General features: G+C 69.8%; 55 protein-coding genes (2 of these 55 only partly in view). 39 read left to right on the top strand and 16 right to left on the bottom strand.

The features are described 5' to 3' along the window. Positions 1–355: the beginning of a class I SAM-dependent methyltransferase gene (locus G515_RS19225; RefSeq protein ID WP_036553809.1), read on the bottom strand. It extends 428 nt beyond the left edge of the window; 355 of the gene's 783 nt are visible here — the first part of the coding sequence; the start codon lies at positions 353–355; its stop codon lies beyond the left edge, outside the window. 70 nt (positions 356–425) lie between these two features. Between G515_RS19225 and dxr the strand changes: the two genes are divergently transcribed. From dxr to G515_RS0102775, 4 genes are all read left to right on the top strand, one after another. After that, the gene (gene dxr, locus G515_RS0102790) at positions 426–1,550 is read left to right on the top strand and encodes a 1-deoxy-D-xylulose-5-phosphate reductoisomerase (RefSeq protein ID WP_028658908.1); all 1,125 of its coding nucleotides are present in this window, start codon (positions 426–428) and stop codon (positions 1,548–1,550) included. Continuing rightward, the gene (locus tag G515_RS0102785; protein WP_028658907.1) at positions 1,547–2,905 is read left to right on the top strand and encodes a M50 family metallopeptidase; all 1,359 of its coding nucleotides are present in this window, start codon (positions 1,547–1,549) and stop codon (positions 2,903–2,905) included. Before dxr ends, G515_RS0102785 begins: the two co-directional genes overlap by 4 nt. A 105-nt stretch (positions 2,906–3,010) precedes the next feature. Continuing rightward, positions 3,011–4,177 carry a flavodoxin-dependent (E)-4-hydroxy-3-methylbut-2-enyl-diphosphate synthase gene (ispG, locus tag G515_RS0102780; RefSeq protein ID WP_036553806.1) on the top strand — a complete coding sequence of 389 codons (1,167 nt, stop codon included), beginning with the start codon at positions 3,011–3,013 and terminating at the stop codon, positions 4,175–4,177. A 51-nt stretch (positions 4,178–4,228) separates the two neighbouring features. After that, positions 4,229–5,074 carry a GNAT family N-acetyltransferase gene (locus tag G515_RS0102775; protein ID WP_028658905.1) on the top strand — a complete coding sequence of 282 codons (846 nt, stop codon included), beginning with the start codon at positions 4,229–4,231 and terminating at the stop codon, positions 5,072–5,074. A 78-nt stretch (positions 5,075–5,152) separates the two neighbouring features. On the opposite strand, the gene G515_RS0102770 is transcribed toward G515_RS0102775, so the two are convergent. Further along, positions 5,153–6,166 (bottom strand): hypothetical protein, encoded by a 1,014-nt coding sequence (locus G515_RS0102770; RefSeq protein ID WP_157570970.1) that lies wholly within the window; start codon positions 6,164–6,166, stop codon positions 5,153–5,155. Positions 6,167–6,266: 100 nt separating this feature from the next. Here G515_RS0102770 and G515_RS0102765 point away from each other — a divergent pair, with 100 nt between their 5' ends. The 3 genes from G515_RS0102765 to G515_RS0102755 all read left to right on the top strand — a co-directional run bounded on the left by G515_RS0102765 (position 6,267) and on the right by G515_RS0102755 (position 10,213). Beyond that, on the top strand, positions 6,267–8,033 hold the full coding sequence (locus G515_RS0102765; RefSeq protein ID WP_245565169.1) for a proline--tRNA ligase: 1,767 nt from the start codon (positions 6,267–6,269) through the stop codon (positions 8,031–8,033). A 4-nt stretch (positions 8,034–8,037) separates the two neighbouring features. Further along, positions 8,038–9,555 carry a succinyl-CoA:acetate CoA-transferase ScpC gene (gene scpC, locus G515_RS0102760; RefSeq protein WP_028658902.1) on the top strand — a complete coding sequence of 506 codons (1,518 nt, stop codon included), beginning with the start codon at positions 8,038–8,040 and terminating at the stop codon, positions 9,553–9,555. Between the two features lie 166 nt (positions 9,556–9,721). After that, on the top strand, positions 9,722–10,213 hold the full coding sequence (locus G515_RS0102755) for a DUF1269 domain-containing protein (protein ID WP_028658901.1): 492 nt from the start codon (positions 9,722–9,724) through the stop codon (positions 10,211–10,213). 406 nt (positions 10,214–10,619) lie between these two features. On the opposite strand, the gene G515_RS19220 is transcribed toward G515_RS0102755, so the two are convergent. Both G515_RS19220 and G515_RS0102745 read right to left on the bottom strand, forming a co-directional pair. Continuing rightward, positions 10,620–11,117 carry a ferritin-like domain-containing protein gene (locus G515_RS19220; protein WP_051217773.1) on the bottom strand — a complete coding sequence of 166 codons (498 nt, stop codon included), beginning with the start codon at positions 11,115–11,117 and terminating at the stop codon, positions 10,620–10,622. Then, positions 11,114–11,638 carry a hypothetical protein gene (locus tag G515_RS0102745; protein WP_028658900.1) on the bottom strand — a complete coding sequence of 175 codons (525 nt, stop codon included), beginning with the start codon at positions 11,636–11,638 and terminating at the stop codon, positions 11,114–11,116. The genes G515_RS19220 and G515_RS0102745 overlap by 4 nt, the downstream gene beginning before the upstream one ends. A 103-nt stretch (positions 11,639–11,741) precedes the next feature. Here G515_RS0102745 and rimP point away from each other — a divergent pair, with 103 nt between their 5' ends. The 11 genes from rimP (at position 11,742) to G515_RS0102695 (ending at position 24,402) form a co-directional block, all read left to right on the top strand. Then, positions 11,742–12,248: a ribosome maturation factor RimP gene (gene rimP / locus G515_RS0102740; protein WP_028658899.1), complete on the top strand. Its 507-nt coding sequence runs from the start codon at positions 11,742–11,744 to the stop codon at positions 12,246–12,248. Beyond that, positions 12,248–13,234 carry a transcription termination factor NusA gene (gene nusA, locus G515_RS0102735; protein WP_028658898.1) on the top strand — a complete coding sequence of 329 codons (987 nt, stop codon included), beginning with the start codon at positions 12,248–12,250 and terminating at the stop codon, positions 13,232–13,234. Before rimP ends, nusA begins: the two co-directional genes overlap by 1 nt. 71 nt (positions 13,235–13,305) lie before the next feature. Beyond that, positions 13,306–13,665, top strand: a complete 360-nt coding sequence (locus tag G515_RS22960) for a YlxR family protein (protein WP_084652984.1) — start codon at positions 13,306–13,308, stop codon at positions 13,663–13,665. Positions 13,666–13,762: 97 nt separating this feature from the next. Beyond that, on the top strand, positions 13,763–16,648 hold the full coding sequence (gene infB / locus G515_RS0102730) for a translation initiation factor IF-2 (protein ID WP_028658897.1): 2,886 nt from the start codon (positions 13,763–13,765) through the stop codon (positions 16,646–16,648). Between the two features lie 149 nt (positions 16,649–16,797). Then, positions 16,798–17,274, top strand: coding sequence for a 30S ribosome-binding factor RbfA (gene rbfA, locus G515_RS0102725; protein WP_028658896.1), 477 nt, complete (start codon positions 16,798–16,800; stop codon positions 17,272–17,274). Next, a complete protein-coding gene (truB, locus tag G515_RS0102720) occupies positions 17,271–18,173 on the top strand; it encodes a tRNA pseudouridine(55) synthase TruB (protein ID WP_028658895.1) in 903 nt (300 codons plus the stop codon). Before rbfA ends, truB begins: the two co-directional genes overlap by 4 nt. A 76-nt stretch (positions 18,174–18,249) precedes the next feature. After that, complete coding sequence (locus tag G515_RS0102715) at positions 18,250–19,182, top strand: bifunctional riboflavin kinase/FAD synthetase (RefSeq protein WP_028658894.1); 933 nt, start codon at positions 18,250–18,252, stop codon at positions 19,180–19,182. Between the two features lie 97 nt (positions 19,183–19,279). Continuing rightward, entirely contained in the window at positions 19,280–20,020 is a 741-nt protein-coding gene (locus G515_RS0102710) for a hypothetical protein (RefSeq protein WP_028658893.1), read from the top strand. A 161-nt stretch (positions 20,021–20,181) separates the two neighbouring features. Next, positions 20,182–20,457 (top strand): 30S ribosomal protein S15, encoded by a 276-nt coding sequence (gene rpsO, locus G515_RS0102705; protein ID WP_028658892.1) that lies wholly within the window; start codon positions 20,182–20,184, stop codon positions 20,455–20,457. Positions 20,458–20,732: 275 nt separating this feature from the next. Beyond that, positions 20,733–22,955, top strand: coding sequence for a polyribonucleotide nucleotidyltransferase (locus tag G515_RS0102700; protein ID WP_028658891.1), 2,223 nt, complete (start codon positions 20,733–20,735; stop codon positions 22,953–22,955). 10 nt (positions 22,956–22,965) lie between these two features. Continuing rightward, entirely contained in the window at positions 22,966–24,402 is a 1,437-nt protein-coding gene (locus G515_RS0102695; RefSeq protein ID WP_245565165.1) for a M16 family metallopeptidase, read from the top strand. A gap of 124 nt (positions 24,403–24,526) precedes the next feature. Here G515_RS0102695 and G515_RS0102690 read toward each other — a convergent pair whose 3' ends face one another. Further along, positions 24,527–24,994 carry a class I SAM-dependent methyltransferase gene (locus G515_RS0102690; RefSeq protein WP_245565163.1) on the bottom strand — a complete coding sequence of 156 codons (468 nt, stop codon included), beginning with the start codon at positions 24,992–24,994 and terminating at the stop codon, positions 24,527–24,529. Positions 24,995–25,193: 199 nt separating this feature from the next. Here G515_RS0102690 and dapB point away from each other — a divergent pair, with 199 nt between their 5' ends. Further along, positions 25,194–25,937 carry a 4-hydroxy-tetrahydrodipicolinate reductase gene (dapB, locus tag G515_RS0102685; RefSeq protein WP_028658888.1) on the top strand — a complete coding sequence of 248 codons (744 nt, stop codon included), beginning with the start codon at positions 25,194–25,196 and terminating at the stop codon, positions 25,935–25,937. Positions 25,938–25,974: 37 nt separating this feature from the next. Here dapB and G515_RS0102680 read toward each other — a convergent pair whose 3' ends face one another. Both G515_RS0102680 and G515_RS0102675 read right to left on the bottom strand, forming a co-directional pair. After that, positions 25,975–26,205 (bottom strand): hypothetical protein, encoded by a 231-nt coding sequence (locus tag G515_RS0102680; RefSeq protein ID WP_028658887.1) that lies wholly within the window; start codon positions 26,203–26,205, stop codon positions 25,975–25,977. A 93-nt stretch (positions 26,206–26,298) separates the two neighbouring features. Next, complete coding sequence (locus G515_RS0102675) at positions 26,299–26,883, bottom strand: DUF3043 domain-containing protein (protein ID WP_028658886.1); 585 nt, start codon at positions 26,881–26,883, stop codon at positions 26,299–26,301. A gap of 222 nt (positions 26,884–27,105) precedes the next feature. Between G515_RS0102675 and G515_RS0102670 the strand changes: the two genes are divergently transcribed. From G515_RS0102670 to G515_RS0102615, 11 genes are all read left to right on the top strand, one after another. Further along, positions 27,106–27,891 (top strand): PspA/IM30 family protein, encoded by a 786-nt coding sequence (locus G515_RS0102670; protein WP_036553801.1) that lies wholly within the window; start codon positions 27,106–27,108, stop codon positions 27,889–27,891. Beyond that, entirely contained in the window at positions 27,888–28,166 is a 279-nt protein-coding gene (gene pspAA, locus G515_RS0102665; RefSeq protein WP_028658884.1) for a PspA-associated protein PspAA, read from the top strand. The genes G515_RS0102670 and pspAA overlap by 4 nt, the downstream gene beginning before the upstream one ends. Positions 28,167–28,230: 64 nt before the next feature. Beyond that, a complete protein-coding gene (gene htpX / locus G515_RS0102660; RefSeq protein ID WP_028658883.1) occupies positions 28,231–29,139 on the top strand; it encodes a zinc metalloprotease HtpX in 909 nt (302 codons plus the stop codon). Then, on the top strand, positions 29,139–29,735 hold the full coding sequence (gene pspAB, locus G515_RS0102655; protein ID WP_028658882.1) for a PspA-associated protein PspAB: 597 nt from the start codon (positions 29,139–29,141) through the stop codon (positions 29,733–29,735). The genes htpX and pspAB overlap by 1 nt, the downstream gene beginning before the upstream one ends. A 91-nt stretch (positions 29,736–29,826) precedes the next feature. Further along, the gene (locus G515_RS0102650; protein ID WP_028658881.1) at positions 29,827–31,077 is read left to right on the top strand and encodes an efflux RND transporter periplasmic adaptor subunit; all 1,251 of its coding nucleotides are present in this window, start codon (positions 29,827–29,829) and stop codon (positions 31,075–31,077) included. Further along, positions 31,074–31,793 carry an ABC transporter ATP-binding protein gene (locus G515_RS0102645; protein WP_028658880.1) on the top strand — a complete coding sequence of 240 codons (720 nt, stop codon included), beginning with the start codon at positions 31,074–31,076 and terminating at the stop codon, positions 31,791–31,793. Before G515_RS0102650 ends, G515_RS0102645 begins: the two co-directional genes overlap by 4 nt. Continuing rightward, entirely contained in the window at positions 31,790–33,016 is a 1,227-nt protein-coding gene (locus tag G515_RS0102640) for an ABC transporter permease (RefSeq protein WP_028658879.1), read from the top strand. The genes G515_RS0102645 and G515_RS0102640 overlap by 4 nt, the downstream gene beginning before the upstream one ends. Before the next feature lie 30 nt (positions 33,017–33,046). After that, entirely contained in the window at positions 33,047–33,976 is a 930-nt protein-coding gene (locus G515_RS22440; RefSeq protein WP_028658878.1) for a DUF5666 domain-containing protein, read from the top strand. Beyond that, on the top strand, positions 33,973–36,144 hold the full coding sequence (locus G515_RS19210; protein WP_036553796.1) for an efflux RND transporter periplasmic adaptor subunit: 2,172 nt from the start codon (positions 33,973–33,975) through the stop codon (positions 36,142–36,144). The genes G515_RS22440 and G515_RS19210 overlap by 4 nt, the downstream gene beginning before the upstream one ends. A 94-nt stretch (positions 36,145–36,238) precedes the next feature. Beyond that, entirely contained in the window at positions 36,239–36,958 is a 720-nt protein-coding gene (locus tag G515_RS0102620) for a response regulator transcription factor (RefSeq protein ID WP_028658876.1), read from the top strand. A 21-nt stretch (positions 36,959–36,979) separates the two neighbouring features. Next, a complete protein-coding gene (locus tag G515_RS0102615; RefSeq protein WP_245565156.1) occupies positions 36,980–38,383 on the top strand; it encodes a sensor histidine kinase in 1,404 nt (467 codons plus the stop codon). A 42-nt stretch (positions 38,384–38,425) separates the two neighbouring features. On the opposite strand, the gene nadA is transcribed toward G515_RS0102615, so the two are convergent. Beyond that, positions 38,426–39,598 carry a quinolinate synthase NadA gene (gene nadA, locus G515_RS0102610; RefSeq protein WP_028658874.1) on the bottom strand — a complete coding sequence of 391 codons (1,173 nt, stop codon included), beginning with the start codon at positions 39,596–39,598 and terminating at the stop codon, positions 38,426–38,428. A 76-nt stretch (positions 39,599–39,674) separates the two neighbouring features. Continuing rightward, a complete protein-coding gene (locus G515_RS0102605; RefSeq protein ID WP_211220922.1) occupies positions 39,675–40,538 on the bottom strand; it encodes a GNAT family N-acetyltransferase in 864 nt (287 codons plus the stop codon). A gap of 35 nt (positions 40,539–40,573) precedes the next feature. Between G515_RS0102605 and G515_RS0102600 the strand changes: the two genes are divergently transcribed. The 3 genes from G515_RS0102600 (at position 40,574) to G515_RS0102590 (ending at position 43,320) form a co-directional block, all read left to right on the top strand. Beyond that, positions 40,574–41,659 (top strand): glycerate kinase family protein, encoded by a 1,086-nt coding sequence (locus G515_RS0102600; RefSeq protein WP_028658872.1) that lies wholly within the window; start codon positions 40,574–40,576, stop codon positions 41,657–41,659. Between the two features lie 158 nt (positions 41,660–41,817). Beyond that, complete coding sequence (locus G515_RS0102595; RefSeq protein WP_028658871.1) at positions 41,818–42,180, top strand: HesB/IscA family protein; 363 nt, start codon at positions 41,818–41,820, stop codon at positions 42,178–42,180. 150 nt (positions 42,181–42,330) lie between these two features. Next, positions 42,331–43,320 (top strand): carbohydrate kinase family protein, encoded by a 990-nt coding sequence (locus G515_RS0102590; protein WP_028658870.1) that lies wholly within the window; start codon positions 42,331–42,333, stop codon positions 43,318–43,320. A 98-nt stretch (positions 43,321–43,418) separates the two neighbouring features. Here G515_RS0102590 and G515_RS0102585 read toward each other — a convergent pair whose 3' ends face one another. Further along, positions 43,419–44,600: a cysteine desulfurase family protein gene (locus tag G515_RS0102585; RefSeq protein WP_028658869.1), complete on the bottom strand. Its 1,182-nt coding sequence runs from the start codon at positions 44,598–44,600 to the stop codon at positions 43,419–43,421. A gap of 144 nt (positions 44,601–44,744) precedes the next feature. Here G515_RS0102585 and ctaC point away from each other — a divergent pair, with 144 nt between their 5' ends. The 4 genes from ctaC (at position 44,745) to G515_RS0102565 (ending at position 49,075) form a co-directional block, all read left to right on the top strand. Further along, a complete protein-coding gene (ctaC, locus tag G515_RS0102580; RefSeq protein WP_245565155.1) occupies positions 44,745–45,590 on the top strand; it encodes an aa3-type cytochrome oxidase subunit II in 846 nt (281 codons plus the stop codon). Next, a complete protein-coding gene (ctaD, locus tag G515_RS19205) occupies positions 45,587–47,287 on the top strand; it encodes an aa3-type cytochrome oxidase subunit I (RefSeq protein ID WP_051217769.1) in 1,701 nt (566 codons plus the stop codon). The genes ctaC and ctaD overlap by 4 nt, the downstream gene beginning before the upstream one ends. Beyond that, entirely contained in the window at positions 47,287–47,703 is a 417-nt protein-coding gene (locus G515_RS0102570; protein WP_028658867.1) for a cytochrome c oxidase subunit 4, read from the top strand. The genes ctaD and G515_RS0102570 overlap by 1 nt, the downstream gene beginning before the upstream one ends. A 142-nt stretch (positions 47,704–47,845) precedes the next feature. Then, entirely contained in the window at positions 47,846–49,075 is a 1,230-nt protein-coding gene (locus G515_RS0102565) for a L,D-transpeptidase (RefSeq protein WP_051217767.1), read from the top strand. A gap of 243 nt (positions 49,076–49,318) precedes the next feature. Here G515_RS0102565 and G515_RS19200 read toward each other — a convergent pair whose 3' ends face one another. The 5 genes from G515_RS19200 to ctaE all read right to left on the bottom strand — a co-directional run bounded on the left by G515_RS19200 (position 49,319) and on the right by ctaE (position 55,519). Next, positions 49,319–50,791, bottom strand: a complete 1,473-nt coding sequence (locus G515_RS19200; RefSeq protein WP_084652979.1) for an amidase — start codon at positions 50,789–50,791, stop codon at positions 49,319–49,321. A gap of 302 nt (positions 50,792–51,093) precedes the next feature. Further along, positions 51,094–52,821 carry a cytochrome bc1 complex cytochrome b subunit gene (qcrB, locus tag G515_RS0102555; RefSeq protein WP_028658865.1) on the bottom strand — a complete coding sequence of 576 codons (1,728 nt, stop codon included), beginning with the start codon at positions 52,819–52,821 and terminating at the stop codon, positions 51,094–51,096. After that, complete coding sequence (qcrA, locus tag G515_RS19195; RefSeq protein ID WP_036554103.1) at positions 52,818–53,897, bottom strand: cytochrome bc1 complex Rieske iron-sulfur subunit; 1,080 nt, start codon at positions 53,895–53,897, stop codon at positions 52,818–52,820. The genes qcrB and qcrA overlap by 4 nt, the downstream gene beginning before the upstream one ends. Before the next feature lie 53 nt (positions 53,898–53,950). Continuing rightward, positions 53,951–54,826: a cytochrome bc1 complex diheme cytochrome c subunit gene (qcrC, locus tag G515_RS0102545; RefSeq protein ID WP_028658864.1), complete on the bottom strand. Its 876-nt coding sequence runs from the start codon at positions 54,824–54,826 to the stop codon at positions 53,951–53,953. A gap of 42 nt (positions 54,827–54,868) precedes the next feature. Then, positions 54,869–55,519 (bottom strand): aa3-type cytochrome oxidase subunit III, encoded by a 651-nt coding sequence (gene ctaE / locus G515_RS0102540; RefSeq protein ID WP_028658863.1) that lies wholly within the window; start codon positions 55,517–55,519, stop codon positions 54,869–54,871. A 176-nt stretch (positions 55,520–55,695) separates the two neighbouring features. On the opposite strand from ctaE, the gene G515_RS19190 reads away from it, so the two are divergent. Together G515_RS19190 and trpD are read left to right on the top strand one after the other, a co-directional pair. Then, the gene (locus tag G515_RS19190; RefSeq protein WP_169570415.1) at positions 55,696–56,136 is read left to right on the top strand and encodes an Rv3143 family two-component system response regulator; all 441 of its coding nucleotides are present in this window, start codon (positions 55,696–55,698) and stop codon (positions 56,134–56,136) included. 5 nt (positions 56,137–56,141) lie between these two features. Next, entirely contained in the window at positions 56,142–57,173 is a 1,032-nt protein-coding gene (gene trpD / locus G515_RS0102530; RefSeq protein WP_211220921.1) for an anthranilate phosphoribosyltransferase, read from the top strand. A 109-nt stretch (positions 57,174–57,282) separates the two neighbouring features. On the opposite strand, the gene G515_RS0102525 is transcribed toward trpD, so the two are convergent. Further along, positions 57,283–57,504, bottom strand: the 3' portion of a protein-coding gene (locus tag G515_RS0102525) for an Lrp/AsnC family transcriptional regulator (protein WP_028658861.1). The gene runs 57 nt beyond the window's last position; the window shows 222 of its 279 coding nt (coding positions 58–279); its start codon lies off the right edge, out of view — the gene reads right to left on this strand; it ends in the stop codon at positions 57,283–57,285.

Raw genomic sequence — 57,504 nt, 5'->3', positions numbered from 1 at the left:
CCGTCGGTACGGCGCGGCTTACCGCGGCGGCGATCGGCGCCACCCCGGCGTACGCCTCCACCAGGACGGGCGCGGCCGAAGCCGCCCTCCGCACCGCGGCCGTCGTGGCGGCGACCAGCAGCAACGACCGCTGCCGGGGCACGAACACACCGGGTCCCACGGCCAGCCGCAGGTCGCCGAGGTCGACCCAGCCGACCACCTGTTCGAGCGATTCCCCGGCGAGACGGCGGCCGGTGAGCTCCTCGAGTTCGTCCACTCCGCCGGCCCGCTCCCGCAGCAGGTCGGCCTCCTCCTCGGCGAAGACGCACCCCGCGGCGCGCAGCCGGGCTACCAGGGGGTCCGCGTCGGTGGTCATCGCCCCGAGTCTCTCGCATGCCGCCGGTTGCGTTTCGGCGTGGGCGGCGCAGCGCTGGGAGGATGGGCGGGTGCAGCAGCCCCGTGACGTCGTCATCCTCGGTTCGACCGGCTCGATCGGCACCCAGGCGCTCGATCTGGTGCGTGCCAACCCGGACCGGTTCCGGGTGGTCGGGCTGAGCGCCGGCGGGTCGCAGCCCGAGCTGTTCGAGCGGCAGGTGGAGGAGTTCCGCCCCGCCGTCCATGGGCTGGGCGAGCAGGCGAGCGCCGACGCGGCCGCGCACGCCTGCGACGTCGTCCTCAACGGCATCACCGGGGCGGTGGGTCTGCGGCCGACCCTGGCGGCGCTCGAAGCCGGCAACACCCTCGCCCTGGCCAACAAGGAGTCGCTGATCATAGGGGGGCCGCTGGTCAAGACGATCGAGCGTCCCGGCCAGATCGTCCCGGTCGACAGCGAGCACAGCGCCATCGCCCAGAGCCTGCGCGCGGGTCGCGCGGAGGAGGTACGCCGGCTGGTCGTCACCGCGAGCGGCGGCCCCTTCCGTGGGCGCGGTCGCTCCGAGCTCGCCCGGGTCACGCCGGAGCAGGCCCTGGCCCACCCGAACTTCGCGATGGGCCGGGTGATCACCACCAATTCGGCCACCCTGGTCAACAAGGGCCTGGAGGTGATCGAGGCGCACCTCCTCTTCGACGTCCCCTTCGACCGGATCGACGTGGTGGTCCACCCGCAGCAGTTCATCCACTCGATGGTGGAGTTCGTCGACGGGGCGGTGGTGGCCCAATTGGGTCTGCCCACGATGAGCGTGCCGATCGCGATGGGCCTGGCCTGGCCCGAGCGGGTCGCCGAGGCGGAGGCGCCGATCGACTGGACCCGGGCCGCCGACTGGCGCTTCGAACCGGTGGACTCCGAGGCGTTCCCCGCGATCGACCTGGCCCGTCGGGCCGGGGAGCGGGGCGGGACCGCCCCGGCGGTCTACAACGCCGCCAACGAGGTCGGCGTGGACGCCTTCCACCAGGGACGGCTGGCCTTCACCGGGATCGTCGAGACCATTGCCGAGGTGCTGGCCGCGTTGCCGGCAGCCAGCCCCGACGTACCCTCGGAGAGGCTCACCCTCGACGACGTGCTCTCGGCCGACGCCTGGGCGCGTGAGCTGGCCTCCCGTCAGATCGAGAAGAGCAGGACCAACCAGGCATGACCGCCCTCCTCTACGCCCTCGGCGTCCTCGTCTTCGTGGTGGCGCTGCTGGCCTCGATCGGGCTCCACGAGCTGGGGCACATGATCCCGGCGAAGAAGTTCGGCGCCAAGGTGAGCCGCTACTTCATCGGGTTCGGGCCGACGCTGTGGAGCCGCACCAAGGGCGAGACGGAGTACGGCGTCAAGGCGATCCCGCTCGGCGGCTACGTCAAGATCGTCGGGATGCTGCCCCCGGTCCCCGACCAGGTCGCCGAGTTCGACGCCGAGGGCAACCCCCGGCCACAGCGGGTCCGCGACTTCAACACCGGCATGTTCACCTCGCTGATCGCCGACGCCCGGCAGGCGGAGTGGGACCTGGTGGAGCCGGAGGACGAGGACCGGCTCTTCTACAAGCTGCCGTGGTGGAAGAAGGCGATCGTGATGGCCGGGGGGCCCACGGTCAACCTGGTGATCGCGTTCTTCGCCTTCCTCACCATCTTCAGCACCTACGGCGTGCACAGCCTCGAACCCGCCGAGGGGCCGCCGGTCGTGGAGACGGTCTCCGAGTGCGTGATCCCGTACGCCGAGTCCGGCCGGGAGTGCACCGCGAGCGACCCGCCCAGCCCGGCGTACGAGGCCGGTCTCGAGCCGGGGGACACCATCGTGTCGTTCAACGGCACCGAGATCACCGACTGGGATCAACTGCGTGGCCTGATCCAGGACAACGCCGCCGGCACCGCCGTGATCGGCTACGAGCGTGACGGCGAGCTGGAGACCGGCACCACCAGCACCACCGTCGAGGCCCGCCCGACCGATGCCGAGGGCGAGACGATCCAGCAGGTCGGTTTCCTCGGGATCACCCCGACCACCGTCGAGGTGGTCGAGAAGGGTGGCCCGATCTTCACGCTCCAGCAGATGTGGGAGATGACCAAGGACTCGGTGGTCGCCATCCTTCAGCTGCCGGTCAAGGTGTGGGACGTCGCCCAGGCCATCGTCGGGGTCGAGGATCGGGCCGCCGACAGCCCGATGAGCATCGTCGGCGGCGGACGGATCGCCGGCGAGGTCGCCTCGCACGACGAGGTCGACACCACCCAGAAGCTGGTCCTGCTGGGCTCGCTGATCGGCGGGTTCAACCTGTTCATCGGCCTGTTCAACTTCGTGCCGCTGCTCCCGCTGGACGGTGGTCACATCGCCAGTGCCCTGTGGGAGGGCCTGCGCCGCTGGCTGGCCCGCCTCACCGGCCGGCCCGACCCCGGCCACGTCGACCCCGCCAAACTCCTCCCGGTCGCCTACGTCGTCGGGCTGGCCATCGTCGCGATGGGCCTGGTGCTGGTGGTGGCTGACTTCGTCGTACCGCTGCACCTGACCTCGAGCTGAGGGCCGCCGTACGCCTCGCCCAGTACAGCCCCGCCCAGCACCCGCACCCGCCGGACCGGCCACCGCCGATCAGGCATCCGAACCCGAGACGGATAACCTGAACCCATGACCGCGACCTCCGATGGATCGATCTCCCTGGGCATGCCCGCGGCGCCGCCGCCGGTGCTCGCACCGCGTCGGCAGACCCGCCAGATCCAGGTGGGCAAGGTCGGAGTGGGCAGCGAGCACCCGATCTCGGTCCAGTCGATGACGACCACGCTCACCTCGGACGTCAACAGCACGCTGCAGCAGATCGCCGAGCTCACCGCGGCCGGCTGCGACATCGTCCGGGTGGCGTGCCCCTCGGCCGACGACGCCGCCGCGCTGCCCGAGATCGCGAGGCACTCGCAGATCCCGGTGATCGCCGACATCCACTTCCAGCCCAAGTACGTCTTCGCCGCGATCGAGGCCGGCTGCGCGGCCGTCCGGGTCAACCCCGGCAACATCAAGAAGTTCGACGACCAGGTCAAGGAGATCGCCAAGGCCGCCACGGACCACGGCACCTCGATCCGGATCGGCGTCAACGCCGGCAGCCTGGACAAGCGGCTGCTGGAGAAGTACGGCAAGGCCACCCCCGAGGCGCTCGTCGAGTCGGCCAAGTGGGAGGCTGGGCTGTTCGAGGAGCACGGCTTCCGCGACTTCAAGATCTCGGTCAAGCACAACGACCCGGTCGTCATGGTGCGCGCCTACGAACTGCTCGCAGCAGAGGGCGACTGGCCGCTGCACCTCGGCGTCACCGAGGCCGGACCGGCCTTCCAGGGCACGATCAAGTCGGCCACCGCGTTCGGTGCCCTGCTCTCCCAGGGCATCGGTGACACCATCCGGGTCTCGCTCTCCGCACCCCCCGTCGAGGAGGTCAAGGTCGGACTGCAGATCCTGGAGTCGCTCAACCTGCGTCCTCGTCGGCTGGAGATCGTCTCGTGCCCATCCTGCGGGCGGGCACAGGTCGACGTCTACAAGCTGGCCGAGGAGGTCACCGCGGGACTCGACGGTCTCGAGGTGCCGCTACGGGTGGCCGTGATGGGCTGTGTCGTCAACGGTCCCGGCGAGGCCCGCGAGGCCGACCTCGGGGTCGCGTCGGGCAACGGCAAGGGTCAGATCTTCGTCAAGGGCGAGGTGATCAAGACCGTGCCCGAGTCGAGGATCGTCGAGACCCTCATCGAGGAGGCCATGCTGATCGCCGAGGGCATGGAACCCGTCGAGGGCGCCGAGGCCACCGTCAGCGTCTCCTGACGCCGGCCGAGCGCGTGCTGAGCGCGCTCCCGGATGGCCTAAGCTCACCTCGTGCTCACCACCCGCCACGGGATCCGGGTCCTCGGACCGGGCGATGTCCCGGCCTTCCTGGAGCTCACCGGCCGTGCTCCGGTGGTCAACGTCTTCGCCGACCACCGCGCCCGCACGACCCGGTTGGAGCCGCGCTGGCTCGGCGGTGAGATGTGGGGGCGCTGGCGCGACGGCGACCTGGTGGCGGCCTGCCATGTCGGGGCCAATCTGGTCCCGATCCAGGCGACTCCGGAGGACGCGCGGGCCTTCGGCGAGCGGGCGCTGGGTCGCGGGCGCACGGTCTCGACCCTGGTGGGTCCGCAGGATCCCGTCCGCGCCCTGTGGGACGTCGTGGAGTCGCGCTGGGGCCGGCCGCGGGAGTGTCGCTGGGAGCAGCCGCACCTCGAGCTCGGCGAGGCGCCGTCGGTGCCGGCCGACCCGGAGGTGCGTCGTACCCACCGTGACGATCTGGAGGCCCTCTACCCGGCCTGTGTCGCGATGTACACCGAGGAGGTCGGGGTCTCACCCGAGACCCACGGCGGCGGTGACCTCTACCGCGCCCGGGTGCTGCAGCTGATGTCGCGGGGCTGGTCCTTCGCCCGGTTCGAGCAGGGCCGGGCGGTGTTCAAGGCCGAGGTCGCCTGCGCGTCGCCGTACGCCGCCCAGATCCAGGGGGTCTACGTCGCTCCGGACCGGCGCGGCGAGGGCCTGGCGGTCGCAGGGATGGCAGCGGTCGTCGAGCAGGTACGCCGGGAGATCGCGCCGACCGTCTCGCTCTACGTCAACGAGTGGAACACCCCTGCCCGACGCGCCTACGCCCGGGTCGGTTTCCGCGAGACCGCCCGGTTCGCGACCGTCATGTTCTGACCCCGATCGGCCGGCACACCGACGCGGCGAGCCCGCACCTGGGTGCCGGCCCGCCGCGGTGTCGCGGGGTAGAGGCGGTCAGATCGAGGAGGGCTCCAGGGCCGAGGCCCGGTGGCACTCCTGGGTGCAGTTCATCCAGGCCATCTTGGTGGCTCCGTGCGCCAGGAAGAACTTCCCCCACCGGCTCGTCCACTCCAGGTCGGTGATCACCCTTGCGCGGTAGGTCGCCAGCAGCCCGCCGCCGATCCGCCGTTCCTTCACCACGTTCGGTCCGGGACCATCGGTCAGCTTGTGGACCGTCAGCATCCGGCCACCGCCGGGGCCGAAGTGCTCGACCCGTTCGCGACAGGAACGCCACAGTGTCCGCTGTGGAGGCTTCAGCGAGGCGACGACGGTGCAGCCGCCGGCGTACGGATCCCCGGTGAAGTAGGCGTACCGGCGGGCGACCAGGTCGATCGCGTAGGAGGCGCGCCGTTCCACCACGCGCACGTGCGGGTTCCAGGTGTCCCAGATGATGGTGCGGGCGGGACGTCGACTGGTGAGCGCCACCTTGGCGTTGATCGTCTCCAGGAGCGTCGACCGGGGGAAGGTCCGGCTCTTGATCACCTTGCCGCCCCGGTCGCGGATGGTGACCCGGGTGCGATTCCCGGCATTCCTCGGAGTGACCAGCTGGAAGAAGGCTTCGTCGATCTGGGTGTGCCACGAGGCAGGCCCGCGGAGCAGGATGTTGCGCGTGCCGTTGCGATGCACTCGGAGGATCCGGACCCGGCTGCCGTCGGCCCGGCTCACCCGGACGCCGTGGGCCCGACCGAGCCTGCCGAGGTATTCCACCCTCGGCCACGGGACCGCGATCCTGGAGTGACCGTCGATGATCGTGTTACCGGTGATGTGCGGCAGCGGCATCTCCGGCCCACGTGGGTAGGCGCCCGGGGTGAGGTCGACGACCGGGGCGGCGGCGGCCGGTGGGGTGGCGGCCAGCAGGCCGCCGATGAGTCCCAGCGCCACGACGGCGGGGGAGAGGACACGTCCGACGACGTGCCATGCCCGAGAACGCGTGGCGAGAAGGCCGCCACCCTGCGGTCGTTTGTCCATAGGGTCCAGGAGAGCCGATCGCGTCCCCTGATACCAGGGGTCCTCCGATGGGGCCGATCCGGTTCGCCGCTCGCCGGCGGGCCGCCGTAATCTTCTGCCCATGACCGTCTCCCGGATGTCGCACCTGTTCCTGCGTACCCTGCGCGAGGATCCCGTGGACGCCGAGGTGCCGAGCCACCGGCTGCTGGTCCGCGCCGGGTACATCCGCCGGGCCGCTCCCGGGATCTACTCCTGGCTGCCGCTGGGCCTGCGGGTGTTGGGCAAGATCGAGGCCATCATCCGCGAGGAGATGAACGCGATCGGCGCCCAGGAGGTCAGCTTCCCCGCGCTGCTGCCGCGTGAGCCCTACGAGGCGACCGGCCGCTGGACGGAGTACGGCGATGGCATCTTCCGGCTCCAGGACCGTAAGGGCGCCGACTACCTCCTCGGGCCCACGCACGAGGAGATGTTCACCCTGTTGGTGAAGGATCTCTACGGCTCCTACAAGGATCTGCCGCTCTCGCTCTACCAGATCCAGACCAAGTACCGCGACGAGGCCCGGCCTCGGGCCGGCCTGCTGCGCGGTCGCGAGTTCATCATGAAGGACTCCTACTCCTTCGACTACACCGATGAGGGGCTGGACAAGTCCTACAACGCCCACCGCGAGGCGTACGTCCGGATCTTCGACCGGCTCGGCTTCGAATACGTCATCGTCTACGCCCACGCCGGGGCGATGGGCGGGTCGAAGTCCGAGGAGTTCCTCGCGAAGTCGGCGGTCGGCGAGGACACCTACGTCGAGTGCAAGTCCTGCGGCTACGCGGCCAACGTGGAGGCGGTCAAGGTCGTCGCCCCCGAGCCCGTCGGCTATGACGGCCTGCCTGCCGCGCACGCGGAGGCGACTCCCGACACCCCCACCATCGACACACTGGTCGCGCACCTCAACGAGCACTTCGCCCGCGAGGACCGCCCCTGGGTGGGCTCCGACACGCTCAAGAACGTGCTCGGTGTGGTCACCTACCCCGACGGCACCAAGGAGCCGCTGGCGATCGGTGTGCCCGGTGACCGTGAGGTCGACGCCAAGCGCCTGGAGGCGGCGCTCTACCCGGGCGAGTTCGAGCCGATGGACGAGGAGACGCTGGCCTCGTTCCCCGATCTGGTCAAGGGCTACATCGGTCCGGAGGTTCTGGGCGAGGAATCGAAGTCCGGCATCCGCTTCCTGGTCGACCCGCGCGTGGTCGAGGGCACCCGGTGGGTGACCGGCGCCAACGAGCCCGGGAAGCACATCATCGACCTCGTCGCGGGTCGCGACTTCACCTCCGACGGCGTCATCGAGGCTGCCGCGGTGTGGCCGGGTGACCCGTGCCCCAATGGCGACGGGATCCTGGAGACCGAGCGCGGCATGGAGATGGGCCACGTCTTCGCCCTGGGCCGGAAGTTCGCCGACGCACTCGGCCTGCAGGTCCTCGACGAGAACGGCAAGCTGGTCACCGTCACGATGGGCTCCTACGGCGTGGGCGTGACCCGGGCGGTCGCCGCCGTCGCCGAGGGCACCCTCGACGAGATCGGGCTGTGCTGGCCGCGGCACGTGGCGCCGTACGACCTGCACGTGGTGGCCACCGGTAAGGACCCGGCCGTGCACGAGGCCGCGGACCGGCTCGTCGCCGAGTTGGGCGAGGCCGGCCTCGATGTCCTCTACGACGACCGGGTCAAGGTGAGTCCAGGGGTGAAGTTCAAGGACGCCGAGCTGATCGGCGTACCGACGATCGTCACCGTCGGGCGCGGGCTCGCCGAGGGCACCATCGAGGTCAAGGACCGGCGCACCGGTGAGCGCGCCGCGGTCGCGGTGGACGAGGCGGTGGCCCACCTCCAGCAACTGGTCCGAGACTGAGCACATGACCAGGTCCAGGATCAGCTGTCCGGTGCTGGCGCGCCGGGTCGTCGGTGCCGAGGAGGCTGCGGCCGCGATCCGTCCGGGCGACTCGGTCGGCATCTCCGGCTTCACCGGCGCGGGCTACCCGAAGGCGGTGCCGGCGGCGCTCGCCCGCCGGGTGGGCGAGGCCCGGCGGCGGGGCGAGGAGTTCCGCGTCCAACTGTGGTCCGGTGCCTCCACCGCCCCCGAGGTCGACGGCGTCCTGGCCGAGGCTCATGCGGTCTCCAAGCGGCTGCCCTTCCAGTCCGACCCGGTGCTGCGCCGGCTGATCAACGAGGGCGAGATCGAGTACGTCGACGCCCACCTCTCCCACTCGGCCCAGCAGATGTGGTTCGGGTTCTACGGCCCGCTCGATGTCGCCGTCGTGGAGGTCGCCGCCGTGCTGCCCAACGGGCTGCTCGTGCCGGGCTCGAGCGTGGGCAACAACAAGACCTGGCTGGAGCAGGCCGACCGGGTGATCCTCGAGGTCAACCAGTGGCAGCCGCGCGACTTCGAGGGTTTCCACGACGTCTACTACGGCACCCGTCTCCCTCCGCACCGGGCGCCGATCCAGTTGACCTCGGCGATGCAGCGGATCGGGGATCCCTACCTGCGGGTCGACCCGGAGAAGGTCGTGGCCGTGGTCGAGACCGACGCTCCCGACCGCAACAGCGCGCTCAAGCCCCTCGACGACGACAGCCGGGCGATGGGGGAGGCGATCGTCGACTTCCTCCGCCACGAGGTGGCGGCGGACCGACTCCCCGCGGACCTGCTGCCGCTGCAGTCGGGTGTCGGCAACGTCGCGAACGCCGTGATGGCCAGCCTGCTCGACGCGGAGTTCCGGGGGCTGACCGCCTACACCGAGGTGATCCAGGACGGTCTGCTCGACCTCCTCGACGCGGGCATCCTCAGCGGCGTGTCGGCCACCTCGTTCGGGCTGTCCCCGGACGGTGTGGCGCGCTTCAACGACCACGTGGCGTCGTACAAGGGGCGGATCCTGCTGCGCAGCCAGGAGATCTCCAACCATCCCGAGGTCGTCCGGCGGCTGGGTGTGATCGCCATCAACGGGATGATCGAGGCCGACATCTACGGCAACGTCAACTCGACCCATCTGATGGCCAGTTCGATCATGAACGGCATCGGGGGCAGCGGTGACTTCGCCCGCAACGCCTACCTCAACTTCTTCGTCTCGCCCTCCACGGCCAAGGGCGGTGCGATCTCCTCGGTGGTGCCGTTCGTCAGCCACGTCGACCACACCGAGCACGACGTCCAGGTGCTGGTGACCGAGCAGGGCCTCGCCGACCTTCGCGGACTCTCGCCGCTCGCCCGCACCAGCCGCATCATCGACCGCTGTGCGCATCCGGACTATCGCGACCAGTTGCACGACTACCTGGCCAGGTCGATCGCGGAGCGTCCGCATGCGCGGCACACACCGCACCTGCTCGACGAGGCGCTCTCCTGGCACCAGCGGTATCTGAGCACCGGGCGGATGCTGCCCTGACCTCGCCGCGGCCGATGGGGGCTGCCGCAGCGCCCCAGGGTGCCGATCAGGACGGGCCACAGGTGCCACTGGTTCCCCGCTCGGCCCGGCGGTCTCGTGCAGCAGTCTCCTAGGCTGATCGCGGCCCCGGCGAGAGTCCGGGGCTCACGTCGAGAGGAGAGCTGGCATGGCGACACTGACCGTCTGGAAGTTCAACCAGACCCACGGTGCCGAGCAGGCGCTGCGGGTGTTGAAGGAGGCCCAGTCCGAGGAGCTCATCACCATCGAGGACGCCGCCTGGGTGGATTGGGAGCCCGGGAAGAAGAAGCCCAAGACCCACCAGGCGCAGTCACCGACGGCGGACCAGGCGACCTGGGGAGGCTTCTGGGGGCTGCTGTTCGGGTTGATCTTCTTCGTGCCGATCCTCGGTGTGGCCCTCGGGGCGGCCGCGGGCGCACTGACCGGCTCGCTCACCGATGTGGGCATCGATGACAGCTTCATCAAGCGCGTGCGCGACAAAGTGGTGCCGGGGAGCTCCGCCCTGTTCGTGCTCACCAGCGACGGGGTGGTCGACCGCCTCGTCGAGCGGTTCGAGGGTGCCGACATGGAGCTGATCCAGACCAACCTCAGCGCCGAACAGGAGGCCAAGCTGCGCGAGGCCTTCGCGCACGAGGACTGATCCTCCCGATCTCTTCCCAGTACGTCGGCGGGCTGGCCCGGGAGCCTCTCTCCCCAGGGCCGGCCCGCCGTCGTTGGCTCAGGAGATCGAGGTATCGCGGGCGGCCCCGGGCCTCTATCAAGAGTCGAGTCCAACGTTCAAGCAGAATCGCAACATTTGCAGCTTCATGCAGTGCAACAAGTTGAGGAGGCCATGCGCTGGACCTCGTTCTCGCCAGACTGCAAGATTGTGCATGGAAAGACCGTCGGTCCCCACATCAGATGGTCATCCACAGGCCTTGTGTCCAGGCCGACAGAGTGATCCGTGAGTCGCACCGGCTCCGGGGGGTATCTCGGGAATCCCCCGGAGCGGTGAGACTCACGGATCACTGTCATTTCCGGGACTGCACCCGGTGGGTTGGTCGGGTTCAGTCCGTCCCGGGGAACGGAGTCGGGGCGGCGCCGAAGCCCAGGCCGCGAACGGCGGTGTCGGTCAGCGCGGTGATCGACCAGGACCGGACCTCGGCCGAGGTCGCCGCCACCAGGGCGGCGTAGGCCGTGGCGCAGGCGGCCTCGACGCCCCGTGCGGTCCGCTCGACCGCCGCGGCGGTGCCCAGCCGGGGAGGTACTCGGTAACCCGGCTCGGTGCCGACCGGCGTCTCGCCGGCGGCGGCCAGCAGCGCGGTGAGGTGGTCGCGGCGGAGCTGGTGGGTCGAGAACGCGTCGATGACCAGGCGCATCAGCGTGGGCTGGCGCGAGGCGGAGGTCTGTCCGCCGAGTACGCCGTACACGTAGACGGCGGCGTGCTCGGCGGCGAGAGCCGTCTGGAGAGCGTCGGTCTCCGCGTCCGCCGGTGGTGCCGACTCGGCGGGCGTCGAGGGAGCGGGTGAGGATGCGGAGGAGGGGGGCGTGGGCGTCGTGGTCATCGGCCCGACCCCGAGGGCAGCAGGCTGACCTGCTGGGCGACGGCCGCGGACATCGAGGCCAGGAGTTGGGCCAGCTCGGCGTTGGCTGCCGAGACGGCGTCCTCGGCCAGGTCCGCCTGCAGCGAGGTCTCCGAGCGTCGGAGTCGAGCGAGGGAGACCGTGCCGGGTGTCGTGGCCGAGGGCGAGGGTGTGGGACTTGTCTCCCCTTCGGGCGTGAGGGCGGCCAGATGGGTGTCGTGGAGGGTGACCAACGTGGTGGCCGCCGTACTGACCGCCGCGGTGGCGCCGGGGGTCGCGGCCGCCGCGGCTGCGGTCCGGCGGGCGGTGAGGATCCGGTCCGACGCGCTCGTGACCAGGGCTTCGTCGGCGTCAGGGGGCGGCGCGGACGTGGTGATCGCCGACGGGGTGGTCTCGGGGGCGCGCAGGTCCTCGAGACTGCAACCGGCGAGTGCCGCCAGGGGGAGGGACGAGGCCGCGCCGAGCAGGCTCCGCCTCGAGGGCGTGGGAAGCTGGGGAGGCACAAGCGCGACATTAACGCCTCGCCGGTTTATGGTGTGCCCACACCACCGTTCGCACCACGGCAGTGGTCAGCTATCCACAACAGCACAGGGAGGTCGCCGACCCGTGAGCAGTGCCAGGCAGGACGCCCTCAGGGAGCAGATCGAGGCAATCCTCGCCCAGCCCCTGGAGGCCCTCGGACTCGACCTCGAGGCGGTGGAGCTGACCCCGGCCGGGAAACGGCGGGTGCTGCGGATCGCCGTCGACCGCGACGGCGGGGTGACGCTCGACGATGTCGCCGAAGCCACCAGCGCGATCAACGACGTGCTCGACGGCTCGGACGTGATGGGCGAGCAGCCCTACACGCTCGAGGTGACCTCGCGCGGGGTCGACCGTCCGCTGACCCGGCCGCGGCACTGGCGGCGCAACGTCGGTCGTCTGGTCAAGGTCGTCCGCGGCGACGGCAGCACGGTGACCGGGCGGATCCGGTCCCACGACGACGACGGCGCCACCTTGGTGGTGGAGGGGGCCGAGCAGGTGGTCCCGTACGCCGAGATCAACAAGGCCATGGTTCAGATCGAGTTCAACCGGCCCGCCGACGAGGGTGCGGCCGACGAAGTAGGAGAAGCCTGATGGACATCGACCTGAGTATCCTGCGGATGCTCGAGCGGGAGAAGGAGATCTCCTTCGAGGTGCTCGTGGAGGCGATCGAGCAGGCGCTGCTCACCGCCTACCAGAAGACCCCTGGCGCCCAGGACCGGGCGAGGGTCGAGCTCGACCGCAAGACCGGCCACGTGACCGTGCTCGCCGTGGAGCTCGACGACGAGGGCAATCAGGTGGGGGAGTACGACGACACCCCCGAGGGGTTCGGCCGGATCGCCGCCACGACCGCCCGGCAGATCATGCTGCAGCGCCTCCGGGACGCCGAGGACGACCTGAAGTTCGGTGAGTTCTCCGGCAAGGAGGGCGACATCGTCTCCGGTGTCGTCCAGCAGGGCCGCAACCCCGACGACGTGCTGGTCGACCTCGGCAAGCTCGAGGCGCTGCTGCCGGTGAGTGAGCGGGTGGTCGGTGAGGACTACACCCACGGCACCCGGATCAAGGCGCTGGTGCTCAGCGTGCGCAAGGGCATGCGTGGCCCGCAGATCACGCTCAGTCGCAGTCACCCCACCCTGGTGAAGAAGCTGTTCTCGCTGGAGGTGCCCGAGATTGCCGACGGCACGGTCGAGATCTCCGCGATCGCGCGCGAGGCCGGTCACCGCACCAAGATCGCGGTGAAGTCCACCGCCGCGGGGGTCAACGCCAAGGGCGCCTGCATCGGCCCGATGGGCAGCCGGGTGCGCAACGTGATGGCCGAACTCCAGGGCGAGAAGATCGACATCGTGGACTGGTCGGAGGACCCCGCCACCCTGGTGGCCAGTGCGCTCTCCCCGGCACGAGTCAGCTCGGTCCAGATCGTCGATGCCGCGGCCAAGTCCGCGCGTGTGGTGGTCCCCGACTACCAGCTCTCGCTGGCGATCGGCAAGGAGGGGCAGAACGCCCGCCTGGCCGCCCGGCTCACCGGTTGGCGCATCGACATCCGGTCCGACGAGGAGAAGAGCGCCCCGGTCGAGTCGTGAGTGCATCGCCCAGGTGAGGAAGGCCGCCCCGGTTCGGCCCGTCACCGCGGAAGCGGTACAGTGTTCTGTCGGTGGCTCGCGAAGACTTAACCCCTGACTCCGGTCCGGTTCGGACCTGTGTCGGGTGTCGGCAACGAGCCGCTGCACGCGAGTTGGTGCGGGTGACCGTCGGCTCGGTGGACGGCCTCGCGGCCCTCCTCCCCGATCCGGCGCGGCGCCTACCCGGCCGTGGGGCGCACCTGCATCCCACACGTCGGTGTTACGACCTCGCAGTGCGGAGGAAGGCCTTCACGCGAGCCCTGCGGCTCGCCGGCGGAGCCTCCACCGCACTGGTGGCCGCACATATCGACTCGCTGACCGATTCGCCGTCGACGCCCGGAACAGCCGGGGTCGACGTATCACCCGACCAGGACTGGAGCAACAGCTCATGAGCACTCGATGAGTACTTCGCGATGAGCGTGTTCACCAACCACTAACGGTCGCAGGAACATCCCCCGGACCCCGGGTCTTGCGGCCAGAAGGAGAAACGTGGCCAAGACCCGAGTTCACGAACTCGCCAAGGAGTTCGGAGTCGAGAGCAAGTTCGTTCTCGAGAAGTTCAAGGAGATGGGGGAGTTCGTCAAGTCGGCGAGCTCCACCGTCGAGCTCCCGGCGGAGATGCGTTTCCGCAAGGAGTACGGCGCTGCCCTCAAGGGTGGTGCCGGTGATGGTGGCGCGGACAGGTCCGCCGCCCCGGCCGGCCCGAAGCCGACCCCTGCCCCCAAGGCCACCGAGAAGGCTGCCGAGAAGCCCGCTTCCCCGGCCGGCCCGAGGCCCGGCCCCAAGCCTGCTGCCAAGCCCGGCCCCGCGGCTCCCAAGCCGGGTCCTGCCGCGGCCAAGCCCGCTCCGAAGCCGGCGACAAAGCCGGCCGAGGCGCCTGTGGCTCCCGAGGCATCCGCCGCTCCTGAGGCACCCGCCGCCAAGGCGACGCCGCAGAGCCCCAAGCCTGCCGCGGCGCCCAAGCCGTCGGCCGGCAAGCCCGGCCCCAAGCCGGCGCCCCGGCCCGGCCCCAAGCCGTCCGGCGGCTCGGCTGGCAAGCCCGCGCCGCGTCCGGTCGGCAAGCCCGGTGCGTCCCGCCCCGGCAACAACCCGTTCGCCCCCAGCCAGGGCATGGGCCGGCGTCCGGCCGCGCCCAAGCGTGACGCCGGTGGCGACCAGCAGCAGCGTCCTCCCCGTCCTCAGGGCGGCCGTGAGGGTGCGAAGCCGGCTCCGTCCGGTGCCCGTCCGGGTATGCCCCGGCCCAACCCGGCGATGATGCCCAAGTCCCCGGCTGCCTTCGGCACCGGTCCCGGCGGCAAGCCCGCCGGCGCTGGCGGTCGCGCGGGTGGCGGTCGTGCCGGCGGCGCTCGTCCCGGTGGCGGCGCTCGTCCCGGCGGCGGCGCCGGTGGTGGTCGTCCCGGCGGCTTCGCCGGTCGTCCCGGCGGCGGTGGTCGTCCCGGCGGTCGCGGCAGCACCCAGGGTGCCTTCGGCCGTCCCGGCGGCCCCTCGCGCCGCGGTCGCAAGTCGAAGCGGGCGCGTCGCCAGGAGTTCGAGGCCATGGAGGCCCCGACGATCGGCGGCGTGCGGGTCCGCAAGGGCAACGGCGAGACCGTCCGGCTCGCCCGGGGTGCCTCGCTGACCGACTTCGCCGAGAAGATCAACGTCGACGCCGCCCAGCTGGTGCAGATGCTGTTCAGCCTCGGCGAGCTGGTCACCGCGACCGAGTCGGTCAACGACGAGACCCTCGAGCTGCTCGGTGAGGAGCTCAACTACATCGTCGAGGTCGTCTCACCCGAGGACGAGGACCGCGAGCTGCTCGAGTCCTTCGACATCGAGTTCGGTGACGAGGGCGACGAGTCCGACTGGGTCGTCCGTCCGCCGGTCGTGACCGTCATGGGTCACGTCGACCACGGTAAGACCAAGCTGCTCGACGCTCTCCGCCACGCGAACGTGGTGGCCGGTGAGGCCGGTGGCATCACCCAGCACATCGGCGCCTACCAGGTCTCCACCGAGGTGGACGACCAGGAGCGCAGGATCACCTTCATCGACACCCCCGGTCACGAGGCGTTCACCGCCATGCGTGCCCGTGGTTCGCAGTCCTCGGACATCGCGGTCCTGGTGGTCGCTGCCGACGACGGTGTCATGCCGCAGACGGTGGAGGCGCTCAACCACGCCAAGGCCGCCGGCGTGCCGATCGTGGTCGCGGTCAACAAGATCGACAAGCCCGACGCCGACCCCACCAAGGTGCGCGGTCAGCTGACCGAGTACGGCCTGGTGCCCGAGGAGTACGGCGGCGAGGCGATGTTCGTCGACGTCTCGGCCAAGTCCGGCACCAACCTGGAGGGTCTGCTCGAGGCGGTCGTGCTGACCGCCGACGCCTCGCTCGATCTGCGGGCCAACCCGAGCCAGGACGCCCAGGGTCTGGTCGTGGAGGCCCACCTGGACCGCGGTCGCGGCCCGGTGGCCACCATCCTGGTCCAGCGCGGCACCCTGCGGGTCGGGGACTCGATCGTCGCCGGTCCGGCGCACGGCCGGGTCCGGGCCATGCTCGACGAGTACGGCAACGAGATCGCGGAGGCGACCCCGTCGCGTCCCGCGATGGTCCTCGGACTCTCCGCGGTGCCCGGTGCGGGCCAGAACTTCCTGGTCGTCGAGGACGACCGGATGGCCCGTCAGATCGCCGAGAAGCGGGAGGCCCGCGAGCGTGCGGCCACCCAGGCCAAGCGGCGCGCCCGTCGTACCCTCGAGGACTTCATGGCCTCGATGGAGAAGGGCGAGACCCAGGAGCTCAACCTCATCCTCAAGGGCGATGTGTCCGGTTCGGTCGAGGCGCTGGAGGACTCCCTGTCCAAGATCGACGTCGGCGACGAGGTCGGGATCCGGGTCATCGACCGGGGTGTCGGCGCCATCACCGAGACCAACGTCGACCTGGCAGCGGCCTCCGATGCGGTCATCATCGGCTTCAACGTCCGGCCGCAGGGCAAGGCCACCGAGCTCGCCGACCGCGAGGGTGTCGAGATCCGCTACTACTCGGTCATCTACCAGGCGATCGAGGAGATCGAGGCGGCCCTCAAGGGCATGCTCAAGCCGGAGTACGAGGAGAAGACCCTCGGCCAGGCGGAGATCAGGGCGCTGTTCCGCAGCTCCAAGATCGGCAACATCGCCGGCTGTATGGTCACCGGTGGCGTCATCCGTCGCAACGCGAAGGTCCGGGTCATCCGCGACGGCAGCGTCGTGGCCGACAACCTCGACCTGGCCTCGTTGCGCAGGGAGAAGGACGACGCCGCGGAGGTCCGCGAGGGCTTCGAGTGCGGTCTGGTCCTGAAGAACTTCCAGGACATCAAGGAGGGCGACATCGTCGAGGCATTCGAGATGGTGGAGATCCCGCGCGGCTGATCCCGCGCACCGGGAGGCGCCTCGCTGCGTTGCCGGGCCGAAACGGCCCGCTCCGCTCGAGGGGCGTCTCCCACCCTCCGCCTGGTGATGCACGCACCCGGGGCACGGGAACTCCCGTGCCCCGGGTCCTTTTTGAGAGAGTGAGAGACATGAGCAACCCGCGGGTGCGGCGTATCGCCGATCGGATCAAGGTCATCGTCGCGCAGATGCTGGAACGACGGGTCAAGGACCCCCGGCTGGGATTCGTCACCGTGACCGACGTCCGCGTCTCCGGCGACACCCAGCAGGCCACCGTCTTCTACACGGTGCTGGGCGCCGAGAGCGAGGCCGACATGGCCGGCACCGCCACGGCACTGGAATCGGCCAAGGGCCTGATCCGCTCCGAGGTCGCCAAGCAGCTCGGGATGCGGCACGCGCCGACGCTCGAATTCATCCACGACGCCCTGCCCGCCAACGCCCGCCATCTCGACGAGGTGCTGGCCCGGGCCAAGGAGCTCGACGACGAGGTGGCGGCCAACCGTGGGCACGAGTACGCCGGCGAGGCCGACCCGTACAAGAAGCCGCGGGACGAGGACGAGCTCGCTGAGGACCTGGACGACCTCGACACCGGAACCGGCCGGGAGTGACCACGCCCGTCTCCGGGTTGGTCGTCGTCGACAAGCCGGCCGGGATGACCTCGCACTCGGTCGTCGGCCGGATCCGCCGGCTGGCCGGCACCCGCAAGGTCGGCCATGCCGGCACGCTGGACCCGATGGCGACCGGGGTGCTGCTCGTCGGCGTCGACCGGGCCACCCGGCTGCTCGGTCATCTCATGCTCACCGAGAAGGCGTACGACGCGACGGTGCGCCTCGGGATGACCACCACCACCGACGACGCGGACGGCGAACCGACCGGTTCGCGCGGAGCCGGGGAACTCGCCGGCACCGCCGTCCGGGAGGCGTTCGGCACCCAGACCGGGCAGATCGACCAGGTGCCCAGTGCGGTGTCGGCGATCAAGGTCGACGGCAAGCGTGCCTACCAGCGGGTGCGCGAGGGCGAGCAGGTCGAGTTGAAGGCCCGCACGGTGACCGTCCACGACCTCACGGTCGGTGACCCGCGCCCGGTGCGGCTCGAGGACGGCACCACGGTCCTCGACGTCGACATCTCGGTCCGCTGCTCGAGCGGCACCTACATCCGCGCGATCGCCCGCGACGTCGGTGAGGCGCTCGGGGTCGGTGGTCACCTGACCGCCCTGCGTCGTACCGCGGTCGGTCCCTACGACCTCACCTTCGCGCAGTCACTGGAGGAGTTGGCCGAGGGGGAGTGGGTCGATCACGTCCTGCCGATGGCGCGCACGGCCCGGGCGGCGTTCCCGGCGGTCGACCTGGGTGAGGAGCAGGCGCGCGAGGTCCGTTACGGCCGGAAACTGACGCTCGCGCTGGACTCACTCAGCGCCGTCTTCGACCCGTCCGGGGAGTTCCTGGCGCTCTATGAGCCCACCGGTGCGCAGGATCGCGCGCGACCCGTCGCCGTCTTCGTCGGCTGACCCGCGCCGAGCCGGATGGGCCACAACGATGGACCGTCCGGCGGGGCTCCCTGGCACCACCGTTATGGTGACCAGCGTGCGTCTGTGGCGAACCCTTGCTGAAGTGCCGGCCGAACTAGGCCGCACCGTCGTGGTCATCGGCAACTTCGATGGCGTGCACCGTGGACATCAGGCGGTGCTGGCCCGTGCCCGGGCAGTCGCCGATCGACAGGGCCTGCCCGTCGTCGCGGTGACGTTCTCGCCGCACCCGATGGCGGTGCTGCGTCCCGAGCACGCGCCGATGACCCTGACCTCATTGGAGCTGCGGGCCGAACTGCTGCACGAGGCCGGCGCCGACGACGTGCTGGCGCTGCCCTTCGACCTCGACATGGCCAGCTGGAGCCCCGACGAGTTCGCCCGACGCGTCCTGGTCGACACCCTGCATGCCGCCGCCTGCGTGGTGGGGGCCAACTTCCGGTACGGCCACAAGGCCGCCGGAGACGTCGCCGAACTGACGGCGTACGGCGCCGAGCACGACTTCACCGTCCAGGGGATCCCGCTGGACGGTGGGCCGCAGGTCTGGTCCTCGACCTACATCCGCACCTGCCTCGCCTCGGGCGACGTGGCCGGCGCCGCCGAGGCGCTGGGGCGGCCCTACATCGTGCGAGGCGTGGTGGTGAAGGGTGACCAGCGCGGCCGCGAGCTGGGGTTCCCCACCGCGAACGTGCCCACCGACGCCCTCACCGCCGCACCCGGCGACGGGGTGTACGCCGGATGGCTGACCCGTCGCGACACCGGCGAGCGGTTCCCGGCCGCGATCAGCGTCGGCACCAACCCCACCTTCGAGCACGTCCGGGTCCGCCGCGTCGAGAGCTACGTGCTCGACCGCACCGACCTGGAGCTGTACGGCGTCGAGGTGGAGGTCAGCTTCATCGACCATCTGCGCGGCATGGTGGCCTTCGAGTCGATCGATGACCTCGTGACCCAGATGCACGCGGACGTCGAGCGCACCCGCGCCCTGCTCGGCTGACCCTCCAGCCGGCCTCGATCCTGTTCGTGTGGTGTCTGCCGCGCGCGTCGGGCGTTGAATCCGGAGGGGGCCGGGGGAACTGCGGCAAGGTGGAGACATGGACTCGTACACCGAGGCGGCGGAGACGGTTCAGACCCCCCGAGGGTCCCGGAGTTGGCTCGCGGCACTCTGGGTCGCCGTGCTCGCCGTCGTGGGACTGTGGATACTCCAGGCCGTGGGCAGCCTCGACTTCGCCGAGGACCTGCGCGAGGAGGCGGCGGAGGGTGTCAGTTTCATAGCGGTCACCTTCGGCTACCACTCGGTCTACTTCAGCCCCTTCGGGATGGATGCCCTGGTCGATCTCGACGAGTGGTCGGACCCCTTCGGCCCGCTCAGCTCCGTGGCGGCGAGCGCCGCCGTCCTGGTCGTCACCTTCCTGGTCGCCTGGCTGGCCGGTCTCGGCGTGCGCCGGCGGGCCGGCGGGGCGATGTTCGTGATCACTTGGATGGCGACGGTGCTGGGAACGGTTGCCGGGGGAGCAGTGATCGCGGCGATCTCCGTGCTCGAGTTCGACTCCGACGAGGTCCTGTGGGGGGCCTTCGGGCAGTACATGTACGAGGCCGGCAGTTACGGCCTGATCTACGGTTGGGTGCCGGCACTGCTCGCCACCCTGGTCTGGTGGTTGACCACCCCGCGCCACCGGACTGTGCCGCTCGCGCCCGCTCCCGTCGCCCCGGCGGTCCCGCAGAACCCTCAACCTCCCGCGGCCCCGCAGAACCCCCAGCCGCCGGCGGCCCCGCAGAACCCCCAGCCCCCGGCGAACCCTCCCGCCCCGGGGCGAGGCGATTCCCCGGGGTGAGAGCGCGCGGGCGCGATTCGCGAGCGGCGTACTCCGGTTGGTAACCTACTCAGGTTGTCCGGTCCGCCGGGCGACTGCCGTGTGAACGGCCGCGGATCCAGAGTGCCCCGGTGAACAGGCCCGGGCGCGCCGCGCAACGATGAACCGAGAGGAGTCCTCGCATGTCTGTTGGAACTGACGCGGAGACCAAGAAGAAGATCATCGCCGAGCACGGCACGACCGAGGGTGACACCGGTTCCCCTGAGGTCCAGATCGCGCTGCTCAGCCACCGCATCGGGCACCTCACCGAGCACCTCAAGCAGCACAAGCACGACCACCACAGCCGTCGTGGCCTGCTGCTTCTCGTCGGTCAGCGCCGTCGCCTGCTCAACTACCTGCAGAAGAGCGACATCAACCGCTACCGCAGCATCGTCGAGCGGCTCGGCCTCCGTCGATGACCGGTCCCGCCGTGTGAGTGAGCGGCCGCCCCGTGAGGGGTGGCCGCTCATTCTCGTTCTGACGGTGGGAGTAGTTACGCTGAACCTGCACGCACAACTGAACATCTACACCTGACCAGGAGCGACCACTCCGTCTCGGTTCGGTCCTCGGTAGTGGCTCTCAGACCCGCGCGATGCGGCGACTGCGGGCCTCGATCGAAGACCGGCCCCGGATCTACACGAGATCCGGCCGGGGACGTCGCGGGGTCGCTCCGTGAAGAGACAAGGATGAATCCTTGACCGAACCCGTCATCACTGCCGTCGAGACCGTCATCGACAACGGCTCCTTCGGCAAGCGGACCGTGAAGTTCGAGACCGGCCTGTTGGCCCGTCAGGCTGCCGGCTCCGTGACCGCCTACCTGGACGACGAGACCATGCTGCTCTCGGCGACCACCGCGTCGAAGCACCCCAAGGAGCACTTCGACTTCTTCCCGCTCACCATCGACGTCGAAGAGCGGATGTACGCCGCGGGCCGTATCCCCGGCTCGTTCTTCCGTCGTGAGGGCCGCCCCTCCGAGGACGCGATCCTCACCTGCCGCCTGATCGACCGCCCGCTGCGCCCGACCTTCAAGAAGGGGCTGCGCAACGAGGTCCAGGTCGTCATCACGGTGATGGCCCTCGAGCCCGACACCCCGTACGACGTCCTCGCGATCAACGCCGCGTCGATCTCCACCCAGCTCTCCGGTCTACCGTTCTCGGGCCCGATCGGCGGCGTCCGGGTGGCGCTCATCGACGGTCAGTGGGTCGGCTTCCCGACCCACAGCCAGCTCGAGAACGCCGTCTTCGACATGGTCATCGCCGGCCGCGTCACCGAGACCGGTGACGTCGCGGTGATGATGGTCGAGGCCGAGTCCACCGAGCAGACCTGGGATCTGGTCACCAACCAGGGCGTCCAGGCTCCCACCGAGGAGGTCGTCGCCGGAGGCATGGAGGCCGCCAAGGTCTTCATCAAGCAGCTGTGCGAGGCCCAGGCCGAGCTGGCCAAGCAGGCCGCCAAGCCGGTCGCGGAGTTCCCGGTGTTCCTGGAGTTCCAGGACGACGTGTTCGCCGCCGTCGAGGCCGCTGTGGCCAAGGAGACCGCCGAGGCCCTCACCATCGGCGGCAAGCAGGAGCGCGAGGACACCCTCGACCGGATCAAGGCCGGTCTGCTCGACCGTATCGGCGGCGACTTCGAGGGCCGGGAGGGCGAGATCGGGGCCGCCTTCCGCGCGCTGAACAAGAAGCTCGTGCGTGAGCGCGTGCTGCGCGACAAGGTGCGCATCGACGGCCGCGGCCTGGCCGACATCCGTCCGCTGCACGCCGAGGTCGACGTGATCCCGCGGGTGCACGGTTCGGCCCTGTTCGAGCGCGGCGAGACCCAGATCCTGGGCGTCACCACGCTGAACATGCTGAAGATGGAGCAGCAGCTCGACACGCTCTCCCCGGAGACTCGTCGGCGCTACATGCACAACTACAACTTCCCGCCGTACTCCACCGGTGAGACCGGTCGGGTGGGCTCGCCCAAGCGCCGCGAGATCGGTCACGGCGCGCTCGCCGGCCGTGCGCTGGAGCCGGTGCTGCCCTCGCGCGAGGAGTTCCCCTACGCGATCCGTCAGGTGTCCGAGGCGATGGGCTCCAACGGTTCGACCTCGATGGGCTCGGTCTGCGCGTCCACGATGTCGCTGCTCCAGGCCGGTGTGCCGCTGAAGGCGCCGGTGGCGGGCATTGCGATGGGCCTGATCTCCGGTGAGATCGACGGCGCGACGCAGTACGTCGCGCTGACCGACATCCTCGGCGCCGAGGACGCCTTCGGCGACATGGACTTCAAGGTCGCCGGCACCTCGGAGTTCGTCACCGCCCTGCAGCTCGACACCAAGCTCGACGGCATCCCCGCCGAGGTGCTCGCCCAGGCGCTCAACCAGGCCAAGGACGCGCGTCTGACCATCCTCGAGGTGATGAACGAGGCGATCGGCGGGGTCGAGGAGATGGCCCCGACCGCGCCGCGGATCATCTCGGTGAAGGTCCCCGTCGACAAGATCGGCGAGGTCATCGGCCCGAAGGGCAAGGTGATCAACCAGATCCAGGACGACACCGGCGCCTCGATCTCGATCGAGGACGACGGCACGGTGCTCATCGGCGCCACCGATGGCGCGGCCGCCGAGGCGGCCCGGTCGGCGGTCAACGCGATCGCCAACCCGACCATGCCCGAGGTGGGCGAGCGCTACCTCGGCACCGTGGTGAAGACCACCAACTTCGGTGCCTTCGTCTCCCTGATGCCGGGCAAGGACGGCCTGCTCCACATCACCAAGCTGCGTGCCCTCAACGACGGCAAGCGGGTGGAGTCGGTGGAGGACGTCGTCGAGGTCGGCCAGAAGCTCCAGGTCGAGATCGTCGAGATCGACGACCGCGGCAAGCTCTCGCTGGCCCCGGTCCTCGAGGACGCCGCCGGTGCCGCCGAGTCCGACGAGTCGGGGGAGTGACGACCGGCTAGTGGATCCCCGCAAGACCCCGACGACCGGCCGGCAGCACGCTGTCGGCCGGTCGTCCGGTATTTCAGCCGAGGCCGACGCCTCCTCCGCCAGCCCGACCGATGGTGCCGACGCCGACCGGTTCGGCGGCTCCCTCACCGGGTCGGTGACCGAGACGCTGCACACCGAGACCGACGGCGCCGGTCAGGTCAGCTCCGTGGTTCGCCGCACGATCCTGCCCAGCGGCCTGCGGATCGTGACCGAGCAGATGGCGGGCTCCCGTTCCGCGGCGGTGGGCGTGTGGGTCGGCGTCGGCTCGCGCGACGAGGACGCCGTGCTGCACGGGTGCTCCCACTTCCTGGAGCACCTGCTCTTCAAGGGCACTCGGGAGCGGTCCGCACTGGACATCTCGGTCGCCCTGGACGAGATCGGCGGCGAGTTCAACGCATTCACCGCCAAGGAGCTGACCTGCTTCTACGCCCGCGTGCTGGGCCACGACCTGCCGCTGGCCATCGACGTACTGGGCGACATGATCACCTCCTCGCAGCTCACCGCCGAGGACGTCGACGCCGAGCGCGATGTGATCCTGGACGAGATCGCCATGCACGACGACGACCCCGACGACGTCGTCCACAACCTGTTCGCCGAGGCGGCGTGGGGTCCCGATTCCCCGCTCGGGCGCACGATCGCGGGCACCACCGACTCGATCGAGGCGCTCACCCGCGACCAGATCGCCGACTTCTACGCCGCCCACTACCGGCCCAGCACGATGGTGATCGCGGTGGCCGGCCAGGTCGAGCACGACCGGGCGGTCGAGCAGGTCGTGGCGGCGTTCTCCCGGCAGGCCTTCCTGGAGCGTGAGGAGGCCCCGGAGCCACCTCGCACCCATCAGGCGCCGGTGCCTGTGCACGCCGCGCGGCGCGAGACCACCCGCCCGTTCGAGCAGGTCAACCTCGTGGTCGGCGGCGAAGGACTCGTCCGCGACGACGAGCGCCGGTTCGCTCTCGGCGTCCTGAGCACCGCGCTCGGCGGCGGCACGTCCAGCCGGCTCTTCCAGGAGATCCGGGAGCGGCGGGGGCTGGCCTACTCGGTCTACTCCTTCACTAGCTCCTACGCCGACTCCGGGCTGGTCGGCGTGGCGGTCGGATGCCTCCCCGACAAGGCGGACGAGGTCCTCGCCACCATCCGTACCGAGTTGGCCTCGGTCGCCGAGCACGGTCTCAGCGTCGAGGAGTTGGCGCGGGGCAAGGGCCAGTTGCGCGGCGGCCTCGTGCTGGGCCTGGAGGACTCCTCGGCCCGGATGTCGCGGCTCGGCAAGGGGGAGCTGGTCCATGACCGGCTGCTCTCGGTCGACGAGGTCCTCGATCGCATCGACGCCGTCACCATCGCCGAGGTCAGCGAGGTCGCGGCCGACCTGCTCCGCCGGCCCGAGCTGCTCGCCGTGGTCGGCCCCGCCTGATCCACGCTCAGCCCCTCTGTACCGACCTGGAGAACGGGCCGGTTCGGTGCAGGGGAGTCGAGCCGGTGGAGCACAGGTCGGCGCTCATGGCCCGGGCGCAGCAGCGCCGGTGTGGTCGGCGCGGTCAGCGCTTGCCGATGATGCCGATCACGCTGGGCTGCTTCTGATCGACGATGGAGACTCGGAAGCCAGCCTCGGCGAGGGCCTTGGAGGCGTTCTCCACGATGGTGGGGACCTGATCGCGACGGGTGGCCTCGAAGAACAGGAACACGCTGCCGCCTGGGAGCACCCGCTCGTGCAGCAGGGCGATCTCGGCGCTGGCATCGCGGACCCAGAACAGGTTGACGTTGAAGGCGAAGACCTTGTGGAGTCGCTTCACCGGCACCCGCAGGGTGGCGAGGTCGATCTGCCGCACCGTGAGCCGGCCGGCCTCGATGAACCGCTGACAACGCCGCTTCGTGCGGTCGACACCGGATTCGGATCGGTCGATCGCGAACATCTTGCCGGTCTCCAGGCGGCTACAGATCAGTTCCGCCCCGGCACCGGGGCCGCAGCCGATCTCCAGGACGTGGTCGTTCGGCTGAACATCCATGAAGTCCACTGCCCAGCGGATCCGAGCAGGGATCGTCTGCACCACCATAGGGATCAGCCTGCCAGATAACTCACCGGGAATGATCGGCGCCCGGGCTGGTGTACCGGAACTCATGACTGATATTGGGCCTTCTCAGCCTTCTCACACGCTCCGAGGCGCTGCCGAGGACCCGAGATGGTCAGCGCGATAGGTTGGCGCCGTGATCAAGGTTGGCGTGCTGGGTGCACACGGCAAGTTGGGCAGTGCGATCTGTGCGGCGGTCGAGGCGGCCGACGACCTGGAGCTGGTCGCCCGGGTGGGTTCGAGTGACCCCCTCGAGCGGCTGGTGGAGTCGAGCGCCGAGGCAGTCATCGACGTGACCACGCCCGAGGCGGTGATGGGCAACCTGCGCTTCTGTATCGAGCACGGGATCCACGCCGTGGTGGGTACCACCGGCTTCGACGATGAACGGCTCGACACCCTTCGGGAGTGGCTCTCCGGCGCACCGGCGGTGGGCGTGCTCATCGCACCCAACTTCTCCATCGGCGCGATCCTGATGATGCAGTACGCCGCGAAGGCGGCGCCGTTCTTCGAGTCGGTCGAGGTGGTCGAGCTGCACCACCCCACCAAGGCCGACGCGCCTTCCGGCACCGCGCGCCGTACTGCCGAGCTGATCGCGGCGGCCCGTCGCGAGGCTGGTTGTGCGCCCGTGCCCGACGCGACCACCACCGAGCTGCCGGGGGCGCGCGGTGCCGAGATCGACGGCATCCGGGTGCATGGTCTCCGGGTGCGCGGCCTGGTCGCTCACCAGGAAGTGGTGCTGGGTGGGCTGGGGGAGACCCTGACGATCCGGCACGATTCGCTGGACCGGTCCTCCTTCGGGCCGGGTGCCGTGGCCGGAGTGCGTGCGATCTCGTCGTACCCGGGACTGACCATCGGCCTGGAGCACGTCCTGGATCTATGAGGGGTGCCGGTCGGCACTCATCGCCCCACCGGCTGGCTCAGCGCGCGTGGCGCCGGCTGCTGCGAACCCGGCGTGGCTCATGCTCGCCGTGGTGGGCGTCGCGCACGACCAGGTACGCGATCAGGATGCCCGCCATCACTCCGAGCGCCCCGGCCGAGACCTCGGAGACCGGGAGGTGCCGCCCGAGCCAGACTCCGCAGGCGATGCCGGCCAGCAGCGTCACGGCGACCACGAGCGCGCGATGCAGGGCGGGGAGGGGTCCGAACACAAGTTCCATAGTGACGCACGTCACAGTGTTTTCAAGCATTGTTGCTGCGATGGTGCGTTCGGATTCCCCGAAATCGGGGTCGGACCCCTCGCCTCAGCGGTACTTCTCGGGGAGGTCCTCGCCGATCTTGACCCGGGTCTTGGGCATCCGCAGGAAGCGCATGTTGAGCGCCCGCATCATGGCGTAGGACGTGGTGCCCCGGTGGCTCTCGTCGGGGAAGCGCCGGTCGAGTTCCTTCTTCAGCCGCCAGCGGAGGAAGACGAGGTTGAACGCCACGACCAGCAGCAGCACCATCATGAAGGTGTTGGCGAAGTAGACCAGGGTGGGCTGCTGCGACCAGCCGAGCAGCATGACGACCACGAGCAGTGGGAGGACGAGCTCGGCGACGGTGATGCGGCTGTCGATGAAGTCACGCACGAACCGCTTCACCGGGCCCTTGTCCCGCGGGGGGAGGTACCGGTCGTCGCCGGTCTTCATCGCTTCGCGCATCTTGGCGGACTGGCTCTGCCGCTGGACGCGGTTGGCGGCGTTCTGCTCCTTGCGCGTGCGGGGCGTCTTCGCGCGCGCCCGCGCGGCGGCCTCGGCCTCCTTGCGCGTCGGGGTGGGGCGACCCTTCCCGTCGGACTTGGCGGGCTGCTCGACGCTGACAGGGGCGGTCTCGGACTTACGACGGAACACGGACTTCCTCGGCTCACAGGGGTGGTGCGGTGCGGATGGGGGCGTACGGATCGCACCCGTGCCGTCCAGCTTATCGGGATAGGTGCGAATGGTTGGTGCTGAGCCGTAGGGTGAGGAGAACAGTGGGACGCCGATGCGGGGACGACTTCTGGGTTCTCTCCTCGAGTCGGTCTCCCCGGTGAGCGACCCGAGACCCGAACCACCGAGAGGCATCTGATCAGCATGAGTCTGTGGAGCCGCATGAGCCTGATCTTCAAGGCCAAGGCGAACAAGGCCCTCGATAAAGCCGAGGACCCGCGCGAGACCCTTGACTACAGCTACCAGAGGCAGCTCGAGCTGCTGGCCAAGGTGCGTCGTGGAGTCGCCGACGTCGCGACCAGCCGCAAGCGGGTGGAACTGCAGATCAACCAGCTCGAGCAGCAGGCGGCCAAGCTCACCGACCAGGCGCAGAAGGCGATCAACGTCAACCGCGAGGACCTCGCGCGTGAGGCGCTGACCCGCAAGTCCGGTCTCGCCTCCCAGATCAATGATCTCAAGGTCCAGCACTCCGCGCTCCAGGGTGAGGAGGAGAAGCTCACCATGGCCCAGCAGCGTCTGCAGGCCAAGGTCGAGTCCTTCCGCACCCGCAAGGAGACGATCAAGGCCACCTACACCGCCGCAGAGGCCCAGACCCGGATCAACGAGGCCGTCAGCGGCATCGGTGAGGAGATGGGCGATGTCGGCATGGCGATCCAGCGTGCCGAGGACAAGACCCAGGAGATGCAGGCCCGGGCCGGTGCGATCGACGAGCTGATCGCCTCGGGTGCGCTCGACGACGCCACCGCGGTCAACGCCGGCGACGACATCGCCCGGGAGCTGGACTCGCTGAGCTCGCAGTCCGACGTCGAGGCCGAGCTCGCCGCGCTGAAGGGGCTCGGTTCGCCGCAGCAGCCCAAGGCCGTCGAGTCGGGTCCCATCCTCGAGGGCGAGACGGAGTCCGCACCTCGGAGTGAAACGAGCGGGCAGTGATCGTCAGGATCCTCGGCGAGGGGCAGTACGACGTCGCCGACGACCTCCTGGACCGGCTCAACGAACTCGACGCCGCGGTCGAGGCCGCAGTCGAGGCCGACCACGAGGAGGAGTTCGAGGCCGCTCTGGCTGCCCTGCTGGACGGCGTCCGATCCGTGGGAGTGGCGCACGAGCTCGATTCGCTGGACTCCTCCGACGTGATCCTGCCGCCGTCGGACGCAACCATCCTCGACGTACGCTCGATGCTGGGCGATGAGGGCCTGATCCCCGGCTGACCTGCCGGATGGGTGTGGATGACCCGGGCTGTGGGCTCGGCGGAATGGGAGGACTCGGCGTCTGATGGCGCATTCACGATTCGCGGCCGACCGAGGGCTGTCCGCCCGCATGACCACGGTGATGTTCCTGCTCGGGGCGCTGTTCGTGGCGCTCATCGTCGTGGTGATGTTGATCTTCCCGCCGCAGTACGCCCCGTTCATCGGGCTGATCGGGCTCGGCGCCGCCTGGCTGCAGTGGTTCACCTCCGACACGATCGCGATGAAGGCGATGCGGGCCCGAGAGGTCACTCCGGAGGAGGCTCCGGAGCTACACGCGATGATCGACCGGCTCTGCACCATGGCCGACATGCCGAAGCCGCGCGTGGGCGTGGCCGACACCGACCTCCCCAACGCCTTCGCCACCGGTCGCTCACCGAAGCGATCGGTGGTCGTGGTGACCACGGGCATCCTGCGCCGGCTCAACGGCGAGGAACTCGAGGGAGTGCTCGCCCACGAGCTGAGCCACGTCGCCCACCGCGATGTCCTGGTGATGACGATCGCCTCCTCGGCCGGCATCATGGCCGGGATGCTCACCCGCGGTGCCCAGTACGGCGCGCTGTTCGGTGGCAATCGGCGCGACAACAACAGCGGCCCCGCCTGGATCGTCGTACTGCTGGCCAGCATGGTGGTCTACGCGATCAGTTTCTTCCTGCTGCGGCTGCTCTCGCGCTACCGCGAGCTCTCCGCGGACCGCGCCGGCGCGCAGCTCACCATGAAGCCGCGGGCGTTGGCCTCGGCGTTGCAGAAGATCACCGGCGAGACCAACAAGATCCCGGCCAAGGACCTCCGGTCGGCCCAGTCGATGAACGCCTTCTTCATCACCCCGGCGGCCGCCGGGGTGTCGGTGGCGACCCTGACCTCGACCCACCCGTCGCTCGAACAGCGCCTGGAGCAGCTGGCCCGGATCGAGGCCGAGCTCGGGCGGCAGCACTGATGGGGTTCTGGGACGTCATCACCGGGCGGTCCAAGCCGAAGCAGGCCAAACTGGACGCGCTGTTCGCCATCCCCGACGCCGGCATCACCCTCCAGACCGAGCTGGGGCTGGTGGCCACCGGCGACGGGGCCGTGTGCTACCGCGCTGCGGGCGGCCCCGGCTTCGCCAGCGCGCAGGACGACCTGGTCGCGCTGCTGCGGGCCAACCCGGAGGCTCCGCGGATCACCACCGGCACGGACTCCTACGGCTACACCTGGCTGGAGATCGACCACGACCCGGTCGATCCGGCGAACCCTGACCTGAGCGGCCTGTGCACCGACCTGCACGCGGTCAACGACACCCTCGAGTCCCAGGGGTACGGCCCCGGCCTGCTCTGCTCACTGGTGCCGTTCACCGCCGTGGACGGGCGCCGGCTGGGCCTGGTCTATCTGTACAAGCAGGGCACGTTCTATCCCTTCGCACCTTCCCCCGGTGGCGGGGAGCAGCGCGACAACATCCTGGAGATCCAGGTGCGGGACGCGTTGGCCGGCTCGCTGCCGGTGGAGCAGGACCTGTCCCGCTGGCTGGCCATCTGGGGTGCCCCCGGACTGGACTGACCGGTCCGCAGGGCGTCGCTGACGGCGTCCTCACAGCCTCCGCACAGCTCACCGCCACCGCGGACACAGCAGTTGCCGAGACGCTTCGCCCATGCGTGTGCGGATGCGGAAGAGGACCTGGCTGGTCACAGGAGTCGTGACCGTGACCCTGGTCGGGGGAGTCGGGCTCTGGTGGGCCCTCCAGGACGACGGTGAAGCGGCGGTGGCCAGTCCGACCACCACGACGGTGGCGAGCAGCACCATGAAGGACACGGTCTCGGCCAGCGGCACGATCGCCGCCGCGTCCTCGGCCGATCTGAGCTTCGAGGTCGGCGGGACCGTCAGTGCCGTCCGGGTGGCCGAGGGCGACACTGTCGTCAAGGGCCAGGTCATCGCCCGGGTCGATCCGACGCTCCTGGACGCGGCGGTGACCGCTGCCGCGTCCACATACGAGGCCGCGCAGGCGCAGTACAGCGAGGACACCGACGCCGACGTGTCCGACACCCAGTTGGCGGCTGACCAGAGCCAGGTCGTCGCCGCCCAAGCGTCCCTGGAGGAGGCCCGGGCCGACCGCGAGAACGCGGTCCTGCGCTCGACCTTCGCCGGCACGGTCACCTCACTCGACCTCGCCGTGGGCGACGTCGTCGGAGGAGGCTCCCAGACCTCCTCCTCCGGTGGAACCACCGAAGCCGGTGGCGCCGGCTCCGCGGGGAGCAGTGCCACCGACACCGGCGACGACTCGAGTTCCGAGGGCACGGTGACCGTGGTCAGCACGGATCGGTTCGTGATGGACGCGACCGTGGCCGGCGCGGATGTGGAGTCCCTGCGCGAGGGCCTGCAGGCCGAGATCACGGTCTCCGGACTGGAGGAGACGGTCTATGGCACCGTCGAGGAGGTCGGGCTGGTCGCCGAAACCGGGTCGAGCGGTGCCGCGGTCTTCCCTGTCACCATTGCCGTCACGGGGGCTCCCGACGGGCTGTACGCGGGTACGTCGGCGGAGGCCTCGGTCGTGGTCAAGCAGACCGAGGACGTGTTGACGGTGCCCAGCGCGGCGCTGCAGTCCGATGAGGACGGCGTCTTCGTGGAGAAGGTCACCGAGGCGGGGACTGTCCGTACGTCGGTCGAGACCGGGACCGTGTACGGCGCCCAGACAGAGGTGCTCTCCGGCCTCGCCGAGGGCGACGAGGTCGAGGTCACCGGTCTCGCCGGCCGACCTGGTGGGGCCGGTGGGGCCGGTGGCGCCGGCAGCGGTGATGGCGACCGTCCCGGGATGCAGGGCGAGACGTTCACCGGTGGGGACATGCCCCAGCCCTCCGGAGGCTTCGGTGGTGGCTTCGGCGGAGACACCGGGGGAGCCCGGTGAGTGTCGTGACCTGCCCTGATGGCGACCCCGCGGTGCATCTGGCCGGCGTTCGGAAGACCTACCGCAGCGGCACGGTCGAGTTCGAGGCGCTGCGCGGCATCGACATGGCGATCGGGACCGGCGACTTCGTGGCGGTGATCGGCCCGTCCGGGTCGGGCAAGTCCACCCTGATGAACCTGCTCGGCTGCCTGGACGTGCCGACCGAGGGGACCTACCTGCTGGGCGGCGAGGACGTCTCCACGATGAGTGAGACCCAGCTGGCGCACGTGCGCAACCGGCGGATCGGCTTCGTCTTCCAGCAGTTCCACCTGCTGGCCAGCCTCCCGGCGTGGCGCAACGTCGAGCTGCCGCTCGTCTATGCGGGGATCGGGCGGAACGAACGTCGGGAGCGTGCCGTCGCCGCCCTGGAACGGGTGGGCCTCGGTGATCGGGTCGGGAACCGGCCGGGTGAGCTCTCCGGAGGCCAGCAGCAGCGGGTCGCGGTGGCCCGCGCCCTGGTCACCGAGCCGGACATCATCCTGGCCGACGAGCCCACCGGCAACCTGGATTCCGAGTCCACCGAGGCGGTGCTCGGTCTGCTGGGTGAACTCCACGACGCCGGGCGGACGATCGTGCTCATCACCCACGAACTCGAGGTGGCCGCCCGGGCACACCGTCAACTGGTGATCCGGGACGGCCGGATCACCTCGGACGAGTCGATCGGAGCGAGCCGATGAGTTGGGCCGAGACCATGCGCGCCGGGCTGGACGCCATCCGCGCCCAGCGGCTTCGGTCCCTGTTGACGGTGCTCGGCATCGTGATCGGGATCTCCTCGGTGATCCTCACGGTGGGATTGGGGCAGGGCGCGCAGCGGCAGGTGCAGGATCAGATCGACGCGCTCGGCAGCAACCTGCTGATCGTCTCGCCGGGGTCGAGCACCGACTCCAGCGGTGTGCGCGGAGGCTTCGGGTCGGCCTCGACCCTCACCATGTCCGACGCCGAGGCGATCGCCGATCCGGTGGCCGTCCCCGACGCGGCGGCCGTGGCACCCACGGTCAGTACGTCGAGCAGCCTGGCCGCGGGCGAGACCAACTGGACCACCTCGATGGTGGGAGCGACCAGCAGTTGGCCCCGGGTCCGGTCCAGGGAGCTCTCCTCGGGGCGCTTCCTCACGGCCGAGGAGATCGCCAGTGCCGCCCCGGTGACGGTGTTGGGGGCCGACACTGTCGCGGAACTGTTCTCGACGGGTAGCCCGGTCGGCCAGACGGTCAGGGTCGAGGGGACCACGCTCACCGTGGTCGGCGTACTCGCCGAGTCCGGCGCTTCCTCATCAGGCGCCTCCGAGGACGACCAGGCCGTGGTACCGCTCGGACTCGCCAAACAGCTGACCGGCAGCACCGACACGTCGGTGTCCACCATCTACGTGGAGGCCACCGCCCAGGACACTCTGGGGGCGGCGTACCAGGAGGTCGAGACGCTGCTGCACAACCTGCACGGCGTGAGTGCTGAGGAGGCGGACTTCTCCTTGGCCACCCAGGACTCCCTGGTCGCTACCGCCAACGAGACCAACGAGACCATGACCGTGCTGCTCGGCGGCATCGCCGCGATCTCACTGCTCGTGGGAGGCATCGGCGTCATGAACATCATGCTCGTCTCCGTCACCGAGCGGATCCGTGAGATCGGACTGCGCAAGGCGCTGGGCGCGACCCCGGCGGCGATCCGGAGACAGTTCCTGGTCGAGGCATCCATGCTCGGCCTGGCCGGGGGACTGGTGGGTGTGCTCATAGGCGGGCTCGGCGCTCGTGTGCTCCCGGCGCTGATCGACCAACCGGTGGCCATCTCGCTCACCGCGACCATGGCCGCGATCGGCACCGCCCTCGCGCTCGGGATCGGCTTCGGTGTCTATCCGGCGAGCCGAGCGGCCCGGCTCGCCCCGATCGACGCGCTGCGCAGCCAGTGACCCCACCACTACCCGAGAAGGACCTCTTCGATGAACGCTCCCACTCACCTGCGCCTCGGCGCGCTGGCCCTCGGCATGATCCTGTGCGGGGCTGTGATGACCGCCTGCGGCGGCACGGGCTCCCAGGCAAGTACGGGGGACACCGCCGCGGCTGCCGGGCCCGCCGAGCCGGTTGGCGGCGGCGGACCCGGTTCGCGCCCCGGTGCATCCGGAGAGGTGGCCGCGATCGATGGCCGCACACTGCAGGTGCAGAACGACACCGACGGCCAGGTGGCGATCACCGTCACCGACGCCACGACGCTCACCCGCCAGGTCGCGGCCCGACGCTCGGCCCTCCAGGTCGGGCCCTGCGTCCGGGTGACGCCCCAGTCCTCCGCATCCACCGAGGAATCGTCGGGGAGCCAGGTCAGCGAGGGCGATGCGGTCATCGCGGCCACGGTCGCGAGCAGCGCCGCGCAGGAGGACGGCTCGTGCAGCGGCGACATGAGCGGCATGGGTGGGGGACCGGGCGGCGGACGCGGTGCGGGCGAAGCTCCCGAGGACGCCCAACCGCCGAGCGAACCGCCCTCGGACCTGCCCGAGAACGGTGAGGAAGGGGCCGGCGGCCCGAGCAGGATGGTGCGTGGCCTGAGCGGCGCCATCACCGAGGTCTCGGGAGACACACTGACCCTCGCGGTCCAGGCAATGGCGCGACCGGGCTCAACGTCAGGTTCGGCGTCAGGCTCGGAGTCAGGCTCCGGTCCTGTCGGGGCGGGGACGAGCACGGTCACGGTGACCCTCACCCCCCGGACGGCCTACACGAGGACGATCGAGGCGAGCACTGCCGATCTCGCGATCGGCCAGTGCGTGTCGGCGACCGGTGATACCGACGACGTCGGGGCCGTGAGCGCCGACCGGATCGCGATCAGCCGGCCGGTCGACGGTGAGTGCGACCTCGGCTTCGGCGGGGGGCAGCGGTGAGCCCCGGGGCGGTCAGGCGGCTGCGGACGCCGCTGGCCGTCGCCGCCGTGCTCGCCGTCGCTGCCGGGGGGTACGCGGCGTACGCGGCGACGCCGGCCCTCGACCTGCGTACCGTCGCCGCCGAGACGGGGGCGGTGGATGCCACGGTGGCGCTCGGCGGGACGGTGACGTCGAGTGGAAGCTCGGATCTGGGGTTCGGAGCAGACGGGACCGTGGGAACCCGGCTCGTCGCTGCCGGCGACCGGGTGCGGGAGGGGCAGGTGCTGGCACGGCTGGACCGGTCCGCACTCCGGCGGTCGGTGGCCCAGGCGCAGGCCGACCTGGACGCAGCGAAGCTCCAACTGGAGGAGGACGAGGAGACCCAGGCGGAGACTGTGGCGGACTCGGCTTCCTCCGAAACAGATACCGCCTCGGAGAGTAAGACCCCCTCGGGTGGGGCCAGCGGTGATCAGGATTCGGGCCAGGACTCTGGCCAGGACGCCGACCAGGGCCCAGACACGCCTTCCGGCCACGATTCCACCGGGGCCTCGAACAACGGGGCGGGCCAGAAGACGGGCCAGGGCTCCAGCCAGCAGTCCGGGAGCACCCCCGCGGCCACCGGTGACACCTCGACAGCACTCCCCGCCGAGGTCCAGGAGGCATTGGACGAACTCGCCCAGGAGCAGAAGGCGGTCACCACGGCACAAACGGCGGCCGGTAGCGCCTTGGTCGCCGCCCAGGGCGCGTTGATCGCCCAGCAGGAGGTCTGCGCGGTCGCTTTTGTGCCGGGCAGCACCGCCGGAGCCGACACCGGAGCCGACACCGGAGCCGACAGCGGGACCGACAGCGGGACCGAAGCCGAGACGGACACCGGGACCGGTGCCGGGGCCGGTGCCGAGGCGGACGCTGGGGGCGACTCGGGTGACTCGGGTGATGCGGGTGATGCGGGTGATGCGGGTGATGCGAGTGACTCGGGTGATTCGGGTGACTCGGGTGAGGATGCGAGCGGAGCCGAGGGCAGCACTGCCGAGCAGAACCAGGCCTGCTCGACGGCGCTGGATGAGGCGCAGGCGGCTCAGCAGGCGGTCGACACCGCCCAGCAGGATCTCGCCGACTCCTTGGACGCCCTTGCGGATACCTTGACGGTCGCAGCCGACGGGGTCTCGGCTGCGGCCGAGACCGGAGGTACGGGCCGTCAGTCGGGCCAGCAGTCGGGCGGGCGGTCGGGCCAGCAGTCGGGCCAGCAGTCGGGCCAGGGAGATGCCCCCGGTGTCGACTCCGCCGGATCGGGCGGTCAGGACTCGGATGAGCGCGGGGACCAGACCCAGCCGGTGGAGGATGAGACCTCCGGCGCGGCTGGGTCCGCCGATGAGAGCGCCGCCGGCGGAGATGGGACGCCCGATGCTGGGCGCGAGTCCGTCACCGCTGCCACACTCGCCCAGGACCAGGCCGAGATCGACCGGGCCACCGCCGATCTGGCCGAGGCGCAGCAGGACCTGGCCGGTGCCGTGATCCGGGCACCCTTCGCCGGCAGGGTCGTACGGGTGGATGTCGCCGCCGGGGACTCCGTCACCGCGGGCGAGACCGCACTCCGGTTGGTGGCCCCGGGGGCCACGACGGTCGAACTCACCGCCAGCGCGACCCAACTCTCCCAGCTCCAGGTCGGTCAGGAAGCGACCGTCACCCCGACCGGGGCGGAGGACTCGCTCGAGGCCACCGTCAGCGCGGTCGGCTCGGTGCCCGACACCTCGACCGGGACCACGACGTACCCCGTCACCGTGACCATGACCGAGACCGGGCTGGACCTGCCGGACGGGATGCCCGCGGCGGTGGAGATCGTGGTCGGTACGACGGAGGAGGCCCTCACCGTTCCCACCTCGGCGGTGGACGGTGACTCCGTGACCGTGTTCGACGGCGAGAGCACGACCCGGGTGCGGGTGAGGACAGGGGTGGTCGGGACCGTCCTCACCGAGATCACCGATGGCCTGTCCGCGGGGGACGAGGTCGTCCTGGCCGACCTCTCCAGCGGCGTGCCGACCGAGGAGAGCGAGGAGACCGGGATGGGCGGCATGACGGGCGGTGGCCCAGGCGGTGGTGGCCCTGGCGGGCGCCCCTCCATGAAAGACCTCGGCGGGACAGGCGGCGGCATGGGCGGCGGCATGGGCGGCGGCATGGGCGGCATGGGCTGAGACCCGGCCCTCACGCGGGCGGATGAGCAGGTGTCGCACAGCCCGGTCACAGGAGACCCACAGGCGAGGTCGGAAGGATGGCATCGTGACCATCATGAACAGCGCTCCCGAGCTGACCCGACCGGACGGCTCGCCCCTCCGGGTGCTCGTCGTCGACGACGAGGTGAACATCGCGGAGATGCTCTCCATGGCGCTGCGCTATGAAGGGTGGGAGGTCAGCACCGCCCATTCCGGCACTGCTGCGGTGCGGGCGGCCAAGGAGAGCGATCCGGACGCGGTGGTGCTCGACATCATGTTGCCCGACTTCGACGGGCTCGAGGTGCTCCGGCGGATGCGCGGCTTCAGCCCCGACGTACCGGTGTTGTTCCTGACCGCTCGGGACGCCGTCGAGGACCGGATCGCCGGCCTCACCGCAGGAGGGGACGACTACGTCACCAAGCCGTTCTCCCTGGAGGAGGTCGTGGCGAGGCTCCGCGCGCTGATGCGGCGGGCGGGAGCGGCGCGCGCCGTCTCCACCTCCGTGCTCACCGTCGGCGACCTCAGCCTCGACGAGGACAGCCACGAGGTGGTCCGCGACGGCGAGGAGATCTCGCTGACCGCCACCGAGTTCGAGCTGCTGCGCTTCCTGATGCGCAACCCCCGTCGGGTGCTCAGCAAGGCCCAGATCCTCGACCGGGTCTGGAACTACGACTTCGGCGGTCAGGCCAACGTGGTGGAGCTCTACATCTCCTATCTGCGCAAGAAGATCGACGCGGGTCGCGCGCCGATGATCCACACCATGCGCGGCGCCGGCTACGTCCTCAAGCCGGCCTGACCGGCCGAGGACGAGGCATTCGTGCGCATCTCCAGGCTGCGGCCCACCTCTCTCACCGCCCGGTTGGTCATCACCGCCGTGATGCTGGTGGCCGTGGTCACGGTCGCCATCGGGGCGCTCACGACGCTGGCCATGCGAGCGTCCCTCATGGACCGGCTCGACGCCGACGTGCGGGAACTCGCCCCGAGCGGTGGACCGGGGCCGAGCGGCTTCGACATGCGCAACCGGGGCCCGGACACCCTCAGTGCGGTGGTGAGCGACACCGTCTCCCAGGGCGAGGTGCTCGGGGACGAGCCGGGGGAGAGCGAATCGCTCGACGAGGAGGTCCTGGCCGAACTCGGCGAGGTGCCCGTCGACGGTGAGACGCACACAGTGGACCTGCCGGGGCTCGGGTCCTACCGGGTCCTGGGCACCGACGTGACCCTGCGCGCGAGCGGTGAGCCGGCGACCCTGGTGACCGGCATGCCGACCGCCGCGGTCGACCAGACCCTGCGCAACCTGATCGGCTGGGAGATCGCCCTGACCGTGCTGGGGGTGGCGGTGGCGGGTGGCGCCGGCGTCATCGTCGTACGTCGGCAGTTGGCGCCGCTGCGCGAGGTGGCAAGGACGGCGCACGCGGTGGCCGAACTGCCGCTCGACTCCGGCGAGATCGGCGTGACCGAGCGGGTGCCCGATCACCTGACCGACCCGGCCTCGGAGGTCGGCCAGGTGGGTGCGGCCCTCAACGGACTGCTGGCCCACGTGGAGTCCTCACTGGCCGCCCGCCACCGCAGTGAGCAGCAGGTACGGCAGTTCGTGGCGGATGCCTCGCATGAGCTCCGCACCCCGTTGACCGTGATCCGGGGCTACACCGAACTGGCCGCCAAGCGGCCCGGTGACTCGGCCGCGGCGACGGCCGCGCTGGGCAAGGTCGAGGAGGAGTCGCAGCGGATGACGGCGCTGGTCGAGGACCTCCTGCTGCTGGCGCGCCTCGACTCGGGCCGGCCGTTGGAGCGCCACCAGGTCGACCTCACCCGGCTGCTCGTGGAGGCGGTCTCCGATGCGAGGGTGATCGCGCCGGAGCACCGCTGGCGGCTCGTCCTGCCCGACCGGGAGCCGGCCGCCGTGACCGGTGACGAATCCCGGTTGCACCAGGTGGTGAGCAATCTGCTCACCAATGCCCGCACCCACACGCCCGCGGGTACGACGATCACGGTGACGGCGTACGCCGGCGGTTTCAGTGTGCACGACGACGGGCCGGGCTTCCCGCCGGAGTTGGTGGCGCATGCCTTCGAGCGCTTCACCCGGGCCGATACCGCGCGGCAGCGGGGTGGCGCGGGCCTCGGGCTATCCCTGGTCCAGGCCATCGTGGAGGCTCACGGAGGCGGCGTCACCCTGGAGAGCCGCCCCGGCGACACCACCATCCGGGTACGGCTGCCCCAGTGATCCGTGGTGCCGGATTCTGCCGACACCGAGTGTCGCTGCCGATCAGCCGGCGGCGACCTTGCCCGGCAGGTCGAGCATCCGCTGGAGGGCGACCTTGGCGTGGTGCTCGGTGTCGGCATCGACCTCGATGCGGTTGACGACGTTGCCCTTGACCAGCTCCTCCATGGCCCACACGAAGTGGGGCAGGTCGATCCGGTTCATCGTGGAGCAGTAGCACACCGTGCGGTCCAGGAACATGATCCGCTTGTCGGGGTGCCGGTCGGCGAGCCGCTTGACCAGGTTGAGCTCGGTGCCGATCGCCCAGGCCGAGCCGGCCGGAGCCTCCTCGATCGTCTTGATGATGAACTCGGTGGAGCCGATCAGGTCGGCCTTGGTGACCACCTCGTGCTGGCACTCGGGGTGGACCAGGATGTTGATACCCGGGACCTCGGCGCGCAGCTCGTCCACGACGTCGGGGGAGAAGCGGCCGTGCACCGAGCAGTGCCCCTTCCACAGGATGACCTTGGCCTGCTGCAGCTGCTCGGTGGTGAGCCCGCCGTTGGCGCGCCGGGGATCCCAGACCACGCAGTCCTCGAGGGAGTAGCCGAGCTCGAGCACGGCGGTGTTGCGGCCCAGGTGCTGGTCGGGGAAGAAGAGCACCTTCGCGTCCGAGCGCTGGTCGAAGGCCCACTCCAGGACGGTGCGCGCGTTGGACGAGGTGCACACGACGCCGCCGTTGCGGCCGCAGAAGGCCTTGATGTCGGCGCTGGAGTTCATGTAGGTCACCGGCACGACCTGCTGCTGCACGCCGGCCTCGGCCAGCGCGTCCCAGGCGGTCTCGACCTGCTGGAGCCGGGCCATGTCGGCCATCGAGCAGCCGGCGGCCAGGTCGGGCAGGATCACCTGCTGATCGGCGCCGGTGAGGATGTCGGCCGACTCGGCCATGAAGTGCACGCCGCAGAACACGATGAACTCGGCCGTCGGTCGGGCCGCGGCGTCGCGGGCCAGCTTGAAGGAGTCCCCGGTGACGTCGGCGAACTCGATCACCTCGTCGCGCTGGTAGTGGTGGCCGAGCACGAAGACGCGCTCGCCGAGGGCCTCCTTGGCCGCTCTGGCGCGCGCCACCAGATCAGGGTCGGAAGCCGGGGGGAGGTCGCCGGGGCAGTCCACGCCACGCTCGGACTGGAGGTCGATGCCGCGGCCGAGGGGCAGCAGCGGGAGGTCGACGGTCGTCATGCCGACGAGTCTAGTTGTGGGCTATGACACCCGCCGCGCGGTCCCGAAGTGAGGACCGGCACTGCCCGGCCCGGGGTCACAACAGCGCCCCGTTGTGCACGTACGGCGCCGGCGGATCCATCCCGCGCACGGCCAGGAAGCCGTCCGTCGACATCGCCAGTCGGGCGTTCATCGCCACCTCGACGGCCCACTGGTTCGCGGTCGTGACGTGCGAAACCTCGAAGACCCCCTCCGCGCCGGCAAGACACTCCCACAACAGCCTCGTGCCCACCTCCGGGGTGCTGGCGGCCACGACGTAGGTCTCCGAGCCGGTGGTGTAGGCGTAACCCGAGCGGTCCCGGGCCACCACGAGTCGGGCCATGTCGGACAGCGCCGAGTGGTCGGGACCGTGCGGACCCCCGCGCAGAGCCCGGTCCAGGTCGTCCATCCACGCCAGGTCGTCCGCCTGCCCAGCACGCAGACCCCCGATCGACGGCAGCCTGCTGCGATCGACCTCCCCGCGGAAGAACAGTTGGGGATACAGGGCGAAGCCGGCCGCGTGGTAGCGGTGCAGCGCCCTGGGGTCCTCGGAAGCCGACAGCAGGCCACGGTCGCAGGCGGCGCCGTAGGCGAGCGCCGGCTCCAGCACGGCACGCCCGATCCCGCGCCCCTGCTGCCCCGGCCTGACCGCGAAGGTGGCCAGCACCCATACCCGCTCCCGCACGATCGAGGTGGCGAAACCGACGACGCCTGACTCGTCCACGGCCACCCAACAGCCGCCCGGGTCGGTGTCGAGGAACCGGGCGGTTCGCCGGATCCACGTCTCGGAGCGCTGCGGCGTGCGGCGCTCGGGCGCAGGGCGGCCGGCACGATGCGTCCAGCGGTCGACCTCGTGGAAGGCGAGGTCACTGACCTCCTCTGCCATCGGGACGTCGGCGGGGGTCATCGGACGGATCAGCACACCGGGGAGGCTAGAGGCCCCCTACAGTGACGCGCATGCGGATTCTGGTGGCGCCCGACGCCTTCGCGGGCACCCTCAGCGCGCCTCAGGCCGCGGAGGCGATCGCGACCGGGTGGCGGGAGCACGCCCCCGCCGACGACGTGATCCCGGTGCCGATGTCCGACGGCGGGCCCGGTTTCGTCGACGTCCTGCACGGGGTGCTGGGCGGCGAGCGGAGGACGATCACGGTACGCGGGCCGCACGGCCGGCCGACCCCGGCGGACATCCTGCGGGTCGGTGACACGGCCTATCTCGAGTCGGCACAGGCCTGCGGAGTGCATCTCACCGGCCGCTCCGGGGCCGAGCACGCGTCGACGTACGGCGTCGGCGAGCTCGTCCGTGCCGCGGTGGAGTCCGGGGCCGGGCGGATCATCGTCGGTCTGGGAGGCAGCGGCACCAACGACGGCGGCGCCGGACTGCTCGCCGCCCTGGGGGCGGAGGCGGACGTACCGCTCGACGCCGGCTGCGGCGGCCTGGACGGCATCAGCCGGATGGACCTCGCGCGCGCCAGCGCCCTGGTGGCCGGGATCGAGCTGGTCGCCGCCTCCGACGTGGACAACCCGCTGACCGGCCTGTTCGGGACGACGAAGGTGTTCGGGCCGCAGAAGGGTCTGGCTGAGGACGAGTTGCCGCGCCTGGACGCCCTGCTCGGGGCATACGCCGCCGCGGCGGGCCGCCGTACCGCCACGGAGGCCGGCGCCGGTGCGGCCGGTGGGCTCGGGTACGCATTGCTGCTCCTGGGGGCCGAGTGCCGCCCGGGGGTCGACCTGGTGGCGGGGGTGCTGGGCCTGGCGGGACACGCGGCCCGGTGCGATCTGGTGCTCACCGGCGAGGGTTCCTTCGACTTCTCCAGCCGGGCCGGCAAGGTCCCTGCCGGTGTGGCGGCGTTGGCGGGCCAGGCGATCCGGCCGTGCGTGGTCCTGGCCGGTCAGGTGCATGTCGGGTCCCGAGAGATGCGGACCCTGGGCGTGGAGGCGGCCTACTCGTTGGTCGACCTGGTGGGGGAGGAGCGTGCCTTCGCCGATCCCGAAGGGGCCCTCGCCGCCGTGGCCGAGCGGGTGGCGCGCAGTTGGTCCCGCTGAGCCGCGCAGGGTTGCCCAGGGTGCGAGCGGATCACACGCGACGTAGTGGGGGAATAACCGCGGGTGTGCGACGATTGCACCTGTGACTGGGACGTCCGCGACCTCGAGCCGCCGGTGCGCCCCGCTGACCACACCGACCCAGATCCGGGAGTGACACCATGACGGAGCAGGTGGAGACCACCTTCGAGCGCCGCAGCGACAGCATCAACCTCAGCCCGGTGGCCGCGGGCAAGGTCAAGAGCCTCCTCGAGCAGGAGGGCCGAGACGACCTGGCGCTGCGCATCTCGGTGCAGCCCGGCGGCTGCTCCGGACTTCGCTACCAGCTGTTCTTCGACGAGCGCACCCTGGACGGCGACACCGTCACCGACTTCGGCGGCGTGTCCGTGGTCGTCGACCGGATGAGCGTGCCCTACCTCAACGGCGCGACCATCGACTTCGTCGACACCATCGAGAAGCAGGGGTTCACCATCGACAACCCCAACGCCACCGGCTCCTGCGCCTGCGGCGACTCCTTCCACTGATCTGAGGCGGGCGGCACCCGCTCTTCCGGGCGCCGGCTGCTGCGGCTCCGCCGGACGAGAGCACGCACCGCGCACTCAGAACCGAGCACCGAGAACCCCCGCATCTGCGGGGGTTCTCGTCGTTCCCAGCCCGATGCGTAGGCTGCGGCCATGTCTGCCTCTTCCGGATCCCTCCTCATCGCCGGCTCCATCGCCACCGACCATCTGATGACCTTCGGCGGCAAGTTCGCCGACTCGCTCGTCGTCGAGCAGTTGGACAAGCTCTCGGTCTCGTTCCTGGTCGACGAGCTGGAGATCCGGCGTGGCGGTGTCGCGGCCAACATGTGCTTCGGACTCGGCAGGCTCGGTCTCCGGCCGGTGTTGGTGGGCGCGGTCGGAGAGGACTTCGCGGACTACCGGTCCTGGCTCGAGCGGCACGGTGTCGACTGCGACCACGTGCATGTCTCCGAGGCCAAGCACACCGCCCGCTTCGTGTGCACCACCGACACCACGATGGCCCAGTTCGCCTCCTTCTACCCGGGTGCCATGAGCGAGGCACGGCAGATCGAGCTGGCCCCGATCGTGGCCGAGGTGGGGGAGCCGGCGTACGTCCTCATCGGCGCCGACGACCCCGAGGGCATGCGCCGCCACACCGAGGAGTGCCGGCAGCGCGGCTACCCGTTCATCGCCGACCCGAGCCAGCAGCTCGCCTTCGGCGAGGGGGAGCTCATCCGCGACCTGGTCGACGGAGCGGCGATCCTGTTCTCCAACGAGTACGAGTCGCACCTGATCGAGCAGAAGACCGGCTGGTCGGCCGAGGAGATCCTCGGCCGGGTCGGCACCCAGGTCACGACCCTGGGCAAGGACGGCGTCCGGGTCAGCACCAAGGGCGAGGAGACCATCGAACTCCCCGCCTGCCGCGGTGTGGAGGCCATCGAGCCCACCGGTGTCGGCGACGCGTTCCGTGCCGGGTTCCTCGCGGCGACCGCCTGGGGCCTCGGCAAGGAGCGGTCCGCGCAGGTCGGCTGCGTGCTCGCGGCGTACGTCGTCGAGACGGTCGGCACCCAGGAGTACTCCTTCACCTCCCAGGCCCTGCTCGCCCGCCTGGCCGACAGCTACGGCGACGCTGCCGCGGCCGAGGTCGCGCCGCATCTGCCCTGACCCGCGTTCTCCCTGGCTCGCGGCACCACATCTGCGCCGACCCACCGGATGCTTTCCGGTGGGTCGGCGGACAGGTGGGGCGACCCATGGTGTGGGACTCAGGCCCCCAGTCGAGCCCGGATCCGGGCGACCACGCGGGGCAGGGTCTCCAGGAACGCCCGAACGTCCGCCTCGGTGGTCTCGCGGGTCAGGGAGACCCGGACGTTGCCCTGGGTGAGCGCCCCCATCGCGGCGAGGACGTGGCTGGGCTCCAGCGTGGAGGCCGTGCAGGCCGACCCGCTGGCGACGCCGAACCCCTCCCGGTCCAGCTCGCTGACCAATGCCTCCCCGTCGACATAGAGGCAGGAGAAGGTGACCAGGTGGGGGAGGCGACGCTCGGGGTCGCCCACCACCTCGACGTCGGGAACCCCGGCGGCCACCCCCGCTCGGATCCGCTCCACGAGCCCGTGCTGGCGGGCGGAGAGTTCCCGCTGCTCGGCGACCATCGCCTGGAGGGCGGCCGCGGCGGCGAGGGCCGCCGGCACGTTCTCGAAGCCGGCCGCGCGCTCGTCCACCCGGTCGTCCCCCGGGAACGGTGAGGCCCACCGGACGCCCTTGCGCACGACGAGGACGCCGACCCCGGCCGGTCCGCCCCACTTGTGGGCGGAGCCGGCTGCCACCGACCATCCGTCCGGGAGGGGGAGTCGGCCCATCGAGGCGCAGGCATCGGTGAAGACCGGGACGTCGAGCTCGGCCAGGGCGGCGGCGGCACCGGCGACGTCCTGGACGGTGCCGACCTCGTGGTTGGCGCTCTGCAGGGCGACGGCGCCGACGGGGACCGGGCTGGTCCGCACCGCCGCCGCCACCGCCGCTGCGGCGACCGCGCCGGAGGCGTCGACGCCGATCTCGATCGGCGCAGCCACGCTCTCGCCGGATCGTTCGACCGACCAGCGTGCGGCGTGCTGGACCGCGGAGTGCTCCACGGCGCTGTAGGCGATCCCCGACCGCTTCGGCCGCCCGGCCAGCAGGCCCAGCAGGCCGCGGTGGACGGCGTCGGTGCCGGAGGAGGTGAAGGTGACCTCGTCCCGTCGTACCTCCAGGCAGGCGGCGACCACCTCGCGGGCGTTGTCGAGCAGCAGTCGAGCGTTGCGCCCCTGGCCGTGCAGACGGCGCGGGTCGGCGTACCCGTGCTCCAAGGCGGCCAGCAGGGTGTCCCGAGCAGCGGGGTGGAGCGGTTCGGACGACGCCGTGTCGAGGTAGCGGCTGAGCGTCCCCGCGGCGGTGCTGGCGGCATTTGTCACACCGGGACGATATGGCACACCCACCCGCGATCAATCAGGAGCGATTCGGATAGTCTGAGCGGCATCCGTGATTTTGCTGAGAGAGAGGCTCGCTTCGTGGGTCCGCACCTGCCTGATCGAAAGAGGGGCCGCACCGTCGCGTCGGTGTTGGCCCTAGGCGCCAGCACCGCCCTGCTCGCCGGCTGCTCCGATGACACCGCCTTCGGTCGGATGGGAATGCCCGAGCCGGGGTCGGAGCAGGGTGAGCACGTCCTGAACCTGTGGCAGGGTGCCTGGCTCGCCGCGTGGATCACCGGCATCGTGGTCTGGGGTCTGATCTTCTGGGTGATCTGGCGCTACCGCCGTCGTCGCGCCGACGACATCCCAGTCCAGACCCGCTACAACCTGCCGCTGGAGATCCTCTACACCATCGCCCCGGTGCTGATGGTGATCGTGTTCTTCTCCCACACGGTCAAGACCCAGAACGCCGTCCTCGACGACGACCTCCCGGTCGACAACACCATCGAGGTCGTGGGCTACCAGTGGTCCTGGGCGTTCAACTACGGCCTCGGCGACCGCGATGACGCCGCCGACGAGGACGCCAACGACGACGAGTTCGCCTACGGCGACTACGTGTGGGAGAACGGCTCGGCCTCCTACATCCCGACCCTGGTCCTCCCGGTCGGCGAGACCACCCGGTTCAACCTGCACAGCCCCGACGTCATCCACGACTTCGGCGTGCCCGGCTTCCTGATGAAGATGGACGTCGTTCCTGGCCGGGTCAACCACTACGAGATCACCCCGACCGAGGTCGGCACGTACAAGGGCAAGTGCTACGAGCTCTGCGGCGTCTCGCACTCGCGGATGCTGTTCAACGTCGAGGTCGTCGAGCGTTCCGAATACGACGCCTACCTCGAGGAGCTCGAGGCCAAGGGCCAGGAGTCCGAGGCTCCGCTCCTCGGCAACGACTTCACCCGTACCCAGGCCGGTCTCGAAGGAGATGCTGAGTGACTGCGACTGCTTCGACCCCCACCGCCCTCGGCCGCAGGCCGCTGGGTAAGAAGATCTTCACGATCCTCACCACCACCGATCACAAGCTGATCGGCAAGATGTACCTCATCACCTCAGTGGTGTGGTTCCTGATCGGCGGCGTGATGGCGCTGCTGATCCGCTCCGAGCTCGCCTTCCCCGGCCAGCAGGTCGTCAACGACGAGCTGTACAACCAGCTGTTCACCATGCACGGCACGATCATGCTGCTGCTCTTCGCCACGCCACTGTTCTTCGGCTTCGCGAATGTCATCATGCCCTTGCAGATCGGTGCCCCGGACGTCGCGTTCCCGCGGCTGAACATGTTCAGCTACTGGCTGTTCTTCTTCGGCGGCATCATCGCGGCCTCCGGCTTCCTCACCCCGATGGGTGCGGCCGACTTCGGCTGGTTCGCCTACACGCCGCTCTCCGATGCGGTCCGCTCGCCCGGCGCGGGCGGTGACCTGTGGATCATGGGCCTCTACCTCAGCGGTCTGGGCACGATCCTGGGTGCGGTCAACTTCATCACCACGATCATCTGCATGCGTGCGCCCGGCATGACCATGTTCCGGATGCCGATCTTCGTGTGGAACACGCTGGTCACCTCGCTGCTGGTCCTGATCGCCTTCCCGGTGCTCGCCGGCGCGCTCCTCTCGCTCGAGGCCGACCGCCAGTTCGGCGCGCACGTCTTCGACCCCGCGCACGGCGGCCCGATCCTGTGGCAACACCTGTTCTGGTTCTTCGGCCATCCGGAGGTCTACATCATCGCGCTGCCGTTCTTCGGCATCGTGACCGAGATCCTTCCGGTGTTCAGTCGCAAGCCTGTCTTCGGCTACGTCGGCCTGGTGGCCGCGACCCTGGGCATCGCGATCCTCTCGGTGGCGGTGTGGGCGCACCACATGTTCGTCACCGGTGCCGTCGACCTGCCGTTCTTCTCCGGCATGACCTTCTTGATCGCCGTACCGACCGGTGTGAAGTTCTTCAACTGGATAGGCACGATGTGGGGCGGGTCCATATCCTTCGACACCCCGATGCTGTGGACCCTCGGCTTCCTCACCACCTTCCTGTTCGGTGGTCTGACCGGTGTCATCCTGGCCAGCCCGCCGCTGGACTTCCACGTCTCCGACTCCTACTTCGTGGTCGCGCACTTCCACTACGTCGTCTTCGGCACCGTGGTGTTCGCGATGTTCGCGGGCTTCTACTTCTGGTGGCCCAAGATGACCGGCCGGATGCTCGACGAGCGGCTGGGCAAGATCCACTTCTGGCTGCTGTTCATCGGCTTCCACACCACCTTCCTGGTCCAGCACTGGCTGGGCGTCGAGGGCATGCCACGTCGGTACGCCGACTACCTGCCCGACGACGGGTTCACCGCCCTCAACCAGGTCTCCACGGTGGGTGCCTTCCTGCTGAGCTTCTCGATGCTGCCGTTCTTCTACAACGTCTACGTCAGCCGGAAGAAGCCGCTGGTCGGGGTCGATGACCCGTGGGGCTGGGGTCGCTCGCTGGAGTGGGCCACCTCCTCCCCGCCGCCGCGGCACAACTTCACCAGCCTGCCCCGGATCCGTTCGGAGTCGCCGGCCTTCGACCTCCATCACCCGGAGATCGCGGCGATGGAGCTCGAGGACGACAGTGAGTACGCCGCCGTGGCCGGCAAGCGCCAGAAGAGGGAGGGCGACGCCTGATGAAGGCCGAAGCTTGGATGTTCGCGATCTGCACCGTCTTCCTGGTGCTGATCACCCCCACCTACTGGCTGGTGACCTCCGCCAGCGAGGAGGGCGGCGACTGGACCGGCACCTCCGCGCTGACGATGTGCACCCTGCTGACCGCGATGTGCACCGCCTACCTCGGCTTCCACGCCAAGCGGATGGACGAGCGTCCCGAGGACCGCAAGGACGGTGAGATCGTCGAGGGAGCCGGCGAGCTGGGCTTCTTCCCGCCGTACTCCTGGTGGCCGCTGTGGGCCGCCGCGACCGCCGCTCTGATGGTGTTCTCGATCGCCATGGCGGCCTGGTGGCTGACCATCATGGCGGCGGTGCTCGGATCCCTGGCCCTGTGCGGGTGGATCTTCGAGTACTACCGCGGTGAGCACGCCCACTGACCTCACGGTGCGTTCCGCGATCGTGTGATCGCTCACGCCGACCCCGCAGCACTTGCTGCGGGGTCGGCGCGCATTTGGCCCTTTCTCAGCCCGGACGGCTAGCCTGATTGACCGGTGATGACACTCCACCCTGGGAGGCTGAATGTCCTGGTCGCGCCATGTCCGATCCCGTCCGCGCGCCGTCGTGGCGGGTCTGGCTGCCCTGGCCGTGCCGCTGGCGCTCGCCGGGTGTGAGAGCGGCGGAGGCTCGGCTGCCGAGCCCGACAGCGCCGGGTCCGCCAGCGCAGCGAGTTCCAGCGCGGCTCCCGAGGACCCCGTCGCCGTCGCGGTCAACGTGCGCAAGGGCGCCGACAAGGTCGCGGTCGACACCCGGGTGCGGGTCACCGCTCAGGACGGCGAGTTGACCAAGGTCACCGTCACCTCCCCTGAGGGGAAGGTACCGGGCAAGGTGTCTGCTGACGGCACCTCGTGGACCGCCTCCGCGCTGCTCGAGCCGGGGACCACCTACCTCGTCCGCTCGCACGCGGCGGGGGAGCAGGGCGGGGCGGTGGACGACCGGACCCGCTTCACCACCCAGGACCTCTCGCTGTCCGAGCAGACCTTCGCCTCGATCGCGCCGCTGGACGGCGAGACGGTCGGCGTCGGGATGCCGGTCGTGGTCAACTTCGACGTGCCGGTGACCGACAAGAAGTCCTTCGAGAAGCACATGACCGTCACCTCCACGCCGGCCCAGGCGGGCTCCTGGCACTGGATGAGTGACACCGAAGCGCACTGGCGGCCCAAGAACTACTGGAAGGCCGGCACCGAGGTCTCGGTCGACGTCGCGGTCAACAGCATCCCCGCCGGTGGCGGGATCTACGGGCAGAAGGATCGCTCGATCGACTTCACCGTCGGTGACTCCCATGTCACGAAGGTCGATGTCGCGAACCACCGGATGAAGGTCTTCGAGAACGGCAAGCTGATCCGCACCTTCAGCGTCACCACCGGCAAGGACGGCTTCACCACCCGCTCCGGGGTCAAGGTGATCATGGAGAAGTACGAGAGCAAGCGGATGAACTCCGAGACCGTCGGCATCGGCGAAGGCGATCCCGAGTACTACGACATCGACAACGTCGAGTGGGCCATGCGGGTCACCAACTCCGGCGAGTTCATCCACGCCGCCCCGTGGAGCAGCTCCTCGCAGGGCCTGGCCAACGTGTCCCATGGTTGCACCGGGATGAGCACCGCCGATGCGAAGTGGCTCTACGACTTCTCCCGGCGGGGAGACGTGGTCGAGTACACCGGCAGCGATCGCCAGATGACGCTCGACAACGGATTCGGCGACTGGAACCTCGGCTACGCCCAGTACGCCCAGGGTTCCGCGCTGAGCTGACCCGACTCGTTCAATGAGGGCTCGGCCGACGGTGACGTCGGCCGAGCCCTCTCTCGTTCTGCTACCGGCCGGGCGGATCCCCGGGCCTGGGCGGCCCACGAATGTGCGGAGCTGGGCCGGAGTCGATGGCCGAGGGGCGCTGCTCGGGGTGCCGCGCGGTGTGTTGGCCGGACCCGCTCCCATGGCGTCGACGTCATGGTCGATCCGGTTCCGGTGGATGATTTTGGCTTGGATGGTGCCGATTCAGATCGGCGGCCGTGTGGGCAGCGGGAACAGCGATTCGACCAGTGTCGCTAGAGCCAGAACGCCTTGATCGTCGAGGTGTCTGCCCATGACTTGGATACCGATCGGGAGTCCTTGCTTGGTGAACCCGATGGGAATCGATGCCGCCGGTAGGCCGGTGAAGTTGGCGAGGGTGGAGAATGGCGTCCATCCAGAGGGCGGAAGCTCATGGCCCTCGATGGTCTCGGGACCATATGAATCGATCGGAAAGGCCGGCACAGCGGTCGTCGGTGTGATGAAGAAGTCATAGTTCTCCATGAACCGCCAGGTTGCATTGACGATCCGTTTCCGGTCGAGGATGGCGGCCGTGAATTCATCCCCGGTCCACTGTCGCTCGATGATGCTGCCGAGCCAGCCCTTGATCGCGACCCCCTTGCTGGCCGCGAGCGCACGGAGACCGCTTCGGTCCGTCTCCATCGCCACGATCGCCTCGAAAGTCGTCTCGTTGCTTCCCGTTCCTGGATGCGCCCTGTCCACCTCCGGAATCACCCCTTGAAGACGCCGCACCGCATCCTCGACCGCGACGCGTACCTCTCGATCGACCAGTGCGGAGCCCAGGTCAACGCTGAATGCGACACGACAACGACTGAGCGACTCGAGCCGTTGGGTGAGATCCCATTGATCCGGGGTCGGCGGCATCGAGAACCGGTCCCGGGCCGACGGCTGGCTCAGGACAGAGAGCGCCAGCGCTGCGTCGGCGGCGGTGTGGGTGATCGGCCCGATGTGCTCGAGCGACTCCCAACCGGATAGCCCCGGGTAGCGTTCGTCCCTACAGCCCGGGTAGAGGGGAACCCGTCCCCAGGAAGGCTTCATTCCGAAGACACCGGACAGCGAGGCCGGGATTCTGATCGATCCGCCGCCATCAGTGCCTAGTGCCAGCGGCACCATGCCGGCGGAAACGGCCGCTGCGGACCCCGCGCTCGAACCCCCTGAGGTGAGGGCGGTGTTCCACGGATTGCGAGTCGTGGGAAACAAGTCGTTGTGCCCGATCGCGCCGTATCCGAATTCGGCTGCATTGGTCTTCCCCACGATCACCGCGTCGGCCTTTCGCAAGAGCTCGACGACAACGTCATCCTCGTCAGGGATGAAGTCGGCATAAAGCACAGACCCACCCGTTGTGCGCATCCCCTGGGTGCAGATGAGGTCCTTCACTCCGACGGGCACCCCGGCAAGGGGGCCCACCGATTCACCGGCCGCGATACGTCGATCCACCTCGGCAGCTCGAGATCGGGCACCCTCCTCATCCACCGTGCAGAACGCGTTCAGAGTCGGATCAAGGGTTCGGATGCGGTGCAGTGATTCTTCGATCACCTCGCCTGCCGACCTATCGCCACATCGAATCGCTTCCGCAAGATCAGCCAGACCTGTCAACGGCGTGGCTCCATCCTGTTCCGGGAGCGCACTCGACCGGACGGAGCCAGATTCAGATCTCATGACCGGAGGATATCGACGGGTACCGCACGGCTCGGGCACCAGACTCCGCCCTCGGCCAAGACCGGCCCGATCCGGGCTCCGATCGGCACTGAGCGCCGGGCACGAGGCGTCGGGTAGGAGGCCGGGCACAAGGCGCTATGTCTACCCGAGGCGCCGCCTTGGCGCTCGTGCGAGGCCCAGGAGGCGGGGGAGTGGTTTGTGCCCGAGAGGGGCTGCCAGGGGGCATGACGCAGTTCGGGCCGGTTCCCCGAGGGGAACCGGCCCGAACCGAGTGGCGTCACCGCGCGATCGCGCGGCTCGACTCAGTGATCGCCGCGGAGGGGCTCGTCACTGACGTCGTGGTGACCGTCGAACTGGTGGCCGTCGGAGGCCTTCCCGACAAGCTCGGCCTGCTCAGCGTGCTCGGCCTCGTCGTGGTGGTGAGCCGCCTCGAGTTCTTCGATGGTGGGCTTGTCCACGTCGTCGGCGTAGTAGAGCTCGCGGAGCTTGTTGCGCATCTTGGCGAATCGACCGGTGTGGACCTCGCCGCTCTGGAGCTGCTCCGCCGAGTCGTCGCGGTGGGTCCAGGCGTAGACCTTGCTCTCCGGGAGCGGAAGGTGCTTCTCGGTGTAGGCACCCTCCGGGGAGCGCATGATCACGCCGGACTCGTAGCCGTGCAGCATCATCTCGTTGTCGTGGCGCTGCAGCGAGATGCAGATGCGGCGGGTCACGAAGAACGCGATGACCGGGGCGATGAAGACCGCGGCACGCAGGATGTAGGTGATCTGGTTGATCGACAGGTGGAAGGTGATCGCGATGATGTCGTTACCGCCGGCGATCCAGAACATCGCGTAGAGGGTCATCAGCGCGACCATGATCCCGGTGCGCGTCGGGGCGTTGCGCGGACGCTGCAGCAGGTGGTGCTCACGCTTGTCACCGGTGATCCAGGAGTCGATGAACGGCAGCAAGAGCAGCACGGTGAACAGCAGGCCCGGCAGCACGATGATCGGCAGGAACACGTTCCAGGACCAGGTGCTGCCCCAGAAGTGGGACTCCCAGCCCGGCATGATCCGGAGCGCGCCGTCCGGCCAGCCCATGTACCAGTCCGGCTGGGAGCCGGCGGTCACCTTGGACGGGTCGTAGGGGCCGTACTTCCACACCGCGTTGATCGAGAGCAGCGCACCCAGCGCGGCGGTCACACCGAAGACGATGAAGAAGAAGCCACCGGCCTTGGCGGCGTACACCGGGAGCATCGGGAAACCGACGACGTTGGTCTCCGTGCGGCCGGGTCCAGGCCACTGGGTGTGCTTGTGGTAGACGAGCAGCAGCATGTGGGCGGCGATCAGGCCGAGCAGCAGCCCGGGGATCAGCAGCACGTGGATGGTGAACAGGCGGGGGATGATCATCTCGCCGGGGAACTCGCCTCCGAAGAGGAAGAACGAGATATAGCTTCCGACGATCGGGATCGACTTGATGAACCCGTCCGCCGCTCGCACGCCGGTGCCCGAGAGCAGGTCGTCGGGCAGGGAGTAGCCGGTGAAGCCCTCCAGGGTGCCGAGCAGCAGCAGCAGGCTGCCGATCACCCAGTTGAGCTCGCGCGGCTTGCGGTAGGCGCCGGTGAACCAGACCCGCAGCAGGTGGATCATCATCGAGGCCACGAAGAGCATCGCCGCCCAGTGGTGCATCTGCCGCATCAGCAGGCCGCCGCGGACGTCGAAGGAGATGTCCAGGGCCGAGGCCATCGCCTCGGACATCTGGATGCCACGGAGCTGGTCGTAGGAGCCCTCGTAGACGATCTCGCTCATGCTGGGTCGGAACCAGAAGGTGAGGAAGATACCGGTCAGCAGCAGGACCACGAAGCTCCACAGGGCGATCTCACCCAGCATGAAGGACCAGTGGTCGGGGAAGATCTTGCGAAGGTTCTTCTTGCCCATGGCTGCGAGACCGAGGCGATCGTCCGCCCAGGTGGCGGCGCCGCCGACCTTGGAGGGCTTGCTCGGTGTCGCGGCAGTGGTGTTACTCGTCGCCACGGCGCTGGTGTCCTTGCTCATCCGAGATCACCGACATTCTGGTCCTTGATCTCCACGTTGTTTCGCTCCCAGTAGCTGGGACCGATCGGCTCGGTGAAGTCGCTCTGGGCGATCAGGTAGCCCTCGTCATCGACGGCCAGCGGAAGCTGGGGGAGGTGCCGGCCTGCGGGCCCGAAGACCACCTTGCCGGAGTCGGCCAGGTCGAAGGTCGACTGGTGACACGGGCAGAGCAGGTGGTGGGTGGTGCGCTCGTTGAGCGAGATCGGGCAGCCGACGTGGGTGCAGATCTTCGAGTACGCCACGATGCCGTCGATGGCCCAGTCCTCGCGGCCGGGGCCGGGGATGTAGTCCGCGGGGTCCATCCGGAGCAGCACCACGGGAGCCTTGGACTTCGCGACCTGAAGGTCGACTCCGTGCAGGCCGGGGAGGCCGCGCTCCTCGTTGGCGAAGAGCACCTCGGGCTCGGCGTTGAACAGGTCGCCGATCTCGACGTCGGAGGGGCGGATCGGGGTACCGACCACGTCACGCACGACCCGGACACCCTGCTTCCACACGGTGTGCTCGAGGCCGCCGCCGGTCGCCGCGTCTGCGGTCTCGTTGGGCAGCGGGCCGAGGTCGCGGAACAGCACGACCGCCGGGGCGAGCAGGAGCGCCGCCGAGCCGATCAGACTGTTACGGAGCAGCGGACGCCGACCCATGCCGGACTCCTCGAGACCGGCTGCCAGCGCGGCCTGGGTCGCCTGCCGGTCGCTCTCCGAGGAGGCGGCGGGGTGACGGTCCTCGGCGATCTCGACATCGGCCATCAGCTTGCGGGCCCACTGGATCACGCCGACGCCGACGAACAGCAGGGCGCCGGAGAGGCACAGGCCGAGGGCGACGTTGGACGCGCCCAGCCCGAAGACGGTGGTGCCGTCGTACCCGGCGTCGATGCCCACGTAGGCGACGACGAACAGGACCGAGCAGATCGCGGAGAGGAGGAAGCAGATCGCGACCTGGCGCTCCGCGCGCTTCTCGGCCTTCTCGTCTACATCGGTGGGACGCCAGTGGTGCTCCGGTTGACCGGGGTCGGGGAGCAGCGCATCGGTATGCGCGTTGATCGAGTGGCCGGACCCGTCGTGGGTCTGCTCAGGGGCCTGCTCGTGAGTGGAGCTCACGCCTCCTGTCCCTTCTTCTTCTTGGTGCGGGTGGTGTGCGCAGCGATCCAGATGGCGAAGCCGACCAGCGAGCCGAGACCGACCAACCAGGCGAACATGCCCTCCGAGACCGGTCCGAGGGCGCCCATGCTGAAGCCGCCGTAACCGGGCATGTCACGCATCGACCCGACATAGGCGATCACGTCACGCTTCTCCTCGGGGGAGAGGTTGCCGTTGGAGAAGGTGTCCATCGACTGCGGGCCGGTGAGCATGGCCTCGTAGATGTGCTTCGGGTCGGTGTTGAGGATGTTCGGCGCGTAGCCGCCGCGCGGCATCGCGCCACCCTTGCCGGAGAAGTTGTGGCAGGCGGTGCAGTTGGTCAAGAAGATCTGGCCGCCGCGGGAGATGGCCTCCTGCTGCTCCTCATCGGAGAGGTTCTCGATGGTGAGGTACTCCTCGTCCGGCACGGCCGGACCCGGGGCCAGGCTGGCGACGTACGCGCCGATCGCCTCGATCTCCTCGTCGGTGTAAGCGCCCGGCTTCGAGGGGGCCTGCTGACCGGGGATGGTGAGCGGCATCCGCCCGGTGCCCATCTGGAAGTCGACGGCGGCAGCGCCGACACCGACCAGGGACGGGCCGACGAACTGGCCGTTGACCGTGGTGATGCCCTCGGCGTTCTGGCCGTGGCAGAAGGAGCAGCCGGTCAGGAACAGTTGGCGACCCTCCTCCACGAGTTCGGCATCGGTCTTCGACTGCGTGGCCGAGGAGGCGGGGGAGAAGGTCGCATACAGGCCACCGGAGATGATCAAGCCGACGAGCAGCAGCACCAACCCGGCCAGGCGGCCACGGCGATGCCGTGACAGCGAGGCGGCGGAGCGATTCAAGAAACGCACATTCAATCCTTGTCGTTCGCGGGATCCAGCCCTACTCGGTGGCTACTTGATCAGGTAGATGGTGGCGAACAGGCCGATCCAGACCACGTCCACGAAGTGCCAGTAGTACGAGACCACGATCGCGCTGACCGCCTGCTCATGAGTGAACCGGCGGGCCAGATAGGTCCGGCCCAGGACGAAGAGGAACGCGATCAAACCGCCGAGCACGTGCAGACCGTGGAAGCCCGTGGTCAGGTAGAACATCGTGCCGTAGCCCGAGGAGGGGATGGTCACGCCTTCCTGGATCAGCATGGCGTACTCGAACGCCTGGCCGCCGATGAAGATCGCTCCCATGATGTAGGTGAGGATGAACCACTCGCGGAGTCCCCACTGGTTGACGGCGAACACCGACCCGGTGCGACCGACCTTGCCCGCCTCGGCCTTGAACACGCCCATCTGGCAGGTCACCGAGGACAACACCAGGATCGTGGTGTTGGCCAGGGCGAACGGAACGTTCAGCTTCTCGGTGTTCATCTCCCACAGCTCCGGACTCACCGCCCGGATCGTGAAGTAGGCCGCGAACAGGGCCGCGAAGAACATCAGCTCACTGGAGAGCCAGATGATCGTCCCGACGCTGACCATGCTCGGTCGGTCGTGATGCCCGTGTAGCCGGGATGCCGGAATCGTCGATGCTGCTGTCGCCACGTGCGCCATTATGTCTGTAGTCGGCGCCGAGAGCATCCCGACCCCCTCACAGGATGCTTTAACAAAGTTCACAGGGTGCCCGAGGAGCGCCTCGGAGGGCCTGTCTGGTAGGCCCCAGGAGTGCCCCGCCGGAGCCTGAGAACGTCTCAGTGGCACCACAGCAACGGAGCGGTAGAGTCCCCGACGTGACCGACCCGAACGCGAAACCGCTGCAGGTACTCGTCTACAGCGACGACGTCACCACCCGCGAACAGGTGATCCTGGCACTGGGGCGTCGTCCGCACCCGGATCTCCCCGAGGTGGAGTACGTCCAGGTGGCGACCGAGCCGGTGGTGCTGGCCCACCTCGACGCCGGTGGGATCGACCTGGCCGTCCTCGACGGCGAGGCCGTCCCGGCCGGCGGCCTGGGGATCGCCAAGCAGCTCAAGGACGAGATCGACCCGTGCCCCCCGATCGTCGTGCTGACGGGGCGTCCCCAGGACGCCTGGCTGGCGACCTGGTCCCGGGCCGAGGCGGCGGTGAGCCAGCCGATCGACCCGGTCGAGCTCGCCGGAAAGGTTGTGGCGCTGCTCCGCGCCCGGCTGGCGGGCTCGGACCTGTCCGCCACGACGCCGAACGGTCGGTGACGGACGTGACGGATCCGATCAGCTGGCCCGAGGTCCTCGCCGCACTGGTCGCGGGCCGGGATCTCAGTGCCCAGCAGACCGCGTGGGCGATGGGCGAGATCCTCGCCGGGGAGGCCAGCCCCGCGCAGATCGCCGGCTTCTCCGTCGCCCTGCGCGCCAAGGGCGAGACCATCGAGGAGTTGCGCGCGCTCTCCGACGCGATGCTGGCGCGGGCGACACCGATCTCGGTGCCCGGGCGGCTGCTGGAGATCGTCGGCACCGGTGGCGACCGGTCGATGTCGGTCAACATCTCCTCCATGTCGGCGATCGTCGCTGCCGGCGCAGGAGCCAAGGTCGTCAAGCACGGCAACCGCTCGGCCTCCTCCAAGTCGGGTTCGGCCGACGTACTGGAGGCGCTGGGTGTCCGCCTCGACCTCCCGGTCGAGCGGATCACCGCCCTGGCCGAGTCGGCCGGGATCACCTTCCTCTTCGCGGCGGCGTTCAACCCCGCCATGCGACACACCGCCCTCGCCCGACGCGAACTCGGCATCGGCACGAGCTTCAACCTGCTCGGCCCGATCTCGAACCCGGCCCGACCGGCCGCGAATGCGATCGGCTGTGCCGACCCCGCCATCGCCCCGGTGATGGCGGGCGTGTTCGCCGAGCGGGGCCTGGACGCCTGGGTCTTCCGCGGCGACGACGGCCTCGACGAACTCACCACCACCACCACCTCGGCCCTGTGGGTGGTCAAGGACGGGCAGGTGACCCGGCACGCGGTCGAGCCGCTCGACCACGGCCTGGCCAGGGCGAGTGCGGCCGATCTGCGTGGCGACGACGCGGAGTACAACGCCGACGTCGTGCGCCGGGTGCTCGCCGGGGAGAAGGGGGCAGCGCGTGACGCGGTGCTGCTCAACACCGGGGCCGCGCTGGCGGTCTACGACGCCGCGCCGGGGTCGGTGGACGACGTGCTCGCCGCCGGGATCGCGAGGGCACGCGACTCGATCGACTCCGGCGCCGCGCAGCAGGTGCTCGAGCGGTGGGTCGAGGGCTCGCGCTGAAGTAGGTGTCCGCGCCGGCGTCGGGCCGGCACGGGGGATCGGCGGATGCCTACGCCGGCCCGCAGCGGGTCGAACCTGTGCCGGCCCTCCCCGGCGGGCGGGCGGGAGATCAGTCCAAGCCGAGGGAGAAGGCGGACTCGAGGTCGTGCCTGGAGTAGGCGCGGAAGGCGATGTGGGTCTCGGTGCCGGTGACCCCCTGGACCTTGTTGAGCCGGTCGGAGACGACGGCGGCGATCTGCTCGTGGTCGCGCACCCGGACGAGTGCGACCAGGTCGATCTGCCCCGTCACGGAGTAGACCTCGCTCACCCCGTCGATGGCGGCGATCTCCTC

The sequence above is a fragment of the Nocardioides insulae DSM 17944 genome (genome assembly GCF_000422825.1).
Taxonomy (GTDB): domain Bacteria; phylum Actinomycetota; class Actinomycetes; order Propionibacteriales; family Nocardioidaceae; genus Nocardioides; species Nocardioides insulae.
The sequence above is the reverse complement of the archived record's forward strand: the minus strand, read 5'-3'. Positions and strand labels throughout refer to the sequence as shown.

Excerpts from the sequence above, each read along its gene's own strand:
- G515_RS19220 (WP_051217773.1), bottom strand. The coding sequence starts at position 11,117 with ATGACCACGACGCCCACGCCCCCCTCCTCCGCATCCTCACCCGCTCCC.
- G515_RS0102640 (WP_028658879.1), top strand. The coding sequence starts at position 31,790 with ATGAGTTGGGCCGAGACCATGCGCGCCGGGCTGGACGCCATCCGCGCC.
- rbfA (WP_028658896.1), top strand. The coding sequence starts at position 16,798 with ATGAGCAACCCGCGGGTGCGGCGTATCGCCGATCGGATCAAGGTCATC.
- rpsO (WP_028658892.1), top strand. The coding sequence starts at position 20,182 with ATGTCTGTTGGAACTGACGCGGAGACCAAGAAGAAGATCATCGCCGAG.
- scpC (WP_028658902.1), top strand. The coding sequence starts at position 8,038 with ATGACCAGGTCCAGGATCAGCTGTCCGGTGCTGGCGCGCCGGGTCGTC.
- G515_RS19200 (WP_084652979.1), bottom strand. The coding sequence starts at position 50,791 with ATGAGATCTGAATCTGGCTCCGTCCGGTCGAGTGCGCTCCCGGAACAG.
- nadA (WP_028658874.1), bottom strand. The coding sequence starts at position 39,598 with ATGACGACCGTCGACCTCCCGCTGCTGCCCCTCGGCCGCGGCATCGAC.
- G515_RS0102595 (WP_028658871.1), top strand. The coding sequence starts at position 41,818 with ATGACGGAGCAGGTGGAGACCACCTTCGAGCGCCGCAGCGACAGCATC.
- G515_RS0102710 (WP_028658893.1), top strand. The coding sequence starts at position 19,280 with ATGGACTCGTACACCGAGGCGGCGGAGACGGTTCAGACCCCCCGAGGG.
- G515_RS22440 (WP_028658878.1), top strand. The coding sequence starts at position 33,047 with ATGAACGCTCCCACTCACCTGCGCCTCGGCGCGCTGGCCCTCGGCATG.
- G515_RS0102785 (WP_028658907.1), top strand. The coding sequence starts at position 1,547 with ATGACCGCCCTCCTCTACGCCCTCGGCGTCCTCGTCTTCGTGGTGGCG.
- G515_RS0102765 (WP_245565169.1), top strand. The coding sequence starts at position 6,267 with ATGACCGTCTCCCGGATGTCGCACCTGTTCCTGCGTACCCTGCGCGAG.
- ctaE (WP_028658863.1), bottom strand. The coding sequence starts at position 55,519 with ATGGCGCACGTGGCGACAGCAGCATCGACGATTCCGGCATCCCGGCTA.
- G515_RS0102770 (WP_157570970.1), bottom strand. The coding sequence starts at position 6,166 with ATGGACAAACGACCGCAGGGTGGCGGCCTTCTCGCCACGCGTTCTCGG.
- G515_RS0102690 (WP_245565163.1), bottom strand. The coding sequence starts at position 24,994 with ATGGATGTTCAGCCGAACGACCACGTCCTGGAGATCGGCTGCGGCCCC.
- G515_RS0102620 (WP_028658876.1), top strand. The coding sequence starts at position 36,239 with ATGAACAGCGCTCCCGAGCTGACCCGACCGGACGGCTCGCCCCTCCGG.
- nusA (WP_028658898.1), top strand. The coding sequence starts at position 12,248 with ATGGACATCGACCTGAGTATCCTGCGGATGCTCGAGCGGGAGAAGGAG.
- G515_RS0102755 (WP_028658901.1), top strand. The coding sequence starts at position 9,722 with ATGGCGACACTGACCGTCTGGAAGTTCAACCAGACCCACGGTGCCGAG.
- G515_RS0102670 (WP_036553801.1), top strand. The coding sequence starts at position 27,106 with ATGAGTCTGTGGAGCCGCATGAGCCTGATCTTCAAGGCCAAGGCGAAC.
- G515_RS0102650 (WP_028658881.1), top strand. The coding sequence starts at position 29,827 with ATGCGTGTGCGGATGCGGAAGAGGACCTGGCTGGTCACAGGAGTCGTG.
- htpX (WP_028658883.1), top strand. The coding sequence starts at position 28,231 with ATGGCGCATTCACGATTCGCGGCCGACCGAGGGCTGTCCGCCCGCATG.
- G515_RS0102590 (WP_028658870.1), top strand. The coding sequence starts at position 42,331 with ATGTCTGCCTCTTCCGGATCCCTCCTCATCGCCGGCTCCATCGCCACC.
- G515_RS0102600 (WP_028658872.1), top strand. The coding sequence starts at position 40,574 with ATGCGGATTCTGGTGGCGCCCGACGCCTTCGCGGGCACCCTCAGCGCG.
- pspAB (WP_028658882.1), top strand. The coding sequence starts at position 29,139 with ATGGGGTTCTGGGACGTCATCACCGGGCGGTCCAAGCCGAAGCAGGCC.
- qcrB (WP_028658865.1), bottom strand. The coding sequence starts at position 52,821 with ATGAGCAAGGACACCAGCGCCGTGGCGACGAGTAACACCACTGCCGCG.
- ispG (WP_036553806.1), top strand. The coding sequence starts at position 3,011 with ATGACCGCGACCTCCGATGGATCGATCTCCCTGGGCATGCCCGCGGCG.
- G515_RS0102565 (WP_051217767.1), top strand. The coding sequence starts at position 47,846 with ATGTCCTGGTCGCGCCATGTCCGATCCCGTCCGCGCGCCGTCGTGGCG.
- G515_RS0102570 (WP_028658867.1), top strand. The coding sequence starts at position 47,287 with ATGAAGGCCGAAGCTTGGATGTTCGCGATCTGCACCGTCTTCCTGGTG.